The organism is Salipaludibacillus neizhouensis, from assembly GCF_002886185.1.
Lineage (GTDB): Bacteria > Bacillota > Bacilli > Bacillales > Salisediminibacteriaceae > Salipaludibacillus > Salipaludibacillus neizhouensis.
On sequence record NZ_KZ614146.1, the window covers coordinates 727590 to 785260 of the forward strand.

The following is a 57671-nucleotide window of genomic DNA, read 5'->3' on the forward strand; positions in this document are numbered from 1 at the left end:
GCAGAGCTTGTTCAGTTTGCTCATCAGGTAGCTAAAGATATGAATTTCAAAGTTCAAGAAGGCATTTATGTGGGTAATACGGGACCAACCTATGAAACCCCTGCCGAAATTCACATGCTTCGAACACTTGGAGGAGATGCAGTCGGCATGTCTACCGTTCCAGAGGTTATTGTTGCCAGACATAGTGACATGAAAGTTTTAGGAATTTCATGCATTTCTAATATGGCAGCTGGAATTTTGGATCAGCCATTAACGCATGACGAAGTGATGGAGACGACGGAACAAGTAAAAGCAGATTTTCTTTCTTATGTAAAACAAATTGTCCTAAATATGGCCGAAGGGAAGAATTAAGATGATAACTTCAGAGATGATTCATGAATCATCAGAATGGATAAAAAAGCAAATCGACGTTCAACCTAAAATTGGCATGATCTTAGGCTCTGGGCTTGGAGAATTGGCTGATGAAATTGAAGATGCTTTAATCATTCCTTTTGATAAAATTCCACATTTTCCTTCTTCGACAGTAGAAGGACATAAAGGGCAACTAGTTATTGGCAAGATGGAAGGAAAAGTAGTTGTTGCTATGCAAGGAAGGTTTCATTTTTATGAAGGATACTCGATGCAACAAGTAACCTTTCCAGTTCGTGTGATGAAAGAACTAGGGTGTCGTGGTTTGATTGTGACGAATGCTTGTGGAGGGATGAATGAAAACTTCCAACCAGGTGACTTAATGGTTATTAACGACCATATAAACTTTACAGGAGCAAACCCTCTCATTGGTCAAAATCTTGATGATTATGGACCTCGTTTTCCGGATATGAGTCAAGCGTATACTTCTACATTGAGAGAGTTTGCATTAGAGACAGGAAAGAAGCTTGGTCAAACCCTTCAAAAAGGAGTTTATGTGGCTGTAAGTGGTCCAACATACATGTCTGGAGCGGAATTAATCATGCTGCGGAAATTTGGTGCAGATGTCGTAGGAATGTCTACGGTACCTGAAGTGATGGTGGCAAGTCATATGTCCATGAATGTTCTCGGGATATCTTGTATTACTGATATGGCAATCGGAGAAACAATCGAAGGAATTACTCATGAGGAAGTTATGAAAGTTGCGGCGAAAGCAAAACCCCGCTTTAAAGAACTCGTTAAAGAGATATTAAAAAGTGGAAACGAGAGTCTTTGGGTAAAAAAATAAGGAGGAATGAATCATGAGAATGGTAGACTTAATCGAAAAGAAGCGGGACGGTCAAGCTCATACGAAGGAAGAAATCGATTTTATTATTCATGGTTATTCTACGGATGAAATTCCAGATTATCAAATTAGTGCATGGGCAATGGCAGTATTTTTCCAGGACATGACACAGGAGGAGCGTGCCTTCTTAACGGAAGCAATGGTCCACTCTGGGGATACGATAGATTTATCTGCAATTAAAGGTATAAAAGTCGACAAGCATTCCACTGGCGGGGTAGGAGATACAACGACGCTGGTATTAGCTCCTCTTGTAGCTAGCTTAGGTGTTCCTGTAGCTAAAATGAGTGGTCGTGGCCTTGGTCATACAGGTGGCACAATTGACAAATTAGAAGCCATTCCAGGTTTTAGTGTAGAAATCACAAATGATGAATTTATTGACCTAGTAAATACGAATAAAGCAGCGGTAATTGGTCAAACGCAAAACTTAACCCCAGCAGACAAAAAGCTTTATGGCCTGCGGGACGTAACAGCTACGGTTAATTCGATTCCGCTTATTGCGAGTTCAATCATGAGCAAGAAAATTGCATCAGGTGCTGATGGTATCGTCCTTGATGTAAAAACAGGTGCTGGTGCATTTATGAAAGAATTGTCTCAGTCAAAAGAGTTAGCGGAAGCGATGGTTCAAATTGGGAATAATCTTGGTCGTAAAACGTCAGCAATCATATCAGATATGAGCCAGCCGTTAGGTTTTATGATAGGAAATGCATTGGAAGTGAAAGAAGCAATTGATACGTTAAAAGGTGAGGGACCGGAAGATTTAACGGATTTATGTTTAACATTAGGCAGTCACATGGTCATGGTTGCCAATAAAGCAGATACGTTAGAGGAAGCGCGGGAGATGCTTGAAGAGTCTATCAATTCGGGTAAAGCTTTAGAGCAATTTAAGATTTTTATTGAATCGCAAAAAGGTGATCCTTCTGTGGTCGATAATCCAGAAAAACTTCCGCAAGCATCCTTTAAAGAATCTGTCCTTGCTGAGAAAGATGGATTTGTATCAGGTATAGAAGCTGATCATATAGGGACCGCTGCAATGGTATTAGGAGCTGGTCGCGCTACAAAGGACTCCGTGATTGACCTTGCTGTAGGAATCGAGTTACATAAAAAAATAGGAGATTTCGTTAAAAAGGGTGAATCTTTAGCTACTATTTATTCGAATCAAAAAGATGTCATTGATTCGAAGAGTAAAGTGTTAGCTTCTTATCACTTTTCGTCTGATCCAGTCTCTGCTCCTACATTAGTGTATGACATTATCACGTAAAGTTTTAAAGTTTAGCCGTCAAGGAAAGTTAACCAACTTTTTATGACGGCTTTTTTTTAATTCTGCCTCCTCGTGAAATGAACATGCCTCTTCCTCTGTTAACATAGCTCTGAAGCTATTGATATTTCTGCTAGAGTCGCCGCTTTTGATATCTTCGGTTTATTCTTCTACGAGCAATCCTTTTATTTGAATGAGGTACCATAAACAGGTGTATGAAAGTTTTTCATAAAGAAATAAATTCATTAAAGAATAAGACTAGACTTTTTGGAGAAAATAGAAGGGCATAGATTGATAATAATCGGAGGGATACGTGTGAAAAAGATACTTATTGGCTTGGTAACGACCCTTGTTTTTTTAACACCAATGAATCAAGCGAATGCGGAAGAAGATCAGTATGAGTTTGCGGAAGAAGCGACATCTGCTATTTTAATGGAGAGGGATACGGGGACAATTCTCTTTGAAAAAAATAGTCAAGAAAAGCTTCCACCGGCAAGTATGACCAAAATTATGACAATGTTGTTAATTATGGAAGCGTTGGATAACGAGGAAATTACTTGGGAAGACACAGTTCGCGTCAGTGAAAAAGCTGCTTCTATGGGTGGTTCACAAATTTTTCTGGAACCTGGGGAAGAAATGACAGTCAAGGAATTAATGAAAGGGATTGCTATTGCCTCTGGTAATGATGCGACTGTAGCAATGGCTGAGTTTTTGGCAGGGTCTGAAGAAGAATTTGTGAAAGAAATGAATCAAAAAGCAAAGGAACTGGAATTAGAAAATACTACTTTTCAGAATACGAACGGCCTTCCAGCTGCTAATCATGAGACATCGGCTTACGATATGGCAGTGATGGCAAAGGAATTATTAAAACACGAGGAAATTACGGAGTACACGAGCTTGTACGAAGATTATTTGAGAGAAAATACAGATAACCCTTTCTGGTTAGTAAATACGAATAAATTAGTTAAATTTTATCCTGGTGCAGATGGATTGAAGACTGGATTCACCAGAGAAGCAATGTATTGTTTGACTGCTAGTGCGAACAAAGATGGAATGAGGATGATTGCTGTCGTTATGGGTGCTCCATCTCCAAAAGAGAGAAATCGCCAAGTTACCGAAATGTTTGATTATGCATACAGTCAATTCGCCCTTCACACTCAGCATGAAGCAACAGATATTCTAGGTGAAGTAAAGGTTGATAAAGGTGCTGAATCTAGCGTAAGTGTTAGTGCAAAAGAACCTGTTTCGATTCTAATGAAAAAAGGAGAAAAAACAGATGGGTTATTAGAAAAGACAGTATGGAAAGAAGATGTACGAGCACCAATTCAAAAGGGCGATGAGTTAGGCACTATTTCGCTTGAAAGAGATGGCGAGACACTCCTATCTATGCCGCTTATTGCCACGGAAGATGTGGAAGAAGCTTCTTTTTGGAGACTGATGAAACGAACAAGTGAAGTTCTTTTTGGAAATGCCTCTTAGAGAAGAATGCTAAATTTGAATTGTTTTAGCGAAGTAGCACTAGTTTTGTTTTTGAGAAGGAAATAAAGAGAAATAGATGGAATTAGCTACGTAAACCATTTTAAATATGTGGTGAAGAAAATGGAGAAGGAGAGGTTGAAACATGAATTTATTGATTGACTTGGAAAAAAGAGAAGAAGTTTTATGCGTGCGTCTTGTTGGGGAACTTGATCATCACGCTGCAGTTAATCTGCGGGAAAGAGTGGACGCTGCTTTATCTGAAAATAATTTAACTCATGTACTATTAAATTTAGAAAAATTAACTTTTATGGATAGCTCTGGACTTGGCGTTGTTCTAGGTCGTTATAAGAGGGTGCAGGCAATGGGAGGAGAAATGGTCGTATGTTGCATTTCTCCTCAGGTTAAAAGGTTATTCGAACTTTCGGGGATATATAAAATTGTTTCAATTACATCCAACGAGCGAGAAGGATTAAGCAGTTTAGGAGTGGTGGCGTCATGAATAATCGCATGGAATTATCTTTTTCAGCAATTAGTGAAAATGAATCGTTTGCCAGAGTATCCGTAGGCGCATTTGTCACACAGTTGGATCCAACAATGGATGAGTTAACTGAAATCAAAACGGTTGTGAGTGAAGCTGTAACGAATGCGATTATTCATGGTTATGGAGAAGGCAATGAAGGTACAATTTATATTGAAGTAATGTTAGAAAGAGAAACGGTTCACTTGATTGTTCGGGACGAGGGACGAGGCATCAATGATCTTGAAGAAGCGAAGCAGCCTTTATTTACGTCATTACCTGAACTTGAAAGAAGTGGAATGGGATTCACTATTATGGAGAACTTTATGGACAATTTGCAAGTGGAATCAGAACCAATGAACGGGACAACGGTAACCTTGACGAAACGTCTCTCAAATTCTAAAGCACTAGCGAATTGAGAGGGATTTTATGATGAGTGCCAATGTGAAAAAAGAAAAACGGAAACACCTAGAAGATAAAGAGGTCAAAAAGTTAATTAAAGAAGCTCAAAGTGGTAATAAAGCTTCACGTGAAAAAATTGTTCACCATAATACGAGATTAGTATGGTCTGTGGTGCAGCGTTTTATGAACCGGGGATACGACCAGGATGATTTATATCAAATTGGGTGTATTGGATTAATAAAGTCTGTCGATAAATTTGACCTAAGCTTTAACGTAAAGTTTTCCACATATGCAGTTCCAATGATCATAGGAGAGATTCAGCGGTTTCTAAGAGATGATGGAACAGTGAAAGTAAGCCGGTCGATTAAAGAAACTGCTAATCATATTCGAAGAATGAGTGATGAATTATCCAAAAGTCTTGGTAGAGTTCCTACAGTGAAAGAGATTGCTAAACAGTTAGACATTTCACCTGAGGAGGTTGTTTTTGCCCAGGAAGCGAGCAGACAATTGGCTTCTATTCATGAGACAGTATATGAAAATGATGGGGAACCAATCACAATATTAGATCAAATCTCTGATGATAGCAATTCGGAGTGGTTTGAAAAAATAGCGCTTAAAGAAGAAGTGGAAAAATTGTCGGAACGCGAAAAACTAATTATTTTTTTACGTTATTATAAAGATCAGACGCAATCTCAAGTGGCTACTAGATTGGGAATTTCACAGGTTCAAGTATCACGGCTGGAGAAAAAAATATTACTACAATTAAAGGAACAACTCAACGAATAAAGTTGAGTTGTTTTTTTTGTATTGATTCTTCCTTATTCACTCATACTATGTGTGATCACAATAGAAAGGGGACTTTTAATATGGGTGAATCACAAAAAGAAACAGATAAAAAGCCCAAAATATCACCTAACATTCTTGTAAATGAAGCGGAAATTACAAGAAGAGTTGGAATCGGAAAAAGCTTTGATGTAGACGTTAGAAAGTTACATATATTAGATAAAGAAGTTCAGTTTTATATCACTAATGGATTATGTGACATTGATTACGTAATTGAAATACTTAAAGAATTAATGTTTCTTGATACCACTCATAGTAAAAAGCTGGATGTTCGTAAAGAAATAGAGAATCATCTGACACATGTTCAAGTTGAAACGACGGATTTGTTGGAATATGCGATAAAGCAGATGCTTTCAGGGCTCATGTTTATCTTAATTGAAGGTGAATCTGAAGCAATCATTGTCGATGTGAGGAGCTATCCTGGTCGAGGACCTGAGGAACCTGATTTAGAGAGAGTAATAAGAGGCAGTCGTGACGGATTCACAGAAAATATTATCGAGAACACAGCATTGACAAGAAGAAGGATTCGTGATGAAAGACTTAGAAATGAAATGACCCAGGTAGGTAAAAGGTCAAAAACAGATATTTGTATTACTTACATCGAGGGGATAGTGGATCCAGACTTGGTAGAAGTAATTAAAAAAGAATTAGACGGAATTGATATAGACGGCTTAACGATGGCAGATAAAATGGTAGAGGAATTTCTAGTCAAACAAGGCTGGAATCCCTTTCCGATGGTTAGATATACAGAGAGACCAGATGTAGCTGCCACCCATTTATTTGAAGGTCATGTCATTTTGTTTGTAGACACTTCTCCCAGTGTGATCATACTGCCAACAACATTTTTTCATCATGTACAGCATGCAGAAGAATATAGACAAGCGCCTTTGGTTGGCACCTTTATGAGGTGGATAAGGTTTGCAGGGATTTTGTTTTCCTTATTCATTTTGCCTTTTTGGTTATTAGTAGTGAAAGATCCCGGTCTATTACCTGCTAACCTTGAATTTATAGGACCAAATGAAGAGGCCGGAAATATACCTATATTTGGACAAATATTATTTGCAGAATTAGGGATTGAACTATTGAGAATGGCAGCGATTCACACCCCGGCCCCGATGGCTACTGCATTAGGTCTTGTCGCTGCCTTGTTAATTGGTGACATTGCCATTCAAGTAGGACTATTTGTCCCGGAAGTAATTCTGTATGCAGCCTTAGCTGCTATAGGCATCTTTGCCACACCTAGTCATGAGCTCGGCGTAGCAATAAAATTACTTCGATTAGTTATAATACTTGCAGTCGGTTTTTTCGGTGTCCCGGGATTTGTTATCACCTGTGTGATTTCGCTTGCATATTTAGCCGGAAGAAAAGCGTTAAATGCGCCATATTTATGGCCATTTTTACCGCTATATCCCCACGCTGCAATGGATATTTTTATACGTCAAGCAGTTCCGCTTAAACGGAAAAGACCTAGCGTTGTCCATCCAGTCGATTCAATTAAGCAGAGAAAAACGTAAAGTTGTTGCGTGAATAATTTAACTATGCTATTGTTTAACAAAATGAATAAAAACTTGTAATTAGGTAGAGGTGCAATCTCGAAAAAGTATACTGTTGGAGCTTCAGGGCAGCTATGAAAACAGAGGAAAGGTCGAATTGCCGAAGCAGCTGTGTTTCCTTGACTTAGCTTGCTGGGGTATAGTTGAATAAACTATGCACTGTCACTGCGTTTGTAGTGGAGCACTATCCTATTGGAAACCGATGGACTAATCGAAAACCAAGAGGAATGGATGTGTTTCGCATTCATTCTTTTTTTTATTCATATATAAAAGAACCGAGAGGGTTTGCTGATAAGGAGTGATATAGATGGGTTTTTATGGTACTAGTAGTGTCAACCAAGAAGGTCATTTGACAATTGGCGGGGTAGATGCCACTACCCTTGCGGAAACATATGGTACACCACTATTTGTATACGATGTGAAAGATATTCGAAATAGAGCACATGAGTTTCAGGAAGCATTTATAAATCAAGGTGTAAATTATCAAATAGCATATGCTAGTAAAGCGTTCAGCTGCATAGCGATGGTCGAATTGGCCGATGAATTGGGCTTAAGTTTGGATGTCTGTTCAAGTGGTGAGCTCTACACAGCATTGCAGGCAGGCTTCCCTGTAGAAAGAATCCATTTTCACGGAAATAACAAGACGCCGGATGAGCTGGAAATGGCAGTGAAGGAAAAAATTGGCTGTATTGTTGTGGATAATTTCACAGAATTGGCATGGTTAATGGCGATAACAGAAACAAACAAAACGAAGATGGATGTTTTGATCAGAATTACTCCAGGTGTCGAAGCCCATACACATGAATATATTTCAACCGGTCAAGAAGATTCTAAATTTGGCTTTGATTTAAACAGTGGGCAAGCGAAGAAAGCTATAAAAATGATATTATCTCATTCCTTTTTAACTTTACAGGGTGTACATTCCCATATAGGTTCACAAATTTTTAAAGCGGAAGGATTCCAGGAAGCTGTGAAAGAAATTTACCGTTCTTTAGCTGCTTGGAAAGAAACCTTAGATTATTATCCAAATGTACTTAATTTAGGTGGTGGTTTTGGGATTCGATACGGTGACCAGGATCACCCTCTTCCTCTCCATGTTTATATTGATTATATGGTTGACAAAACCAAAGAAGAAGCAGCGAAATTAGACATGCCAGTACCGGAAATTTGGATTGAGCCAGGTCGTGCTTTGGTTGGAGAAGCAGGTACAACGCTTTACAGTATAGGAAGTAGAAAAGACATCCCCGACATTCGCACCTATATTTCAGTTGATGGCGGGATGACTGATAATATTCGCCCGGCACTCTATCAGGCTGAATATGAAGCGGTTCTTGCAAATAAAGCTAACGAAGAAAATACAGAGGTTGTCAGTATTGCCGGTAAGTGCTGTGAAAGTGGAGACATGCTTATCTGGGATATTTCCTTGCCACAGACTACACAGGGGGATATTTTAGCGGTATTTTCAACAGGTGCATACGGTTATTCCATGGCAAATAATTATAATCGCATATTACGTCCAGCGGTAGTTTTTGTTGAAAACGGAGAGCATGAATGTGTTATAGAACGAGAATCATTTGAAGACCTTGTTCGGCATGAACGTCGTTATAGTGCTGTGAAGGGACAGAATCGGGTAGAAGGTACGGTATAAAAATAGTTTAATAACGTAGAGGAAACTAGATAAAATGCTATCTAGTTTCTTTCTGTATTTAACTAGTGTAAAATAAAGAATGTGTACATAATTAAAAATACTATGGAGGTTTTAGATATGAAAAAAGGTGAAATTACGTTTGAAAATGGAGAAAAAGTAGTGATTGAATTTTATCCCGACGAAGCACCAGGTACGGTTGCTAACTTTGAGAAACTTGCTAATGACGGTTTTTATAACGGATTAAATTTCCACCGTGTGATCCCAGGGTTTGTAGCACAAGGTGGTTGTCCAAATGGATCTGGTGCAGGCGGACCGGGTTATACAATTAAATGTGAAACAGAAGGAAATCCTCATAAACATCAAAAAGGAAGTCTTTCAATGGCTCACGCGGGTAAAGATACTGGTGGAAGTCAATTTTTCTTAGTGCTTGACCCACAGCCGCACTTAGACGGTGTTCATACTGTTTTTGGTCAGGTAATTGAAGGTCTTGATTCAGTAGATAGAATTAAACAAGGTGACGTTATGAAAGAAGTTACTGTTTACGAAGCATAATCAATTAACTTAACGACCGCATATTTTTGGCGGTCGTTTTTTGTTTTCTGAAAATAAGATTTTATCAGTGACTCGTTTGAATTTTCCATGAAGGCTTGGAGTATTGGTCATGGAAGTGTTCACTTTTTAGAGAATTTGAAGAACCTCCATGTTCTAATTTTAATAATATTCCGGAAAATTCTTTAATTAAAAGCATATTTTATTGTCGAATCTAAGACTTGTGATATAATAAACAAAATTGAATAAACCGATTCCTTCGGGGTAGGGTGAAATTCCCAACCGGCGGTGATGAGGCAATGCCTCTTAGTCCGTGACCCGGTACTATTTTTTTAGTAACGGTGGATTTGGTGAAACTCCAAAGCCGACAGTAAAGTCTGGATGGGAGAAGGATTATGACGGTTAAAAAAAGGATTTGTTCTAACGATTGGGAGAAATCTGTCTTAAAAAGGGAATTCCTTTTTTAAAATAGATATTCTGCCATTGTGTCTAAAAACAAAATAATCCTTTTCTTTACTTTTCATATTCTGTACTTATGTCCTGAAGGATCTTCATCTTTCGGGATTTTTTGTTGTCAAAATTATGAATAGGAAGGGGAGGCTTCACTTGGAAAATCAATATATGAAGCTTGCCATTGACTTAGCAAAGCAAACCGTAGGACAAACATCACCTAATCCAGTTGTAGGTGCTGTTATTGTAAAAAATCACGAAATAATAGGAATGGGTGCTCATTTGAAAGCAGGAGAACCCCACGCAGAGCGTCATGCGTTAGAAATGGCTAAAAGGAATGCAGTTGGTGCTACGATGTATGTAACGCTTGAACCTTGCTCACATCATGGTCGCACGCCACCTTGCGCTGATGCTGTTATAGCAAGTGGTATATCAAAAGTCGTCATAGCCTCAATGGACCCCAACCCTAAAGTTGCGGGAAATGGGATTGAAAAACTAAGACAGGCAAAAATAGAAGTAGAAGTTGGTGTTATGAAGGAAGAAGCAGATCAATTGAATCGAGTGTTCTTCCATTATATTCGCACAGGAACACCATACGTAACACTTAAAACTGCTTCAAGTATCGATGGTAAGATTGCGACAACTTCCGGTGAAAGCAAATGGATTACTGGAGAAGCCGCCAGGTTAGACGTTCATGAACTAAGATATGAACATGATGCAATTCTAGTTGGTGTAGAAACAGTATTAAAGGACGACCCTTTACTAACAACGAGGTTGAATGACGGTGGAAAAAGCCCCATTCGTATCGTATTGGATCGTCAGTTGCGTATTCCAGTTCAAGCAAAAATGTTGCATGACAATGAAGCAAAAACATGGATAATGACAACAAACCGAGCTTCTTTGGATAAAATAACACAGATAGAAAATAAAAATGTGAAAGTGTTTGTTCTAAAAAATGAGAGCCTTGCTATTAAAGAACTTTTGCAAGTGATTGGGAAAGAACAAGTGACTTCGCTACTAGTAGAAGGTGGCGGAACAGTAAACGATAGTTTTCTCAGAGCAGGTAAGTTTCAACGGTTAGTTAAGTATCTCGCTCCAGTTATTATAGGCGGAGCTTCAGCCGCCTCTTCTTTCTCCGGGGAAGGTATACAATTATTAAAGGACGCTCCCAGGTTAGCTTTACTGTCTATAGATAAACTTGGTCAAGATTTAAAGCTAATTTACGAAAAAAAGGAGGAATAACGATGTTTACGGGAATCATTGAAGAAAAAGGTCGAGTAGAAAGCATTCGTCAATCTGGAGAATCTATCGTGATGTCGATTGAGGCTTCTAAAATATTGGCTGATGTCAAATTAGGGGATAGTATTTCTGTTAATGGCGTATGTTTGACAGTTACCTCTTTTCAAGCGACGTCATTTACAGTTGACATCATGCCTGAAACAGTTCGAAGTACAAGTCTACAGAGTTTAACTTCTCGCTCGGAAGTTAACTTAGAACGTGCAATGCCAGCAAATGGACGTTTTGGAGGACATTTTGTATCCGGGCACGTTGATGGAATAGGTACGATTAGAGCAAAAAGACCAGAGCACAACGCTGTTTATTATGAGATAGAAATTTCAGCTGAACTTAGAAAATTTATGATGATGAAGGGCAGTGTCACGGTTGATGGCACTAGCTTAACTATTTTTGGCTTAAATGAGAATGTGTTTACGATCTCGATCATCCCACATACTATTCAAGAGACGATTCTAGGCCAAAAAGGGCCCGGAGATATTGTGAATATCGAATGCGATATGTTAGCTAAATATATAGAAGAACTTCTGTTTCAGAAAAAGTTACCGGAGAAAAAAACATCTGGGAATTTGACTGAAAGCTTTCTAGAAGAGAACGGGTATTTATAACGAGAGGAGGTACAATGATGAAGATATTTGATCCTATTGAAGAAGCAATTTATGCGTTAGCACAAGGTGAAGTAGTTATTGTATGTGATGATGAGGATAGAGAAAATGAAGGGGACTTCGTTGCTTTGGCAGAAAAGACAACACCTGAGGTAATTAATTTTATGATTACACACGGGAGAGGTCTTGTGTGTGCACCTATTACACCTGAGAGAGCCGAGAAACTTGGTTTATCATCTATGGTCGACAGAAATTCTGATCCACATGGTACAGCTTTTACAGTGAGTATTGATCATAAACATACAACAACAGGCATCTCTGCACCTGAAAGATCGATAACAGTAAAAAGTCTTATTGATAAGAATACAAAAGCTGCAGATTTTCAAAGACCTGGTCACATCTTTCCGTTAATCGCAAAAGAGGGAGGAGTTCTTCGCAGAGCCGGTCATACAGAAGCGACGGTTGATTTAGCGAGATTGTGCGGTTCAGAGCCTGCAGGTGTCATTTGTGAAATAATTAAAGAAGATGGTACAATGGCAAGGGTTCCTGACCTTCATAAAATTGCCTTGGAACATAATCTGAAAATGATTACAATTAAAGACTTGATTAAATATCGAAACAGGAAAGATAAATTAGTTCAGCAAGAAGTTGAAATTAACCTTCCTACCGATTTCGGTGATTTCAAAGCTTTTGGTTATTCTAATGTCGTGGATGGAAAAGAACATGTAGCGATTGTAAAAGGGGAGATTGGCGGCGAAAAACCAACACTTGTCCGTGTACATTCTGAATGTTTAACAGGGGATGTTTTTGGTTCTCAACGGTGTGATTGCAAACCTCAGCTACATGCAGCGCTTGCTCAAATTGAAGAAGCAGGTTCAGGAGTTGTCTTATATATGAGGCAAGAAGGCAGAGGAATAGGCCTCCTTAATAAAATGAGAGCTTATAAGCTTCAAGAAGAAGGTTATGACACAGTCCAAGCAAACGAAAAACTTGGATTCGCTCCGGATTTGCGCGATTATGGTATTGGTGCTCAAATCTTAAGAGATTTAGGCATTAGAAAAATGAAGTTGTTAACAAACAACCCGAGAAAGATTACTGGATTGAGCGGTTATGATCTTGAAATAGTAGATCGTATTGCATTGCAAATGCCGCAAACGAAAAACAATGAAAATTATTTAAAAACGAAAAAAGAAAAATTAGGTCATTATTTGCATTTATAAATAAATATTAGGAGGATGTATGATGGGAAATGTATATGAAGGAAATTTAATTGGAACAGATTTAAAGGTTGGAATCGTTGTTGGTCGATTCAATGAATTTATTACTGGTAAACTTCTTGGAGGTGCAGTAGACGCTTTTAAACGCCACGGAGTGAATGACGAAGATGTCGATATAGCTTGGGTCCCAGGCGCATTTGAAATTCCTCTTATTGCGAAAAAAATGGCTGACTCAGGGAAATATGATGCGATTGTTACACTAGGAACTGTTATTCGCGGCTCGACTCCACACTTTGATTATGTGTGTAGTGAAGTAGCTAAAGGAGTAGGTTCCTTGTCACTTTCATCGGGAATCCCTGTAATTTTCGGTGTACTTACAACGGATACGATTGAGCAAGCTATTGAAAGAGCAGGAACAAAAGCTGGTAATAAAGGATGGGAAGCTGCTGCTGGAGCCATTGAAATGGCAAATTTATCAAAAAACTTTACTAGATAACAAGGAATTAGTCGTCTAGGGAGGTTACGTTTTCTAATTGATGTTCATAATATAGAGAACAAAGCGAACGATGAGGGATGAATAAATGCTTGTATCATATAAAAAGGAACATGAAAAAATTGCCATGGGTTTACTCTCTTTTATGCCGGGAGAAAAAAGTATCAAAAAGATTCAAAAAGTGATTGATAAGTATACAAAATCAGAAACTTTGAAGCTTTATTTATGGCGGACGGAAGCGAATCAATTTGTCGGAGTTATTGGTGTAGAAGAAGATAACGAGGACGTCTATTTACGAGATTTAACGGTTGATCCCTCACACAGAAACGAAGGATTAGCATTAACGATGGTTCAGGCAATGGAAGACAAGTATTCTGTTTATTTAATAGGCTTAAAGCATACAGATCATTTTTTAAAACATTGTCGAAAAAAAGTGTAAATTTGATTGGCAAGGGCTCAGCTCTGAGCAACCTATTAGAACAAATATGTTCCTAATGGGTTTTTAAAAGATACGGAGGTTTCATTTTTTTCATTATTATAGGGAGGTCTCAAAAGGTCTTTATTACCTTTTGAGACCTCCTCTTTTCTGTTGTTTATATAAAAGAGACTGATGTCTTGCTTCAATAACTTCACTACGGTCACGACGTTTATGACGATAAGTTAGATCAGGATTACTGGCGTCATTTTTATATAACCATACCCAACCTTTTTCTTTTGACAGGATTTCACACTTTTTAATAAGCATGTCATCAGTTAATGGTAAATTAAAGGGTTCATACTCTCCCTCATTTAATATCGTTTTAATCCGAGATTTCACTTGTTGTTCCAGATCTCCACCGTGAATACTTAATTCATCTAATAGAGCTGGCTGGTTTCGCAAGTATAACAGTGTTTTTCGGTAAAGCCTTAAGCTACCTGTGAAATTTTTCTGTCTCTCATGATAAACAGCTACTGCAAGTTGAATTAATAATAACCATTTTAAATCACGATCATTTTCTAACCAAAATTCTTCCATGATTTCATGACATTCAAAATAATCTCTGGAACTTTGGAAATGCAGTAAGTATTCAATATATTCATTCGCATATTTTTTCATTGCTTCCTCCAAAAGGTATGTTTATATCTCTTATAATAAACGATTGTTTCGAGGAAAGAAAGAGCAGGCAATTTTAGCGGAAAATAGGTCCAGTTTTTCGGAATATGGTATAATTTAAGCAGATCTTACTAAGAACGGGGAAATAAACAAATGATTCAATACAGCGTAAAGCTACACGCCTTTGAGGGGCCTTTAGACTTACTTTTACACCTTATTCAAAAGAATGACCTAGACCTTTATGATATACCAGTAAAAGAAATTACTGAGCAATATATGACTTATATTCATGCTATGCAAACCCTTCACCTCGATGTAGCCAGTGAATACTTAGTAATGGCGTCCACGCTGTTGCATATGAAGAGCAAACTTCTTCTTCCTGTCGAAGAAGAGGTATGGGATGAAGATTTGGTGATGGAAGAGGAAGATACGCGAGATGACTTAATGCAGCGTCTTATAGAATATAAAAAATACAAAGAAGCAGCTGGTGAACTAAGAACGCGAGAGACAGAAAGAAGTGATTTATTCTCTAAACCAATGACAGACTTGACGCCTTTACTTGAGGATAAAGAAGAAGGTCAAAGCACTCCTGTTAATGCCTCTATTTATGATATGCTTCAAGCCTTTCAAAAAATGAAGAAAAGAAATAAAAAAATTAAACCTACCATTTCAACTATAAATCGACAAGAGGTTCCTATTGATGAACGTATGTCACAAATTGTGGAAGCTCTCTATTTGAAGAAAGGCAGAAGCCGTTTCTCAGATTTATTTAAAGAGGATGATCAACCTCACCTTGTGGTGACATTTTTAGCTTTACTGGAATTGATGAAGGCGAACGCTATTCGATGCGAACAAGAAAGAAATTTTGAAGATATTATGGTTTACGCACAAGGAGGTCCATCCATTGAAGAGTCATGAAATTAAAGCTGTGATAGAAGGACTTTTATTTGTATCCGGCGAAGAGGGTATAGATGAAAAGCAACTAATGGAGGTCCTTGAATTAGATAGAAAAACATTAAAATTTTATCTTGCTGAGATGAAAGAGATGTATCAATCAGAGCAAAGGGGAATACAATTAGTTGAATTGGCTGGGGGATACCAGCTAACGACGAAAAAAGAGCATGCAGAGTTTTTTAAGCGCCTCGTGCAATCTCCAACTTCAACGACGCTATCCCAAGCGGCACTTGAATCTCTGGCGATTATAGCCTATAAGCAGCCATTGTCGCGGATGGAAATTGAAGATATCCGTGGTGTGAAATCTGAACGCCCGATCCGCACATTAAGTGCCAAGGGTCTTATTAAAGAAGTGGGTAGAGTCGAGGGAACAGGTAGAGCAATTTTATATGGAACAACAAAACAGTTTTTAGAGCAATTTGGATTACGTACTATTGAAGAATTACCACCTTTAACAGATCAATCAGAAGAAGATGTAGAAGGTGAAGTTGACTTATTTTTCGAGAAGTTTCAGGAACAATTGGCCTCACAAGAGCTAAAATAGAAGTAACCAGATAGAGGGGAGTTCAGAAATGGGAAATGATCTAGTCAGGCAGCAGCTTCAGATTACCATGGGGAATATGAAAGATGTATCCGGGGAAATAAGATCTTTCTTAAATGAGATCCGACTAGAAGATTTAGTTAAATCAACTACCAATACTTCAACTGAGGATTTTGAATTAATTCTTGATCAATTTAGGCGTCTTCTTGTTTTTTTTGAAGAAGGCAGAGAATCGGGTAATATTATTTTGCGTAGCGAAAATTTCAGAAAAGCAGCAGCTGAAAAAACGTTGTACTGGATTTTTCATCAATGCATTGAAGAATTTTTTCAGCCGCATTATGATGTATGGTATGAGGATAGTCGAGCAGCCTACACAGGAAAAAATGCGATTCGTTTTCGTAACGAGGTCCCTAGGATGGTAAAAGAAGTTGTACAAACTATTGAAGGACCTATCCAGACAGTGAGAGAAGAATTAGAGTATTACGAAACAGACTACCGAACGAAAGTGAATCAAAGAGAGAATCAATAAAGTAAAGGTGTATCAATGGGTTTGCTAACCTATTAGATATACCTTTATTTTTTAAGAAATAAGAATCCATAAAATTGGCAGCTCCCTTCACACCGCACGTATAAAGGGAAATCCACCATCCTTTCGAGTATAGCACCTACACTTAGTATGTAGGTGCTACTCGGGGCGGTGGAAGCTGACGCTGTATTTAATAAAAGACGCTCAGCGTTTTTCTTATATTAAAGAACTAACATCTAAATATTTTATAAATGGCGCATGATCGAGGTGAACATAGAGAGGCTCTCCCTCTGACCACTCAGCAATTAATACATGATTGATCTCAATCCCTAGCTCACTGAAGAGATTTTGTAAAGACTCCTTTAGTAAAGGGGTTTGCTGAAGATTCTCATCAATCCATCCTCCATCGGAAACAATGGTTATAGGTAGCATCACATCAGTTGGAGCTATATTAATATCACTTTTGCTTACCGATTGATACGTACTCTTTTTTAAAACGTTAATTGTACCGTTAGCTTCGAGAATAGCATATTCGACTTCTTGGATGGAGAAAACGCTTTTGTCACGTAATAAATGCTGTAATTGATCCAAATCGAGTTTTGTTGTCTGAAGTTTGGCCCGATCAATGACACCGCGTCTAATCACAATCGTAGGTTTACCCTCCAGCAATCCTCTGGAATTTTTATATTTTTGAGTGATCGTTTCCACCAACATAATTAAAGCTCCCCAAACAAAAACCGCATATAGAACATAATGCAAACCAATATCCTTATCATAAATTGCATTACCAACTAATTCACCAAGTATTAATGCAGATATAAAATCAAAAGGTGTAAGCTGAGCAATTTGAGTTTTCCCTAACACTTTTGTCAAAACGAGTAGAGCTAGGAACCCTACCAGGAGCTCTATTGTTAATGCAAAAAAATTAGTATTCAATAGAAAACCCTCCTATGTAAATGAAATACATGAGTTAGGGTTCTCAATTTGTAAAATTATATTTTAGTTTTGGTGAAAGAGACGGAACCATTTATCCATTAGGTGGCATAGTTCATGTGACGAGCGCACTAATTGTCCTACTTCAGAGTGCGGGTCATTAGTTGATCCTGTAAAAACAGATTTTAAGTTTCCGTTCTTTGTATACCAAAAGCGAGTCAAATACTGTTGGTAGGTGTTTGTGAAAGAAAGAATAGCATCCATCTGTTGATCATTAAAAACAGTGGAGAGTGTCTCCTGACTGTAAAGAAACTGTTTTGGTGCAAGTTCCATCTCTTTTTTATGAATATCGTGAGATTGTTTTTGAACGGCGTTTCGAATTCTTAACCACTGAAGTTCCGTAGTTCTTCGTATTTCTTCCTCAAAATCCATTGTTAATGAAGACTTTGTTTTAACTTCAGGCACATAATCAAACTTGTTAAACAATTCCTTTACCTTTTTACTTTGTAAACGCAGCTGATAAAAAATGAATCCTTGCAGAAAAAAAACAACTACAAGTAAAACATAGATTCCAATCCAAACCATAAGAGGACTCTCCTTCGATTATAATTGTTTCCGTATAATTGTTAATTATTTCTTACATAAAAAAACTTCCCCACTATGATAATAATAATATGAAAAATAAAAGGAGTGCAAACAGAGTATGAGGATATGTATGATTCTTCTTTCGGTATTCTGTCTGATAGGTGTAGTGGGATGTCAGGCTGAAGATGATCCGGTAAAAGCACAGGGATATGGTGTGGCAGGTTCAGGAGTGGAAATTCCTCAGCACTTAGCCAAGGAAGCGGAAAGAACAGTATTAGACATGGAGGAAGTGGATGATGCAACTTCAGTCGCACTGGATAAAAGTGTATATGTTGCTTTAACAGTAAATGGATTCGATCGTTTCTTTTTAAAAGACATACGTAAAGAAGCAAAAGAAAAACTTGAAAAATCGATTCCAAATGGGGAATTTGAGGTATCAACAGATTCAAAAGTAGAGATGGAATTAACAGAGATTGAGCAGGCTTTGGAAAATAATAAATTAACTAAAAAAGAATTAGAGCAGAAAATTAAAAAAGTAAAAGAAGATTTGAAAGGCTAGGTGGTTTACAGTTATGGAAAAATCAAAGAAACCAACGCCCTCACAAAAAGCATATCAAAAAATAGCAAGTAAGCATGAAATAAAGCGTCCAGTGGGGATTAATTGTCTAAAAGCTTTTATCATAGGTGGATTAGTATGTACACTTGGCCAACTTATTTCAAACGGATATATTTATTTTTTCGATTTCACAGACAAAACTGCTGGTGATCCAACAGTGGCAACCCTGATCTTTCTAGCGTGCCTGTTTACTGGCTTAGGTATATATGATAAATTCGGACAGTTTGCCGGAGCTGGAACGGCCGTACCGGTAACAGGGTTTGCTAACGCGATGGCGTCTGCAGCTATAGAACACCGAACAGAAGGTTTTGTACTTGGAGTTGCGGCAAATATGTTTAAACTCGCTGGGTCAGTCATAGTATTTGGTGTCTTTTCTGCGTTTATCATAGCGATTATTAAAACCTTATTATTTTGAGAGGAGGGTTACAAATGCTTGAAGGAAAAAGAACGTGGACATTTGAGTCTAATCCAGTAATTATTGGTACTGGTGTTATCGGTGGTCCTTTCGAAAAGAAAGGAGAGTTAGTCAATCATTTTGACGCTTTCTATGATGATTTAATGTGTGGGGAAAACAGCTTTGAACAAGCACAAAAAGTATTACTTGAAGATGCATGTAAGGAAGCGATAAAAAAAGCAAATGTAACAAAGGAAGATATTCAGTTTATGTTCGCTGGAGATTTACTTAATCAAATTACTTCAACAAGTTTTGCAAGTCGATCCTTAGCTATTCCTTTCTTTGGTCTGTTCGGTGCATGTGCAACCTCAATGGAGGCATTAGCACTTTCTGCTTTCATTATAAATGCTAAAGGTGCGGATTATATTTTAGCTGCTTCGTCAAGCCATAATGCTGCAGTGGAAAAAACTTTTAGATATCCTACGGAGTATGGTGCGCAAAAACCACCAACATCGCAGTGGACCGCAACTGCAGCAGGTGCAGGTGTAGTTTGTTCTTCTGGGGTGGGTCCAATTATTACTTCAGCAACCATCGGTCATGTCGTTGATGAAGGTCTAAAAGACCCATTTAATATGGGCGGGGCAATGGCACCTGCTGCGGTGGATACGATTAAAGCTCATTTAGAGGATTTAAAATTAGAACCTGACTATTATGACCTAATATTAACGGGTGATTTAGGGAAAATTGGAAGAGCAATTTCACTCGAGTTATTTGAAAATGAAAATATTGCAATTAAAGAGGAACTGTTTCAAGATGCTGGATTAATGCTTTATAAAAAAGAGCAACCAGTTCAATCCGGAGCAAGTGGCGCTGGATGTTCGGCAGCGGTAACGTTCGGAAACATAGTGAACCGAATAAATAGTGGGGAATTAAATCGAGTTCTTGTAGTGGCTACTGGTGCGCTACTGTCACCAATAACATACCAGCAACATGAATCAATTCCTTGCATTGCCCATGCGGTATCATTAGAAAAACAGAAAGGAGGAAACTAAATGATTTTTCTAAATGCATTTATTGTAGGTGGATTAATTTGTGTCATCGGACAACTTCTCTTAGATGTTGGAAAACTTACCCCGGGTCACACATTAAGTGCACTGGTTGTTTCAGGAGCGATACTGGATGGATTAGGTTTATACGAGCCACTGATTGATTTTGCAGGTGCAGGTGCAACAGTCCCCATAACGAGTTTTGGGAATTCACTTGTACATGGTGCCTTGCAGGAAGCCGAAGCAAGTGGAATGATTGGTATTATAACTGGGATATTTCAAGTAACCAGTGCAGGTATATCATCCGCAATTATATTCAGCTTCCTAGCAGCATTAATTTTTAAACCTAAAGGATGACAAAATAACGAATGAAGGACCGATCATATTATTTATTTATTTATGAAGGTCCCTTCACCCTCGTCATTTCCTCTTATTTTATTTTCCTCATTAAAAATAGTCACCACTGACAAGAAACACAATTTTTTATTATCTTATTTTAAAGACATACTTCCGATCGTCATGCATAAAATTGGCTAATAGGACATGCAATAGAATTACCTGTTAGATCGGAGGAAAAATAATGAAAGTTACCCGAATGGTTATCGTATTGCTTACTCTTTTTTCAGTTCTATTTTTCGAGAGTCGCTCGATCAGTGCAGAATACAATCAGAATGTATCGGCAAAAGGAGCAATCTTAATAGAACAGGAGAGTGGTAGAATTTTATATGAGAAGGATGCTCGTTCTCCGATGAGAATTGCAAGTATTACGAAAATAATGACAGCAATTTTGGCAATTGAGTCTGGGAATCTAGATGAAAAAGTAACTGTGTCTTCGCGAGCGTTCAGTACAGAGGGTTCTTCGATATATCTAACAGAAGGTGAGGAAATTCCCCTCAGAGATCTCATTTATGGATTAATGCTTCGATCAGGAAATGATGCAGCAGTTGCTATAGCAGAACATGTTGGGGGAAGCTTAGAAGGATTCGTTTATATGATGAATGAAAAAGCAAGTGAGATCGGTATGGAACAAACGATATTCGCAAATCCCCATGGTCTAGATGACCACGAAGAACACTATTCTTCCGCATTAGACATGGCCTTATTAACTCAATATGCCATGGAAAATGAAACATACAAAGAAGTGACATCCACAAAAAGTTATCGCTCTGATTCAGATAAAGACCATATTCGCGTGTTTAACAACAAAAACCGTCTACTAACTCAGCTGTATCCCTATGCAATAGGAGGTAAAACGGGATATACAAAACGAGCCAACAGGACACTCGTTTCCTCGGCAGAAAAAGACGGATTGGAACTCATTGCAGTGACGATCGATGCCCCAAGTGATTGGCATGACCATATGAATTTATTTGATTGGGGGTTTGCAAACTTTCAAATAAAGACACTGGTTAAAAAAGGAATGGTAAAGGACATAGACGATCCGTACTTTAAAAATCATCTTGAAGCTGAATTTTCGTTTGAATTTCCTTTGGAAGAAGATGAACACAATCAAATAAAAACAAAGCTGATGCTATTATCCCCGTCAAATTCAGCTGAATGGGAAGAGAATGGACATCCATATCCAATAGGAACGGTTCAAATAGACTTGTCTGGAGAAACAATTGGAATTGTTCCATTAGCATATAAAAATGAAGAGAAGGTTTCTACATTTTATGAGAAATGGATACAGAGATGGATTCCGATGAATGGAGTTTTTACAGGTGGTTAACATTATTTGGGTGAGTCTATTCCTTATAGGATTTGTATTTGCTGCCATACAAGGAAATATGGACTTAGTTAATGAGGCAATATTTTCAGGAGCAAAAGAAGCCGTTGCCATTTGTATAGGCTTAATCAGTGTGTTAACTTTTTGGCTTGGAATGATGAGAATTGCGGAAAAGGCTGGCATCATCAATGGGGTAAGTAAAATAATGTCTCCTTTCGTTAAAATACTTTTTCCAGACATACCAAAGGGACACCCAGCATTGGGATATATTATATCAAACATGAGTGCAAATTTATTTGGTCTAGGTAACGCAGCGACTCCGATGGGCATTAAAGCGATGAAAGAACTGAAAGTGTTAAATGGAAATAAAGAGGAAGCAAGCAGATCTATGATTACATTACTTGCTATAAATACAGCTAGTATTACCCTGATACCTACGACTGTTATTGCATTAAGAATAGAATATAACTCCGTAGGACCAACCGAAATTGTGTTTACTACTATTTTGGCTACGACGTGCTCGACGATAGGAGCGATAATCATAGATCGCTATTTTCACTTTCGTCGATTGAAAAAGGGAGGTTAAATCGTTATGAACTGGATAACAAACTTCTCCATTTGGATTATCCCTTCGATAATTTTACTAATCCTTCTTACTGCAACTTGGAAAAAAGTAGCTACGTATGAAATGTTTGTGGAAGGAGCAAAAGAAGGCGTAGAAATGTCATTTGGAATTATACCTTACTTGGTTGGTATGCTTGTTTCTATTAAAGTATTTCGAGAATCAGGAGCTATGGATTTTATTATTGAAACGCTATCTCCGGTGTTATCCATGTTTTATATTCCTGCTGAGATCCTACCTTTAGCATTAATTCGTCCACTTTCCGGAAATGGAGCGCTCGGGATGACGAGTGACCTTATAGCTACTTATGGTCCTGATTCATTTATTGGCCGCTTAGCTTCAACAATGCAAGGAAGTACGGACACAACATTTTATGTACTCACTGTTTATTTTGGGGCGGTTGGAATTAAAAAAATGGGAGATGCATTAAAAGTAGGCTTAGCTGCCGATGTAATTGGCATTATTGCTTCTATAATTATTGTTCGACTTGTGTTTTTGTGAAGGAAGAACCTTTTTCAGAAAACCTACCTATAAAGATTGTCTAAATTTATTCTTAATAAGGTAAGAATTTATAACAAAAGACGCTACGCGTTTTTCTTAGAGGAAAATATACTTGTGTTCATCATAGTATGTGATATGATAATGATCAGTAATCAGTGCAGTAGCAGGACATAGTTTCTAATAAGTTGAAAAGAATTTAGAGATATATTACGATATTTTCCCTAAAGGGTTTGCCTTTAGGGGTTATTTATTGTATCGGCTTGTATCGGCACTAAAAAAAAGATAAAATTAACGTTTGAGACACAAACTAACTACTAGAATAAAAATATCGATTAGAAATATACGAGGTGAAAGTAATGGAGCGATTACAAAAAGTTATAGCACAAGCTGGTATTACATCAAGACGTAAGGCAGAACAATTAATTACTGAAGGAAAAGTATCGGTAAATGGAAAGAAGATTACAGAGCTTGGTACGAAAGTGGATGCACAACAAGATGAAGTAGTAGTGAATGGAGTTCCTATTAATAAAGAAGAGCCTGTCTATTTCTTGTTATATAAACCTTCTGGAGTTATTTCCAGTGTTACTGATGAATTTGACCGAAAAGTAGTTACTTCTTATATTCCAACGGAAAAAAGAATCTTTCCAATTGGGAGATTAGATTACGATACATCTGGACTGCTTCTATTAACAAATGATGGAGAGTTTGCAAACTTGCTCATGCACCCTAAGTACAAAATCAAAAAAACGTACATAGCTAAGGTAGAAGGTGCACCTTTAAGGGAAGATTTAAAAAAGCTTGAGCGTGGAATTAATCTAGAGGATGGCAAAACTTCACCAGCGCAAGTCAAGGTGAAAAAAACAGATAACAATAAAAATACATCGATTCTTGAAATAACAATTCACGAAGGTAAAAATAGACAAGTTAGACGCATGCTAGAAGCCATTGGTCACCAAGTTATTAAACTAAAGAGAGAGAATTACGGATTTCTTCATCTTCGTGGTTTAAACGCGGGAGAACACAGAGAATTAAAACCGCACGAAGTAAAACAACTTAGAGATTTAGCCGTCACATAAAGTTCACAACTAATGGATGCAACTGCTGTAAACACTAAACGACTAGTGTTAATATTAGAGTGAAGATTAATTGACGTAATGGGGGTTCATCATGAAAAAACGAAGACTGCTAATACGGTCAATCATTTTAGGTGTAATGATGGTGGCTATCGGATTTACCTTTTACAATCATTTCTCTGCGGATCGTGGTCTTGTAAGCGAAGGTGACATAGCTCCGAATTTCGTATTAGAAGATATGGACGGGAATCGGCTGGAGTTAGCTGAGCTTCAAGGAAAAGGTGTCTATGTTAATTTTTGGGCAACATACTGTGTTTACTGCCGGGAAAAAATGCAATATTTGGAAGAGTACCATGAAGACTACAATGAAAAAGGTGTAGAAATTGTTTCTATTAATGTCGATGAAACGACACTACAAGTAGATCGTCATAAACAAAGACAAGGTCTTTCTTATCCATTATATATTGATCGTAACATGCTTGTCAGTAATGCATATGGTGTTCACAGCCTACCTGCTACATTCCTTATTAACGAAGAAGGGCAAGTAATAGATGCTGAGGTTGGAGCCAAAACAGAAGAGCAAGTAATTGCATCATTGGATGAATTAATACCGAGCAATTAGTGGGGGTTCATTATGGAGAAGGTCAAATGTGAGTGTGGCCATGTTAATCCTTATGGGACGTATTTATGTGAGTCCTGTGGGAAGCCACTGAAAGAGGAAAAGGGAAAAATCGCTAACATGCGATACGAAGGTGTAGCGAGACGTTCTCAAACATATAAAAAATCAATGATAGATAGAGTATGGAATTTCTTTTCTTCCGTTAAGGTTGGAATATGGATAATTTTTGCTTTATTAATTACTTCTTCTTTAGGAACTGTTTTTCCTCAAGAGATGTATATTCCACCAGGCGAAAATCCAGCGATTTACTATGAACAAGCGTATGGTACTATAGGGTTGTTATATTACCAATTAGGTTTTCATAATCTATATAGTTCATGGTGGTATATGCTTCTAATTGCATCATTGGGTATTTCACTGGTCATCGCCAGTTTAGATAGGGTAGTCCCTTTATATCGTGCACTTAGTACTCAAAGAGTAACTCGTCATGAAGGGTTTCTCAAACGGCAACGAGTTTTTGGAGAAGCGGAAGGATTGGATGATCCAGAAGCTGAAATGAAGAAAGCAGAGAAAGTATTACGAGAGAAGAAATATAAGATTAGAAAAGAAAATGGAAACTTACTAGCTGAGAAAGGGAGATTTGCTAGATGGGGCCCATATGTCAATCATGTAGGCTTAATTATCTTTCTAATCGGTGGAATGCTTCGGTTTTTCCCTGAAATGTACACAGATGAGCATGTATGGGTTCGGGAAGGGGAACAAGAAGTAATAAGTGGAACTGGTGGAAATTACTTTGTGCGAAATAATGAATTTGCGATCGATTTATATGATGAAGAAAACGAAATGTTTGAGGCGGCTTTGGAAAGAGCAGGAGGATCAGTCGTTGAATCCTTTCGAACTTCTGCGACATTACTTAAAAGGTCATCTAATGGCACAGTGGGCAGTGAAACAGAATTAGAAGAGGTCAAAGACCACGAGATTATTGTTAATGATCCTTTAACTTTTGAAGGTTTTTCATTATATCAAGTTGATTATAAACTTAATGAACTTTCTACCTTCTCGTTTACATTGGAAAGCGAGACAGTAGACGAAGACTTTTCAGACTTTATTTTTGAAGTGGACCTTAATGATCCTCAAAAACTTTATGAATTTGAAAATGGTTATGAAATTGAAATTTTAGAGTATTTTCCTAATTTTCTTATTGATGACAATCGTGAGCCAACAACGATAAACCGAATTCCGGATAATCCTAGAATAATCTTTGAGGTATTTCCTCCTGATGTAGACCGAGAGGATGAAAATGCTGAGGGAGAAATCAGTCTTATTGGAATTCAGGTAAATGAATCCTTAAACGGTGACCATGACCACACAATTCGTTTGGCTGGGGTAGAAATGGTTGATGTTACTGGTCTGACAATTAGAAAGGATCGAACATTACCGGTTATTTCAGTTGGAGCGATCATATTTATGATTGGATTAATACAAGGATCTTATTGGCACCATCGTCGTATTTGGATTCAGAATCGTGAAGGAACACTTTTATTAGCTGGTCATGCTAATAAAAATTGGCATGCTCTGAAAAAAGACTTCAGTCTCATTTCAGCCAACACTCAAATCCCTTCACCAGTTGATCAATTAGACGAAGCAGCGAAAGAGAAGGAAAATGAAGGAGTGAATCAAAACAATGTTTGAAATGAGCAGTAATTTAATGTATGTTGCTTTTTTTCTCTTTTTAGCATCAACAGTTCTTTTCGCAGTTTCCATAACTGGAAAGAAATTTAAAACCCGTGAGGGAGAGGAAAAAAATAAAGCCGGTTTATGGGGATATATTAGTGCTGTTATTGCCTTAATAGCTGCAGTGAGTTATTTTATCGTCAGATGGATTGCAGTTGGACATGCCCCTGTAAGTAATATGTTTGAATATACAACTGCATTAGGCATAGCAATCTCGTTAGCATTTGTAATTATTTATCCGATGTATAAAAATAATTATCTGGGAATTTTTACGATGCCTATAGTGATGCTGATTATAGCGTATGCTTCCATGTTTCCGACGGAAGCACAGCCACTTATACCTGCACTTCAATCACATTGGTTAACGATTCATGTTATTACCACGGTTATTGGTCAAGGTATTTTAGCAATCGGATTTGTTGGTGGACTAATCTATTTAATTCGGGTTATTGATTTTACAAAAGCAACAAAGAAAGTTCTGGGCGTCGAGTTTATCCTTTTTTCAATCATTGCCGGGATTGCCTATATATTATTAAATGTTGGTTTTAACCTAGCAGATTATGAAGCCACGTTTGAATACACGAACGAACTTGGCGAAGAAGCACAGATAGATTATACGATGCCACCGTTAGTAGGACCAAACGAAGGAGAATTAATTTCCGGCGGGATGAATCCTTTATTTAATGCACCTGCAATTATAGCAAGCGGGGATTTAAATGTCGTTATTTGGTCATTTCTAGGAGGGCTTGTTTTTTATCTGATTTTGAGGCTTCTGTTCCGAAAGCCGATAGGTGGAATTATTCAACCACTGGTGAAACAAGTTAATCCTCAAGCAGTGGATGAAATTAGTTATCGTGCTATTGCCATTGGTTTCCCCGTATTTACTCTTGGAGGCCTGATTTTTGCGATGATTTGGGCTCAAATTGCTTGGACCCGTTTTTGGGGTTGGGATCCAAAAGAAGTTTGGGCACTTGTTACATTCTTATTTTATGCAGCATATCTTCATTTACGTCTATCGAGAGGTTGGCAAGGAGAGAAAAGTGCTTGGCTTTGCGTTTTGGGTTTTATAATTATTTTATTTAATCTGATTTTTGTTAACCTTGTTATCGCGGGGCTTCATTCTTATGCAATGTAGTATGCTGGCACACTTTTTTTTTCGAGAGTGTGCTTTTCTTCTGTGTTCTATTTCCGTGAATGTGCCTACATTCTTATAAAAGAGCGTGTTACAATAAATGTAATATTAGTGTGTTGAATAGTTTTTCAATTCTTTAATGAAAAACTTTATAATTAAACTGTAAAGAACGATGCTTTCCGATTTTTATATAATCGTTTTATATAGTCTTAGGAGGATTAGCTAATGGCTGAAGAAGCAAGAATATTAGTAGTGGATGATGAAGAGCGTATTCGAAGATTACTTAAAATGTATTTGGAAAGAGAAGAGTATTTGGTCGATGATGCTGAAAATGGAGAAAAGGCATTAGAGATGGCCTTAGCAGAAGAATATGATTTAATAATACTGGATCTCATGATGCCAGGTATGGATGGTATTGAGGTTTGCGAGGAAATAAGAAAGCACAAAGCTACTCCGATAATTATGCTCACTGCGAAAGGTGAGGAAGCCAATCGCGTCCAAGGTTTTGAAGCAGGCACAGATGATTATATAGTCAAACCATTCAGTCCGCGGGAAGTTGTCCTTCGGGTAAAAGCCTTACTTAGAAGAGCATCGTCTACAAAATTCTTACAAACGGAAACGACAACGAAAGATGTCCTAGTGTTTTCATACCTTACGATTGATAATGATGCACATAGAGTAACCGCTGCGGGAAACCATATAAATTTGACGCCGAAAGAATATGAATTATTGCTTTATTTAGCTCTGGCACCTGATAAAGTGTTCTCAAGAGAGCAATTGTTGAAGGATGTATGGAATTATGAGTTTTTCGGAGATTTGCGTACGGTTGATACCCATATAAAAAGATTACGCGAGAAATTAAGTAAGGTTTCCCCTGATGCTGCAAATATGATTTCTACTGTATGGGGAGTAGGGTATAAGTTTGAGGCAGTGAAGGAGTAATGATGTTTTGGCGAAGCGTAGTAGGCAAACTCTGGTTTACAATTTTACTTTTAGTCTCAGTAGTTTTAGTTATCTTAACGATTATGCTGTTACAGTTTTTTGAAGGTTTTCATACAGAACAAGCTGAAAATGAATTGAAGAATCATGCTACGCTAATCGTTAACGTTCTTGAGGAAGAAGGTGTAGATGAGACAGCTTTCTCGATGGGATCAATGATTTCACAAACATACGAAACCCAAGGCTTAATTATTCTTGATGAAGAAGAATATTGGTATACTTCCGGTGATAGTCAAGGTGAATTACCCATCTCGGTTTTCTATGAAGAAGAAGCTCTATCAGAGGTTTTAGAATTAGGGAACCCCGTCGTTACTCAAGGCAACTTTTCTTTAGTCAATACGGAGGATGCAGTTCAAGAAGAAATGATGATAGTGGGATTACCAGTCACTTTTGCAGATGAGAAAGAAGGAGCTGTGTTCCTATATCAGCCTTTGGATATAGTGAATGAAGCTTTGAATCAAACAAAGAATATTATTTTTCTGTCTGCTGGTGTTGCGATAGTTTTAACGACAGTATTTGCTTTCTTTTTAACGACACGGATAACTTCTCCTCTCAGAAAAATGAGAAATGCTTCACTGGAAGTAGCAAAGGGGAATTTTAATACAAAAGTACCTGTTTTAACTAATGATGAAATAGGACTTTTAGGAAATGCTTTTAATCGAATGGCACGAGGTTTAAATACAAATATACATGCTTTAAATCAGGAGAAAGAGCAGTTATCGAGAATTTTAAGCTCAATGGCAGATGGAGTTATTACCATAGATCGAGATGGGACAGTAATGATTACAAACCCACCTGCTGATGAATTTCTAAAAGCTTGGGTTTATGAGCAAGGAGACAAAAATGAGACAGCAAGTCAACTTCCTAAAAAACTCCAACGTCTGTTTGGACAGGTCGTTCAAGAAGAGTGCGAGCAGATGGGAGAAGTAGATGTCCAAGGTAGAAGCTGGGATATTATCATGACTCCATTATATGATCAAGAAAAAGTCCGCGGAGCCGTTGCCGTACTAAGAGATATGACGGAAGATAGACTACATGATAAATTACGCAAGGACTTCGTTGCAAATGTGTCTCATGAGCTCAGGACACCTATTGCTCTGTTGCAAGGCTATAGTGAAGCGATAATTGATGATATTGCAGGAAGTGAGGAAGAAAAGAAAGAACTTGCTCAGATTATATATGAAGAATCAGTACGGATGAAAAGATTAGTCAATGAATTATTAGATCTAGCAAGGATGGAAGCGGGTCATACTCAACTGAATATGGAATCTGTTAACATGGAGGAATTTACTTATCGTATACTTAGGAAATTCAAAGGATTAGCTAGAGAGAATAGTATTCACATGATTGGCGATATCGATAAGATTGATCGACTGCTAAAGGTTGATTCAGATCGTATTGAGCAAGTGTTTACAAATCTTATTGATAATGCTATCCGTCATACTCCGGAAGATGGTCAGGTTACACTGCGACTGGAACCAGTTAACAATGGGATCAGAGTAGATGTTGAGGATACTGGATCTGGAATACCGGAAGAGGACTTGCCATTTGTGTTTGAACGATTTTATAAAGCAGATAAAGCAAGGACAAGAGGAAGAGCAGGAACAGGCTTAGGTCTTGCTATTGTCAAGAATCTTGTAGATGCCCATCGAGGAAAAGTATCGGTTCATAGTAAATTAAATGAAGGAACGACATTTTCAGTGTTTTTACCTTATGATATGCAAGAATGAACAAGAAAAATCTTGTTCCACAAGTAACAGAAAAAGGTTAATTCATGATAGTATGAATTAACCTCTAATACAAAAATAGATGAATGAAATTATGATTACATATTTATTATCAAAAGACTTACGTGCCATTCTATTTATCCTTATTAATCTCCCGAATAACATGAGCTAGCTCCGGAATTATAAGTTCTTTCATTGCGAGCTTCACAGCCCCGGAAGAACCAGGAGTAGAGAAAACAGCTGTTTCTCCTCTTACACCCGCAATTGCTCTACTCAGCATAGCCGCAGAGCCAATGTCTTTTTCAAAACTTAGATATCGAAAAATCTCCCCAAAGCCAGGAAGGTCTTTATCAAGCATACTTGATACAGCTTCATACGTAGTATCACGAAACGTAATGCCTGTACCTCCATTAATTAATAGAGCTTCAATATTTTTATCAAGGTCAGCGTATCTTATTTGCTCCTGGATGCTAGTGTAATCATCTTTTACAATTCTATGAGCAGCTACTTTAAATCCAGCCTCTACCAGCATTTCCTTCATAATAGTGCCACTTTTATCTGTTACAAGAGTTCTAGTATCGGATACCGTTAATATCATACATGATACACTTTTGGGAGCTTCTTTCTTATGTTCTTCTACACTCATTTATATCCTCTCCTATCACTATTATCTTACCGTTGTTAATCGTGTAAGACAAATATAATTAATATTAATACAAGATGATTTGTGACTGTTATAATGTGGAGGAATCAGTTTACAAAACTAACATGATTGGATGATGCTAAGAAATGAAAATATACACGAAAAAAGGTGACAAGGGAGAAACGTCTCTTATTGGAAAGCGCGTAAAAAAGACAAATGACAGAGTAGAGGCTTATGGAACTGTGGATGAATTAAATAGTTTTATTGGTGTGGCTCTTGTATCATTAAAAGTTGATCATTGTCAGGACGTTAAAGATGACTTGTTAAAAATTCAACATGAGTTATTTGACCTTGGTGGTGACTTAGCTAATGTAACTGCTGAAAAAAAGTGGTCTTTGCAGGAAGATGCGGTAACATACTTAGAAGCTAAAATTGATGAATATTGGGGTGAAGCGCCTGCATTGAAGAAATTTATTCTTCCTGGAGGAGAGCCATCTGCTGCCCATTTACACGTATGTAGAACAGTGACTAGAAGAGCGGAAAGATTAACAGTCCGTATCAATGATGATAGTGAAGTTTCTTCCCTTGCTGTAGCTTACTTAAACAGGTTGTCTGATTACTTCTTTGCTGTTGCAAGAGTGGTTAATGCAAGAGCTAATAAGAGTGACATTTTGTATGAGCGTGGGGGAGACGTGTTTCATACTGAGTAAGGATGAGATATGGTTTTCACGAGGGTTGTGTTACCAGCGGAAAGCTTCCACCAGAAGCAGCATTTAGCACCTCTATTTGAAGCAAATCAATGATCATTAAGAAAAACAGTGATAATACATTAAAAAGGCACTGGAAGAGTTAAATCTCTTTTCAGTGCCTGGAAATAAAGATATTATAGGTTTATCGTGACGTCAGCTTCTTCACGAAGTCTTTCGATTAATGTTTGATACACTTCTGATTCTTTTTGGCTTTTCAGTTGTTTTTCAATTTCAGGTTTTACTTCATCAAAAGATGGTATTTCTACTTCTTCACTATTTTCGTCACTCATTTGCTCTTGCTGGGCAACGATTTGATCATAATACTCTTGTAGCTCTTCTTCTGTTGGCTCAATGTCACCAGCCTCGCTAGCAATAAGTTGATCAACTTTTACTTGCATTTCAAGTTGAGTCATTATTTCTTCTTCTTCCATGCCTTGTTCTTGCATAAGAGTCATGAATTCTTCTTTTGATTCTAATTGAAATTGAGTTGCTAACTCCTCAAGTGTTTCGTCAATTTCTTCTTGTGAAGCTTCAAAGCCAGCATTTTCAGCTTCCTGTATAAGTAGTTCTGTACCAATCATACTTTCTGCAACCTGAGTCTTTAGCTGATCCTGGTCAAGTTCTTGACCTGACATCTGTGACTGCATTGCAATTTGCTGGAACTGTCCTTCGTAAGTCGTTACGAATTCTTCTTTTGCTATCTCTTCACCATTGACTTCTGCAACTACATCAGGAATACCTTCTAAGTCAGGTTCAGGCATTGCAGCCTCTGTTTCTGGATCTACAGCGGCCTCATTATCTTCTGCAGGTACTTCTTCTGTGTTAGTTGCCTCATTTTCTTCTGTAGCGGTTTCATTGTTATTTGCCCCGTTATTTGTTGTATTATTTTCGGTTTCATTGCCACCACATGCTGCAAGGAGAAGTACCCCAGCTAAAGGAATAGCCAAAAAAGTTTTTCTAGTAAATCTTTTCATTGCTGTCATCAACCTTTCTAATTCTCAGTTCTATTATTTTATACTTTGACTACTGTACCACGAAAAGAGAGCTAATTCAATTTTTAAAATTTATAATTAGACATACTGTATTGAATTCTGTAGTCTTTACTGAAGTAATTTGAAAAGCTTGCATGTATCTTTGCGTCATCCAGTTATATCCATGATAATTAAATAAATAAGAGAAGTAACTCTTAAGGAGTTATAATATTGTCCTTCATTTTGGATTTCTATGAAAAAGTGAGATTGTATATTTGCTAAAAAAACGCTACAATTTAAGTAATTAATCGCTTTATCGACTATTCCTAAGAAACGTGAAATGAGGCGCTAAATTTGATAAAACAAGTGAAATCTAAAAAGATATATGAGCTGGTGGCGGAACAATTAACCGAGATGATAATAAGTGGTGAGTATGAACCGGGTCATCGGCTATCTTCTGTGGAAAAACTAGCGGCAGAGTTCGATGTTGGTAGATCAGCTATAAGAGAGGCTTTAAGTGCTTTAAATGCGATGGGATTAATTGAAATTCACCAAGGAGAAGGGACTTTTGTCAAAAAAAATAATTATGACATTTCAAAGAAACTAATACCAACGATTATGGTCAAAGAAGATCTTCGTCAACTATTTGAAGTGAGAAAACTAAATGAGACTGGTGCAGCATCTATCGCTGCTTTGAATCGGACAGATGAGGATCTCGGGAGAATGTCATCTATATTAAACAATATGGGTCTGTCCTACGGAAATGGGGAATTAGGTGAGAAAGGGGATATTGATTTTCATATGGCCATAGTGAGAGCGACGAATAATCCAATGCTAGAAAGGCTGATGGAGACGATATCAAGTACAGTACAAGAATCGATGAAGGAAGCCAGACAAGTATTTTTGTACTCTAATCGACAAAAAATGAAGCTACTCCACATAGAACATCAAGCGATTTATGAAGCAATTAAAAACAAAAATGCTGAGAAAGCTTTCAACCTAATGATGAGTCATATTACGGGTGTTGAAAAGGAACTCTTTATTAAATAGCGTTTTAAAATCATTTTGAAGAAAAATCTGTGAGTTTGTTGTGCAGGGACGCTCCAAGTAAGTATCAACAAATATTAGCTTGATGAGACCGAAGCGTGACCTTTGAAACAAAGACAAACAGAGGATCTCAGTAGTATAAATGTGGATTAAAAAACCACCGGAAATATAACGGTGGTTTTTAAAAACTTATTCAAACTTCAAAGCATCTCCATCAAATGATTCGTCAGCAATTTTAATGGAGTCTGTTGGACAGCCGTCAAGTGCGTCTTCCATATCTTCATGAAGTTCTTCTGGAACCTCTTTAGTTCCTTCATTATCATCTAGAATAACAAATGCAATTCCATCATCATCATAATCATAGATATCTGGAGCAGCCGCGCCACATGCACCACATGCTATGCAAGTGTCTTTGTCTACAATAGTAAACTTTGCCATAAGGAAATACCTCCCATAAATATATAATATCGAATCCCTATATAATGCTTGGATCATTTTATAAAGGGTTACATTTCAAGAACAACTCTCTAGGGTGAAAATTATTCTTATCTTTTCATTGTAAAGGTAATGACATGACATTTCAATAGTTAAAAATAAGCTCTAACACTTAAATGATAGGCTTTTTTTGGATCGGATGTGCAATAAAACTGAACTATCACTTCGTCTAAAAACAACATTTAATAAAAATTAGTACCGAAAGGAGGACATTAAAATAAATTTTCTACAGTATATTCTTTTATTAGCCGTGTATCGGATGCAAGGAGAAAAAACATTAAATGGTGTAATACATCTATTAAAGGGAAAGAGATCAGCACAGACTATTCAAGATATTTCCTTGTTTCAATGTGAAGATATTACAGCTTCCCTTAAAAGATATTCATTCCAAGAACTCAAAAACTTGAGCCACCAAATGAAAAATAAAAATATGCTTGAAGAGTGTTCTCTTAACACAGTTTCATTAACTGCTGAAGGATGCCTTAAATTAAAAGAGCTATCCGCGGTTTATCATTTCCCAACGGAATTTAACGGTTTGAAATACGAATGGAATCATGTGGCTGCTTCATTCTGGGAAGACTTATCTTTACTTGTTCAAACCGTATCTCATTTAAAGGATAATAATTATCGATTCCTTCCCGTGTCGGTAAAGAAGCAATCCCAGCAACAAGTAAAACAATTATTGAAAACCAATGGATCAATTGTTGATATAGGACAAGCTTTGGTAAAAGATTTAAAACAAATACTACATTTATCTTCAGATCAAAAAGCAAATTTATTTGTGAAAAAATTGACATCCAGCCAACGAACCGGTCGTACTTATTCCCAATTGTCGATGCCTTTTCAGCAGGATCCGCACTATACCGAAATTATATTTTGGGCTATTGTACATCAGATTATTACTAAGGTTAGTCAAACTCCAGAAGAATATTCTATCCTTCCCATATTGTTGCCGTTGGAGATGAAGGAACAGCTGGTTACAGATACTGCAAGAAAAACAAAAGAGCATTTAGATAAAGGGTTGGATCTGCAGAGGATTGCCAATGCTAGAGGATTAAAGATAAGTACGATAGAAGATCATATTGTTGAATTATCCATTCATGACCCTGGCTTTAACACAAACGTTTTTATAACGGAGGAAGCGAAACTGCTCATTCAACAAACGGCTGATTTGTTACAAACAACCAGACTGAAACCAATAAAAGACAATCTTGGGGATAGATTTTCCTACTTTCAGATTCGAGTAGCATTATCGCAAAAACTGAAAGGGGTTGTAAGAACTTGAGCAATTTAGATGCTACATTAAAAAATTTATTTGGTTTTGATACCTTCCGGGAAGGTCAACGAGAAATTATCGAAGCTGTAATGAATCAGCAGGATGTTTTAGCTATCCTTCCAACAGGAAGAGGAAAAACGCTGTGTTATCATTTACCGTCGTTAATTCTCGGAGGTTTGACGCTCGTTATTTCTCCCTTAGTTTCATTAATGGAGGATCAGGTCACCCAGATGAAGGCTAGTGGGAATAAAAGAGTAGCTCATTTGAGTAGTTTGCTTAATCAACAAGAAAAACAAGATCTTATGATGGGATTGGGCAACCTAGATTTATTATTCCTCTCCCCTGAAATGGCATCCCTTCCGTTTGTGAAACGAGCTCTCGTAAGACAAAAAATAACTTTATTTGTTATTGATGAAGCTCATTGTATCTCACACTGGGGACATGAATTCCGCACAGATTATTTACGCTTGAACAGCCTTCGAAGTTCACTAGGAAATCCATCTTGCCTGGCGTTGACTGCTACGGCAACACCACTCGTGGAAAAGGATATCCGGGGGCAACTCAAAATGGAAAACGAAGTAGTTATACGTTATCCAGTTAATCGAGAAAATATTTATATTGGAATCGAAGAAGTAGCAAGCGTTCAAGAAAAACACGCGCTGCTAATTGCTAGAATAAATCAAGTTGAAACACCGGCTATTATTTATACGGGTACAAGGCAGGAGACGGAAAGGATTGCTGGGCTTTTGAAAAGAGAAACAAATTTCGAAAGTTCCTTTTATCACGGAGGGCTGACAAAAGAAGATCGATTGCTTATTCAACATCAGTTTATTCATGATGAGCTAGATATTATCTGCTGTACGAATGCTTTTGGAATGGGGATTAATAAGTCTAATGTGAGAACGGTTATACACTTACACTTACCTTCATCTATAGAGCAATATGTGCAAGAGATAGGAAGAGCAGGTAGAGACCAATCACAAAGTACCGCTTTACTAATTTATCAGCCTGAAGATCATCTATTACCTCTTTCTTTTATTGAGAACGAATTTCCTGATGATGATTTACTCAATCACTTATCCGATGAAAGTGATTTTTCTCATTATTCTTTAGAGGAGTTACGCAACTTTTATCAATTAGACGATAACAGCTACAGAATGTTGCATTATTACCTCGATCAGGAAAATTTGATTGAGGAAGGAAACTTGCAACTAAATGAACAACAACAGCATGTTATTAAGAAATTACGTGTTAAGTTTCAAACAAGAAAAAAAGAGAAAATTCTACAATTAGAGAGAATAAAATCTTTTGTTTTATCTCGGACGTGCTTGCGTAGGTATGTGTCCCATTATTTTGAAGAAGAAATCTTGGTTTTACCAGAATTCTGCTGTTCTCAATGTCAACTGACAGAAACGTATTTAAAGGAAATAGATAGTATTAATTACAACGTGAGATCAGAAAGGTCGATTCACAAGGAAAGTGATTGGTCGAAAGAGTTAGAGAACATGTTGATCACAAACGCTGGAGGTCTTTATGGGAAATAAACAGAGTGAACTCATAAAGACACTCACAGATAAAGAGCTGTTACAAAATCTGTATTTAACTCAATTGACAATATTAGTGATTGGCATTGTCATTAGTAAATGGCTAACAGGGAGATGGTTTAGCCCTTTGGATAACATTCATTTCCAAATAGAACACATCTTAATGGGTTTTGTTATTGGTTTGTCAGTTGTTTTTTTAGAATTAATTTTATATAAAATTTTGCCTAGTTCTTGGTTTGATGATGGTGGAATTAATTCACGGATATTCTTAAAAAGGTCTCCCTTGCATATTTTAGTACTTACAGTTGTCATTGCTTTTAGCGAGGAATTTTTATTTCGCGGGGTTCTACAAACAAACTTTGGTTTATGGATTGCATCATTTTTATTTGCAATTATTCATATACGCTATTTGTCTAATCTATTTTTATTTTCTTTTACTGTATTACTAAGCATTTCACTGGGTTTTTTATATTATTTTACAGACAATCTATTAACAGTTATTGTTGCACATTTTACAATTGATTTTATACTTGGATTAATGATCAGATACTCGAAAATAAAATAGCACATAAATGAAAAATGCTTATTCCGGAATGAAGCGTATAATGATACTCTTATGATAGATGTAGAGGAATGGATTAAAGAGGTGATTTTAGTTGTGAAGAATCATACAAGTGAAAAAGAGTTGGAAAATCAATCGCATGAAGACGATACATCCGCAACTTTGGACGTTCAGGAATTTCCGCCAAGAAGTGAAGCACATCGTCGCAAAGATAAACGGAAATCACGCGTGCAAAAGAAAAAAAAGAAAAAAATGATAAGATTTCCTTTAGTTCGAATCTTGTTGATTTTATTTTTATTTTTAGTAGCTGCAATGGTTACATACCCTATATGGATTCAAAGGCTTTAATTTGATTCGTGATAATAGTTGAATCAATGATGCTATATTTCTCTCCTTCTTCATATGCTTAGATAGAAAGGAGAGAGTTTATGTTGGATTCATTAAATAAAAATCAATCAATGGAAGTATATCTTGTTAATGCGATAATAAAAGCTAAGGAAAAAGAAACGAAGGCACAAAAAAAACTTGTACGAGCCGGGGTCTATCTTCTTGGTATTTTAGGATTATCGGTAGTATATTTGTACGTTAGATGGATGGATACCTACTATGTTTCTCAATTAATTGCCGATCCTATTATATTAGTGTTCATCTTGGCTATTGGATTAATGTTTGTTAATCTAAACAATAAAAAATTTTCATTCGAAAAGGCAGAAAGTGATTTTGACCGATTGAAAGAAGATCTGATTGATCGTTCATATGATATTTGGAGCACTAAAGAAAAGCAAACAGAAGTATATAAAAGATTAAAAGAAGAACATGATATTAATCTTTTTCATAAATAATTTTGGGTTGTGTCAAAGGTCTGCAGACTTTTTGACACAATCTTTTTTGGTATTATTTTTTAGGCGGACAATGCTTCTGACTCTTCGGAGTAGTATTTAGCTTGTTTTAGAAACCAATTTCAAGTTTTTGATCAAGGATGAAATATCGGCGAACCATTTTCGTTACCTGTACAAACATTGTACGGGTTTTACACAATAATTAGAATAACGTATACTTGATATTATTATCTTTATACTTAGAACGAAGTAGGTGAACGGATTTGGAAGATCAGGCAGGTAAATACAACATAAAAGCTGTTTCTAAATTGCTTGGCATCCATCCTGGTACGTTGAGAGCCTGGGAAAGAAGATATCAACTTATTCAACCTGTCAGAAATGATGCCGGGCATCGTTTGTATACAGATGAACAATTAAAAGTACTAAAATGGATTATTAATAAAGTTGATAATGGATTTACGATCAGCCAAGCAGTCGAATTATTGGACAAGCATGACTATCAGGAAGTTATGGAGGAAGAGACAGCTAATTATAATCAAATCGGAAAATTAAAAAAAGATTTACTGTCATCATTACTTAAATTTAATGAAACAAAAAGTAATGAACTTCTAGATCAAGCTTTTGGTGTGTTTTCCACTGAAAAAGTTGTTATTAACATTCTTGGAGGGATCTTAGCAGACGTCGGTGACAAATGGGAAAAAAAAGAAATAACTACAGCGCATGAACATTTCGTGACTTCTTTTTTACGGACGAAAATTGGTATGGTTTTTCATAATTTACCTGTTAATGGTCTGTTACCTAAAGTTATCTGCGTTTGCGGACCAGAAGAACGACATGAAATAGGATTACTTATATTTACATTTTTCTTGAAGCGTAGAGGGTATGAGACCATTTATCTTGGTTCAGGAATTCCTGAAGATGATGTATTTCTGGTTGTTAATGAAGTCGAGCCGAAAATGATTATCATCTCTTGCACAATGAGTGAATATTTAAAAAATACGATGCAGCTTGCTGAAAACCTCCATAATGATTTTTCGTATCTTTCTGTAGGTGTTGGAGGACATGCAATAAAAGGTCTCTATAGCACAGATGATTTAAAATATAATTCATTTTTTGTTGGAGATTCTGAAGAGGAATGGACAAAGTGGTTAAAAGAAAAGCTATGAACTTGAAACTTTGTATAAACCCTATGGAACCCTTTCTTTATGAATAACATACTTTATCATAATCACGATAAGAGAGAGGACCTCTTTTCTGAAAAAGGAACAGAATGAGGGAGGGTGTTCTATGCGTCTTGAGAGATTAGCTTATGATAAAATGAAAATATTTCTAACGTATGATGATCTCGATCAACGTGGGATTTCAACAGAGAATACATGGTTTGATACCCCAGTTATTGATGAAGTTTTTCGGGATATGATTACAGAGGCAAGTGTAAAGCTCGATTTTGATCCAGATGGTCCTATTGTTGTGGAAGTATACTCTGTTCCTAGTCAGGGAATTGTTATTATTGTCACTAAAACAGAAGAATTAGTGGAAGATCATGATGAAATTAGTATGGATTGGGATATTTCAAGTGCTGTTTCTAGTACTGATCCATTTATTTATCGTTTTGAGAGCCTGGATGATGTCATTCATCTTGCAGTTGAACTAAGCAGAATCAATGTTCAGGAAGGCCAGTTATATAGCTATGAAAACAACTATTATTTATTATTTCCTACCGAGATTTATTCTACTGATGAGATGCTATATTACGAACCGTTGATTCAAGAATATGGGAACCGTACCACTCATACTAAAGCTCTTCTTGAGGCGTATGGAAATCCAATTATCGTTAAAAATGCTGTCAAAAATTTAATTAAATATTTTTGTTGAAACCCATTTTGAATGGGTTTTTTTCTAATTAGAACATAGACTATACATTCATTGGTTAAACGCGAGGGTGCTCTGAAATGTATCTGAGAAAATATAAAGTATATGGAAAGAAAAGTGGAATTATAGCCATAACTTCTTTATAGTTAGAGGTAGATAGAGTAACTGAAAAGTTCATAAACTATGGAGATCTGCAGAGGTGATATCAATGGAAGGAAGCGAAAAGGTGGAAAATACAGAGAAGAACGTAAAGGAAGCCAAAAAGTCCAGCCAAAATGTATTGCAATCAACTCAAATTGTTATTAAACAAGCCTTAGAAAAACTCGGTTATTCTGACGAGGTTTACGAGTTGATGAAAGAACCCCTTAGAATGATGACTGTAAGAATTCCAATTAGAATGGATGACGATTCAATTAAAATATTTACCGGGTATCGTGCCCAGCATAACGATGCTGTTGGACCAACTAAGGGAGGCGTAAGATTTCATCCGGATGTTTCAGAAACTGAAGTGAAAGCTTTATCGATATGGATGAGCTTGAAAGCCGGGATTATGGATTTACCTTACGGTGGTGGTAAGGGCGGGATCGTATGTGATCCAAGAGAAATGTCATTCCGTGAAATTGAACGTTTAAGTCGGGGATATGTTCGTGCAATTAGCCAAATCGTAGGCCCAACTAAAGATATCCCGGCACCAGATGTGTTTACAAATTCACAAATAATGGCTTGGATGATGGATGAATATAGTCGTATGAAGGAGTTTGATTCTCCTGGCTTTATCACCGGAAAACCTCTTGTTCTTGGAGGATCTCACGGTAGGGAGTCTGCCACAGCAAAAGGTGTTACGATATGCATTCGAGAAGCAGCCAAAAAAAAGGGCGTTAACTTAGAAGGGGCGAGAATTGTTATCCAAGGTTTCGGGAATGCGGGAAGTTTTTTAGCTAAATTCATGCATGATTCAGGAGCTAAAGTGGTAGGTATTTCCGATGTATATGGTGGTTTATACGATCCAGAAGGACTTGATATAGATTATTTATTAGATCGACGTGACAGCTTTGGTACGGTATCCAAACTGTTCAAAGATACGGTTACAAATAAAGAACTATTAGAATTAGATTGTGACATATTAGTTCCTGCTGCCATAGAAAATCAAATTACAGAAGAAAATGCGCATAAAATTAAAGCTAACATTGTTGTGGAAGCGGCCAATGGACCAACGACAATGGAAGCAACCAAGATACTAAATGATCGTGGAGTTTTACTAGTTCCTGATGTATTAGCCAGTGCAGGCGGAGTTACGGTGTCTTATTTTGAATGGGTGCAAAATAACCAAGGATTTTATTGGGAAGAAGAAGAAGTAGCGATTAAGTTGGAAAAAGTAATGGTAAGTTCTTTTGATAATGTTTACCGTGTCGCAACCACTCGAAATGTGGACATGCGATTAGCTTCATATATGGTAGGCGTGAGAAAAATGGCTGAAGCGAGCAGGTTTAGAGGCTGGATTTAATCTATTATCAATGATAGAAAAACGAGCGGTAGTTTTGTAAGGTTTTTTCAGTAGGTTATTGATTAATTAGAACAGGACGATACCATCTTTTTAAATAAATTCAGATGGAATCCCTTATGTTTGTGGGGATTCTTTTTGATTCGTGAAATGAGGTTGCTAACATGAGGAAGGAAGATATTATTATTGTAGGTGCGGGACCTTGTGGATTATCCGCGGCCATTGAATTGCAAAAAAAAGGTTTTAACCCTTTAGTCATTGAACGTGGCAATATTGTTCATTCATTATACAAATATCCGACCCATCAACAGTTTTTTAGTGCGAGTGAAAAATTGTCTATTGGTGGCATTCCTTTCTACAGTACTGAAAGAAAGCCAAAACGAAACGAGGCTCTCGTATATTACAGGCAGGTAGTTAAAGATAAAAAAGTTAGAATTAATGCGTATGAAGAAGTTATTTCTATAGATCCACAAGAAAACAACTCATTTATATTAGAGACAAAAGAAAGATCCGGTAAAACAAAAAAATACATATCCAAGTATATTGTTATTGCAACGGGCTACTATGACTCGCCGAATTTCATGGGTATACATGGCGAGGAAAAACCACACGTATATCATTATTTTCATGAAGCACATCCATTTTTCGATCAGGATGTGGCTGTTATAGGTGGGAAGAATTCGGCGATTGATGCTGCTCTGGAACTGGAAAAGGCAGGTGCCAGAGTACATGTTTATTATCGTGGGGAAGAGTATTCTAAAAGTATCAAGCCGTGGATTTTACCAGAATTTGCATCATTGGTGAAAAACAAATTGATTAGTATGCATTTTAATACAGAAATTATGGAGATAAAAGATGATACGATTGTTTCAAAAAGCGGGACATCAATCGAAACGCACAATGCTGATTTTGTTTTTGCAATGACAGGTTACCATCCTGACCATGCTTTTATCCGTGGAATAGGTGTTATGATTGATGAGGAAACAGGGCGTCCGGAGTTTGACGCTTCTTCGATGGAAACAAATGTAAATAATATTTTTATAGCCGGAGTTATTGCAGCTGGAAACAATGCCAATGAAATTTTTATAGAAAATGGCAGACATCACGGAGAAATCATCGCGGATTACCTAGTAGAGAAAAAAACATCAATATAGGTGGAAGAAGAGAGGTTTTATGCTACCGAACAGAGGGGCTCGAATCCGCTCTAGGCGGACGCTTTCCGCGGGCAGTGCTTCAGCCTCCTCGGGAAAGTTCGTCCTTGCGGAGTCGCCGCCTTTGCTACTTCGAGCTTTTTAAACCCTATGGTTAAGAAAGCAGTTCTTTTGCTTTAAATAAGACGCTACATGTTTTTCTTATTAAACTTCATCAAAACGCTAGTATTTTGATTATAGATCAAAGGAAGAATGGAGAGACTTTGTTTCTGATGAGCTTTCCAAGGCTACCATTAACTTTATTCGAGCTTTTTGTCCACTTAGTCCATTGGTGAAAATGACCCCAATATCTTTCAAGTGTTTTCCTCCCCCTTTATATCCGTAAACATCTTGAACGATTCCATTAAAACAGCGGGAAACTAAAACAACAGGAATATTATTTTGAACAAGTTTTTCAATTGCAGATACAAGCTCAGGTGGAACATTGCCTTGACCAAGTGCTTCAATGACAAGGCCGTCCATATGAATATTACATATTGCATCAAAGACTTCTTTTTCCATCCCTGCGACTGCTTTTACAAGTAAAACTTTTTTAGACATTTTTTCAACGGGAAAAGTCTCTTGTTTTGTTGGTGATTGGTGAAATTGTACGTGACGCTTCGTAACAATACCAATTGGTCCATACTGTGGACTTTGAAAGGTTGCAATATTACTTGTGTGAGTTTTAGTAACGTTTTTAGCTGTATGGATTTCATCATTAAGTACAACTAGAACCCCTTTATCGTGAGCTTGATCACTCATTGCAGTTCTAACGGATGACAAGAGGTTATAAGGGCCATCTGAGCCAAGCTCATTACTGGATCTCATTGCCCCAGTTACTACTACTGGAACCGAGGAGATCACCGTTAAATCTAAAAGATATGCTGTTTCTTCTAATGTATCGGTGCCGTGAGTTATAACAACTCCGTCAAATGCTTCATTTATCACTCTTTCATCAATTCTTTTGGCTAGCGAAAGCATATTCACGATCGTCATATGAGGAGAAGGAACATTTAAAAAGTCTTCAACAGAAATTGAAACGTTTTCCATTTTCATGATTGTGTCATGAAGGGGGTTATTAGAATTTGGTTTCACTTCTCCTGTTTGAACGTCTTCGCTCATAGCAATCGTACCACCTGTATGTAAAATAAGTATCTTTTTCATTTTAGGCCTCCTTTAAGTATGATTTGAATCACAAGGTTATTATTGCATTATGCGTAAACTTTTTCTACTATAGTAGTAGTTAATAAAAAATGTCCGTGGCAATATTTAATTTTACAGGGGAAGGAAATTTGCTATGCTTTCGATTATAACAGTGGCAATCACTCCTGCTATAGCACTTTTAATCTTTTTTTATTTAAAAGATGAATTTGAACAAGAACCTGTTTTGATGGTTATACGCTGTTTTATTTTTGGGGCACTTTTAGTGTTCCCTGTGATGTTCATTCAATTTGTCATTACGGAAGAAACTACTTTTAATTCTTCTCTTTTAATTACTTTTTTTCAAGTTGCTTTTGTAGAAGAATTCATTAAATGGTTTATTGTTCTTGTTGCAGTTTTTTACCATGTACATTTTAACCAACGGTATGATGGAATTGTTTATTCCACTGCTGTAGCGTTAGGATTTGCATCGATTGAGAATATTCTCTTTATATTAGCTAATGGGCTAGATACTGCATTTTACCGTGCAATTTTTCCGGTTACAAGTCACGCATTATTCGGAGTTGTAATGGGCTATTATTTTGGTAAAGCGAAGTTTCATATAAATAAACGAAACAGGTATTTATTTCTAGCTTTATTCATTCCTATTGTGTTACATGGGTTTTATAATTTGATTTTGGCCAGCCTTAATCACTGGATATATGCTTTGGCTCCGTTTATGGTTTGTTTATGGATTGTAGCTTTAAGGAATATTAAAAAAGCAAATCAGAATCAAGCTCTTCACATTATTAAAGATGTTACAGGCTAAAGGACTCGAATTCTTGAATCTACCCCCTCTTTCGTTGTATAGTGATATTTAATAACTTTTAAACACGTTATAATGCTTAAAACGAGAATGGATGTTGAAAAAGGAGTGATCTTTTTGCCTGAAACGAAACATAGGTATAAGGTAACAATTCGTTGTCAAGAATGCGGAGAGAAATATATCCTTCGCGGACGACCTAATGAATTAGGCGGTTTTGACACGGGATTTAAACGTTGTGTCTGCGGAAATGAAACTAAAATTGATTTAGATGTTACACCTGAATAAAGAAAAAATACAAGGCGATTGCGCCTTGTATTTTTTTTGTTTAACTATCTTTTAATAGTAGTATTCTCTACCAACAAATTAAGATCCAAGTGATATCCCATGGAGCAATTGCTCGAGGCGACTTATGGATCGACACGGAAGTAAGCAGTAATTCTTCAAACTTATGTGATAACTATTCAAATTTTTAGAAACAAGGATTTAGAATAAAATCGTAACTTTAGATAAAACTAGATGTATTCCAAATAATTGTGATATACGAGCATGATAGAAGGAGGATTTAGATGAAGTGGTATAAAGGTAAAACGATCCAACAACTCTTGTTTTATATTACTTTCGTATGTTTGTTTACTATGGCTCTGCCAGTTGACACAGATGCTTTTTCAGATCAAGTGGTTCAAAAAGGCGCTACAGGTGAAGATGTCGTTGAGCTTCAAGCCAGGCTTCAATACAACGGCTATTACGAGGGAGATATCGATGGTGTTTTTGGGTGGGGGACCTATTGGTCAGTACGTAACTTCCAAGAAAAATTTGAATTAGAGGTAGATGGTTTAGTAGGACAAAAAATGAAAGGTATGCTTGAAAAAGCTACAGAGTTTGATAAGGAATTTGTACATCGGATGTTAAGGGAAGGAAGGGAGTTTACTTACTATGGAGGCGTAGATAAGAATATACAGAAAGGACCTAAAGGCGGTAAAGATAAAGAGGACCCTAAACCAAAAAAAGATACACAGGAAACGAAGCAACCAGCTAAAGAAAAGGCACCTGATCAGGCAGCACCAGAACCTCCAGCAGAAGCGGAAACGCCTGAAGAAGGAACACCAAAGCGTTATCCAGGTGAAGATATTCCGGATGAAACACCGGCTCCTGAGGAAGCAGTCCCACAGGAAGATGATGGGGTTAGTATTCAAAAAGCAGTAAACGTTCCAGAGGGTTATTCGGATAATGACATCAACATCATGGCTCAGGCGGTACATGGTGAAGCTAGAGGAGAACCTCACGTCGGAAAAGTAGCTGTAGCGGCGGTTATTTTAAATCGTGTACAAAGCCCAACATTCCCAAATACTGTTACAGACGTCATTTTTGAACCAAGGGCATTTACAGCCGTTGCAGACGGTCAAATTTGGTTAACGCCTAATGAAGATGCTAAAAAAGCTGTCTTAGATGCTATTAATGGGCAAGACCCAACTGGAAACGCACTCTATTATTTTAACCCGGACACAGCTACTTCAGCATGGATATGGGGGAGACCACAAATAAAACAGATCGGCAAGCACGTATTTTGCGAATAATTAAAGTGAGGTGAGAATATGATACGCAATATTTTAATAGGCGTTTTAGCCGCCGGTGTTATTGGCACTGGAGTCTGGGGCTATAATGAACATCAAGAAAAAGAGGCCTTGGTAATACAAGGGGAAAACACGTACCAAAGAGCTTTTCATGACTTAACCTACCGTGTAGACTTAATAAATGACGAACTTGGTTCAACACTAGCAATGAATTCAAAGGAAAGATTATCTCCTTCTTTGTCAGAGGTGTGGAAGATTACTTCGGAAGCGCAAAATGATATTGGTCAATTTCCATTGGTTCTTTCGTCGTTCAGTAAAACCGAAGAATTTTTATATAAACTTGGAGAATTTTCTTACCGCCATGCGGTTAGAGACTTCGACGAAGAACCATTGACAGAAGATGAGTATGAGAATTTACAAACATTATATAGTCAATCAGAAGAGATACAAACTGAAATGAGAAATGTTCAATCAAAGGTTTTGAAAGATGATGTTCGTTGGATGGATATTAATGACCAATTGCAAGCTCAAGACGAGCCGTTAGATAACTCTATCATAGATGGATTTCACATCATTGATGAAAAAGTAGGGGCGTTCTCCGAAGTTGATTTTGGTGCAGGAGATAGTCACTTATCATCCAATGCAAAGGAAATTGCTGAGAATTTAAGTGGTGAAGAGATAAATGAAGAAGAAGCAAGAGATAAGGCTGCGAAGTTTCTTGACTCAGGGAATAAAGGTAACATAGATATTGAAATGGCTGGTGAAGGTTTGGAATATGAGGCCTATACCGTAACTGTTCCGGATGAAAAGCATGATACTACGACAACAATGGACATTACGAAAAAAGGTGGTCATGCAGTTTGGATGCTCAATGAAAGAGAAGTTGAAGAACAAAAAATTAGTTTAAGTGAGGCATCGGAAAAGGCAAAAGCCTTTTTAGAAAGAAATGAATATGACAGCATGCAATTGGTTGACAGTAAACAATATGACAATATTGGTGTCTTTGAGTTTGTTGTATTAAAAGACGATGTAAGAATTTATTCAGATGCGATTGTTTTAGAAGTTGCACTTGATCAAGGCGACGTAATTGGTTTTGAAGCTTTTCCATATTTGGCTAATCATAAAAAAGACCGAGACCTAGAAGTTTCCCTGACCCAGGAGGAGGCCGAGGAAAATCTAAATCCTCACTTGGATGTGAAAGAGCATCATCTAGGAGTGATTGAAAATCAATTAGAGGAAGAAGTTTTATGTCATGAGTTTTATGGCGTCATTGATAAAGATACGTTCCGCATTTTTATCAATGCAAAAAGTGGCCGCGAAGAGGTAGTCCAGAAAATGCAAAACCCTGAACGAATTTTCAAGGGCTGAACATCTTTAAAAAAGAAAACCATCAATATTATTAAAACTCAACCGTTAGGAGTAAAACTCTTAACGGTTTTTTCTTGCAAGGTATCTTTAAGCCACGTGCATCTAAAGAAATCAGCCCTCCTTTCTAGCAGCACCTAAACGAAATTACAGAGGTGCTACACGGGGTGACAAAAGCTCACGCTGTATATAATAAAAGACGGGGCGTGTTTTTTAAAACTAATGTTTCTAATCGGATCATTACACGATTGGTGTCTGAATTTGATATAATTAAGTAGTAATAGAGCAAGAGATGCAGGAGAATTATTTTTAGTATAGAATGTTACATATCGTGAAGTAAATTGAACAAGGGGAGGAAGGTTCATTTGATTAAAATAGGGAATACGATAAATCTTGAATTAAATGATCCAGAGAGTGGAAAAAAAGTTTTTAAAAGTAGAATTTTAGATGCTGAAACAGACAAAATTTATATAGACTTCCCTGTAGAGAAAAACTTTCACAAAGCAAGTTTCTTTTTTGAAGGTACACAATTTAGAGTTTGGATACAAGGTAATGATCAGGCTATTTACATGTTTGATACAGAAGTTCTCGGTAAATCTAATGGGAAGGTACCGATGCTGATGTTAAGCGATCCAGGGAAGGATTACTATATACGAATTCAACGTCGCCAACATTTCCGTGTAGACGCGTCTATAGATGTTGCCGTCCATTCTATGCGGGGGGAATTTCAAGCTTTTACTACCGTTAGTGTTGATTTGAGTGGTGGTGGAATGGCATTGATTCTTCCTAAAGAACCAACGTTACAGCCGGATCAAAAAATAAATACCTGGCTTTCCCTTCATCATCAGTCAGGAACCATTGAGTATGTTCCAGTGGTTGCTTCCTTTATACGTGCGATTGAATTTTCTGGACGTTTAAAAGGAATGTTTCAGTTTAGTGAAATAGAAGATACAGAAAGACAAAAAATTGTTCAATTTTGCTATGAAAAGCAGCTTGAAATGAAGAAAAAAGAAAAAATTTCTAATACGTAATCCAAGAAACTATTTTAAAGAAGGTTTTGGAATAAATAGACCGTTCCCATGTAAATGTGATAATATATGGGGTATATTAACAACATAATTTGTAGTAGTGCTAGAAAGGAAATACAGTATGAATAAAAGAATAAACATAGCTATTGATGGTCCAGCAGGAGCAGGGAAAAGTACCGTAGCTAAAATGGTTGCTGAAGAGATTTCCTTCATTTATGTTGACACAGGAGCAATGTACCGTGCACTTACTTGGTACGCTCTGCAAAATGATTGTAACGTAGATGATGAGCCGGGATTAGTGAATCTCCTTAAAAAAACGGACATTCAACTAATAAATCAAGGCGGCGTCCTGCATATATATTTAAATAAACAAGATGTCACCGAAGAAATTCGTTCTTCGGAAGTTACCGGTCAGGTTTCCTATGTAGCAAAGCATGGAGAAATTCGAAAAGAAATGGTAGCAAAACAGCAGCAACTTGCTTTGGCAGGAGGAACTGTTATGGATGGTCGTGATATAGGAACTGCTGTATTGCCTCACGCAGAACTGAAAATATTTTTAACGGCTACCGTAGAAGAGCGAGCTACACGAAGGCATGAGGAGCTGGTTTCTAAAGGAATTAAATCTGACTATTTATCTTTGAAAAAGCAAATAGCTCAAAGAGATAAATTAGATTCAGAAAGAGAAGTAGCCCCTTTGAAAAAAGCATCAGATGCAATAGAAATTGATTCGACATCGATGACCATAAATGAGGTTGTTGAAGCAATCAATGCCCTTATTGATAAGGGGGATTATAATGTGGAGTAGATTACACGATTTCGGTAAATTTATTTGCAGAGTCTATTTTCGTCTTTTTTACCGTGTACTCATTATAGATAAGGATAAGATTCCAGAAAATTCCGGAGTTTTATTGTGCAGTAATCATATTCATTATTTAGATCCACCACTAGTAGGTGCATTTATTAATAGACAGACGAGATTTATGGCGAAAGCAGAATTGTTTGATGCTCCAATTTTAAAGAGTTTATTACCAAAATTGGGAGCCTTTCCTATTCGCAGGGGTGGAAGCGACAGACAAGCATTAAGAACTGGCTTAAAGCTTTTAAAAGAAGAAGAACTAATCGGCGTATTTCCAGAAGGTACAAGAAGTAAAACAAGTGAACTAGGTGAAGGTTTGGCAGGAGTTGGATTTTTTGCACTTCGATCTCAAGCCTATGTTGTACCATGTGCGGTTATTGGTAGCTATAAGTTATTTTCTACTTTAAAGGTTGTATACGGTGATCCCATAAATATGAGTATACTTAGGGAACAAAAAGCATCTCCAGAAGAAGCAACAAAAGAAATTATGAATGGTATTCAATCATTACTAGACCAATCACGATAAACGTGTGGATAACGGAGAAGAGGTTTCAGCTAGAAGCCTGAACCTTTAGGTCTTTCTCTTATGACAAACAGGTAATTTCTTTCACTTATGTGAAAGATGATCATAAATAGCATTTATGGACCCGTATTGTTGATCGGGATTTAGGGAGGTTAATGTCAATGGTAGAAGAAATGAATAATGAGATGGTTGAGTTCAAAACTTTGTCAGTAGGTGATTTGACAAAGGGAACAGTCGCTAAAGTAGAGGAGAAACAAGCGTTTATTAATGTAGGGTATAAAATGGATGGCGTTTTGCCTATCAGTGAACTTTCCAGCCTGCATGTTGAAAAAGTGAGTGATGTTCTTAAGGAAGGCGAAGAGCATGATTTCAAAGTAATAAAGCTAACGGAAGATGAACTGCTTTTATCCAAACGAGCAGTTTTAGCTGAAAAAGCATGGGATGAAATGGCAGAACGCTTGGAATCAGGAGATATATTTGAAGCAGAAGTTGCTGATGTAGTAAAAGGCGGTTTAGTAGTTGATGTTGGGGTACGTGGTTTTATTCCGGCTTCTCTCGTCGAACGGCATTATGTGGAAGATTTTTCGGATTATCGCGGTAAATCTCTCCGATTAAAAGTTATTGAAATGGATCGCGAAAGAAATAAATTAATTTTATCTCAACGTGCTGTAATTGATGAAGAAGTAACCGAAAAGAAAAAGCAAACCCTTTCTTCTGTAAAAGAAGGAGAAGTAATTGAAGGAACCGTGCAAAGACTCACTGACTTTGGGGTGTTTGTTGATATCGGTGGTGTGGATGGATTAGTTCACATTTCTCAAATGGCACATCATCATGTAGAATCTCCATCTGAAATAGTGAGCGAGGGCGATACAGTAAAAGTGAAGGTGCTAGGTGTTGACCCAGATAACGAAAGAATATCTCTGTCCATCAAAGAAACACAACCTGGACCATGGGAGCTAGTTGCTAATGAAATTAAGCAAGGTGATATTGTGGAAGGAACGGTGAAACGCCTAGTAGCATTTGGTGCGTTTGTTGAAGTTTCTCCTGGAGTCGAAGGACTGGTACACATCTCACAAATAGCAAACCGCCATATTGGTACGCCTGGTGAAGTATTAAAAGAAGGAGAAAAGGTTTCAGCGAAGGTTCTTGATGTGAATACAGTCGAGAAACGGGTTTCATTAAGTATTCGGATACTTGAGGAAGAACAAGAAGAAAAAATGGAAGCTGAAGCTAAAAAAGAATATCAGAAGCATAATGACAATTCAGGCTTTTCCTTCGGAGATGTCATTGGTGACCAGTTAGATAAATATAAAAAATAATACTTAGCGATCAGAGCCAGGCTGCACCAAGGCTTTTTTTAGCCTTAACTTGAGATGAGTCGTGCAGGCATGAGCATTTTATTTGGAGCTAAGAAAGTCACTTAAATTCTAATTGTTTTTGAAGATTGAAGGTGGAAATATGAGTCGTTCCAAACGTAAGCTTGATCATATAGAACATGCTCTTAGTACTGGACAGAGCAGAGGCACAGGATTAGATGATATACGATTTATACATCAAAGTTTCCCAAATATTAGTGTTGATGAGGTATCACTGTCAACTGAAATCGGCGAGCTATCTACGAGTTCGCCGATTTTTATCAATGCTATGACCGGTGGCGGGGGATCAGCAACAGAGAAAATAAATCGAGAGTTAGCTCAATTAGCCAATATGTTTCATATACCAATGGCAGTTGGATCACAAATGGCTGCCATTAAAGATAAGACAGAACAGCAATCATACAAAGTCGTCAGGCAACAAAATCCCACCGGAATAATCTTTGCAAATCTTGGAAGTGAAGCAAGTGTTGATCAGGCGAAATTTTGTGTAGATTTGTTAGAAGCTGATGCTTTGCAAATTCATATGAATGTGATTCAAGAGTTGGTTATGCCTGAAGGGGATCGGAACTTTACAGGAGCTTTGAGAAGAATTGAGCAAATTTCTAATCAAATTGAAGTTCCGGTTATTGTAAAAGAGGTTGGTTTCGGGATGAGCCGAGAAACCGCTCAGCAATTGAAGGAAATTGGTGTATCGATAATTGATGTTGGTGGTTTAGGAGGTACAAACTTTTCTTTGATTGAGAATGCTAGAAGAGATGATCCTATGACTAGCTTTGATAATTGGGGAATACCCACCGCTGTATCGATTGCAGAGGTCAAGTCTATAGAAAAGCCTGGTGCCATTTTGGCATCAGGAGGCATTCAAAATGCACATGATATTGCAAAAGTAATTGCTCTTGGTGCCGAATCCGCTGGTATGGCGGGAAATGTTTTAAAATGGATAAGAGATGATGGTATTGATCGAACGATCGTTCATGTGGAATCAATGCTTAATGAGCTGCGTTTTATTATGACTGCTCTAGGTGTTCGTTCGATTCAGGAACTTCAGAAAAGCTCTATTCTTATTTCCGGCCGCACAAAAGAGTGGCTTGTTGAACGGAGAATTGATACAACTACATATGCAAATCGAAGGTAATGTCTGAGGGGTTGAAAAAGTCAATGTATACTTTTTTAGACCCTCAATATCATGCTGTTGTTGGATTGTCCCCCGATATTATGCGGTCAGCTTACGTGAACTAAATGCACGTTGACCATCTTCTTACGCTTTCCTGCTGGTTTTTCACTCTAAAGGATAAATGACCACCTAATAGGTTTAGATCTGTATTTTTTCGGTGAAACTGCTCTTAAAAGAAAGGAGCAGGGAAGACATGGATGGAATATTGTTTTATTGGGTCGGCTGGATGTATATTATTACTGTTTCATTTTTATTAGATGGCAAGTATCCTAGAATGTATTTGGTGACTATTGGATTTATTACGATTATTTTATCTACAATAACTTACGGTAATCATTTATTCGAATGGAATTTTGCGTATCTTCCGTTTTTGTTCATCTGTTTAGGCAGAATTAAATACTTAACTGCAGTCCAAATGATTTATGGATATGGCTTAAGTGCAATCATAACTATTTGGTTTTTAACGATTCACCGGCTAACTTTTCTTGAACCAGTATGGCTGTTCACTGAACCCGAATGGATTATCGCAGGAGTTTCCGTGATTCTTCTAGTTATATTTGCACGTGGGATTCAGCTCCGTCTTTTTATATTGTTGATTGGGGTTTTCCAAGGGTTAACCTTGTCCAAGATAGCTACCCATCTAAATAATGAAGCTGGGAACTGGCCTTTTTACGGATTTACTAGTATGACGGTGTTAGAGATTTTAGCAATGTCTTTGCTATGTATAACCGTTTGGAGTTGGTTAGAAAATATAGCGATTTCGCTTAAGGAAACGGTTGTTTTGTCTAAGCCGACAGTACAAGGTAGATAGATCGCTATAATAGAATAAATTGGTTGTCTAGAGCCGAGTTTTCCTTTATATGAAAAATACAAGCTTTTAAAAAGAGGTCTACCGATCTGAAATCAATAACAATTTTAAGTTACGAAAAATAAAAAATTTAAACTCTTTAATATATATTTATTGGCGTATGTCGAATGGAAGGTTTCTTTTCATGAAACTGCAACGTATAATAGATAAAGTATGTATTTAAAAGACGAAAGCGAGGAAAATACTGTGCCAAAACCAGTATTAGCCATTGTTGGAAGACCTAACGTTGGTAAGTCAACAATTTTTAACAGGATAGTAGGAGAACGAATAGCAATAGTTGAGGATAAGCCAGGTGTAACTAGAGACAGAATTTACAGCTCAGGTGAATGGCTTGAACATGAATTTTTTGTTATTGATACAGGTGGTATTGAAATAAGTGACGAGCCATTATTAGGGCAAATGAGAGCTCAGGCTGAACTTGCCATACAGGAAGCAGATGTAATTTGTTTTGTTGTAAACGGCAGAGAAGGGTTGACGGCAGCTGATGAAGAGGTATCACAAATACTTCAAAGGTCTAAAAAGCCAGTAGTAATTGGCGTAAATAAAATGGACGACCATTCGATGCATGAAAAGATTTATGAATTTTACAGTTTGGGAATAGGCGACCCACTTCCAATCTCCGGATCTCATGGTTTAGGAATAGGAGATTTGCTAGATCATTTGGCGACCCACTTTCCAAAAGACATAGAGGACAAATATGATGAGTCAACGATTCGTATGAGTCTAATTGGACGTCCTAATGTTGGGAAGTCTTCGCTAGTAAATGCTATTTTGGGGGAAGAAAGAGTTATTGTAAGCGACATTCCTGGAACGACAAGAGATGCGATTGATACTCCCTTCACTAAAGATGACCAAGAATACGTGGTCATCGATACAGCAGGTATGAGGAAGCGTGGTAAAGTATATGAGTCCACGGAGAAATATAGCGTCTTAAGAGCTTTGAAAGCAATAGAGAGATCGAATGTTGTTCTTTGTGTAATAAATGCAGAAGAAGGTATTATCGAGCAGGATAAGAAAATTGCAGGTTACGCTCATGAAGCTGGTAGAGCAGTTGTGATTGTTGTAAATAAATGGGACGCAGTTGAAAAAGACGATAAAACGATGAGAGAATTTGAGCAAAAAATAAGGGATCATTTCTTATACTTAAGTTACGCGCCAATCTTATTTTTATCTGCGAAAACAAAACGACGGGTCCAGCACTTGCTACCGGTTGTAAATGAAGTGATGGAGTCACATAATCTTCGAGTTCAAACGCATGTATTAAACGACGTAGTTGTTGATGCAGTGACGATGAATCCAACACCTACTGATCATGGTGGACGAAGACTTAGAATTAAATATACGACACAAGTTTCTGTTGCGCCACCTACATTTATTTTATTTGTTAATGATCCAGAACTTCTTCACTTTTCTTATCGTAGATATTTGGAAAATAAAATTCGAGAAGCGTTTGGATTTATCGGAACACCAATTCATATTATGGCAAGAAAGAAAAACGATTAACCGATAGGAATCTGACTTTCGAAATACTCTCTATTAATAAAGTGGGAGGAGGGATGTTATGCTGACAGCTCTTGCAATCATCTTATCGTATCTGGTAGGATCTATTAGTTTTAGTTATGAAATAGGAAAGCAACTGCGAAAGTTAGATATTAGGGAACATGGAAGTGGAAATGCAGGTGCAACAAATACATTAAGAGTAATGGGAATTGGGCCTGCTATTGTTGTTTTATTATTAGATGCCGGGAAAGGCATTGGGGCAGTCTTTCTAGGCTTTTATCTTTCAGGTGGTTCTCCAGTCATTGCGGCCACTAGCGGTTTAGCAGCGATACTAGGGCACAATTGGCCTGTTTATTATGGGTTTAGAGGCGGTAAAGGTGTTGCAACAACAATTGGTGTTTTAGCAACACTAGTTATTTTCCCTGCCCTAATAGCAGGTGCAGTAGCTATAGGCGCAATCATTTTCACGAGATATGTGTCTTTAGGCTCTTTAATTTTTATGATTGGTACGACGTTGATTACTGCTATTTTTTATAATTATTTTGAATACCCTTTTTATTATGTGTACTTTTTAATATTTATTACTTTGTTATCTATTTGGCGACATAGGCTGAACATTGAACGATTGCTCAGCAAAACTGAAAGTAAACTAGGAGAAAAAGCACAAGCAAAACAGGGGGAGGCGTAACAATGTCAAAAGTTGCTGTTTTAGGATCAGGTAGTTGGGGAACTGCTTTATCACTTGTATTAGGAGATAATAATCACGAAGTAAGACTATGGGGAAGATCACAGGAACAGGTAGATGAGATTAATGATAACCGGTGTAATGTAAGATATCTACCTGATGTAAAGCTCCCTGATAATATTCATGCATTCACGGATCTTTCGAATACTTTAGAAAATGTAGAAGTAGTCGTATTAGTGGTACCAACGAAGGCCATGAGAGAAGTGCTTAAAGAAGTAACCAAATACTTGAGTGTACCCGTTTTATTTGTTCACGCTAGTAAAGGTATTGAACCAGAGACACACTTACGTGTTTCAGAAATTATTGAAGAAGAAATTCCTCAGGAGCAAAGGACTTCTATTGCTGTATTATCTGGTCCAAGTCATGCTGAAGAAGTCTCAAGACGACAACCTACTACGGTTACTTGCTCCTCATTAGATATGAATAGCGCAGAAAGGGTTCAAGATTTATTTATGAACTCTGTTTTTCGTGTGTACACGAACCCGGACTTAATTGGCGTCGAGATAGGCGGCTCACTGAAGAATATTATTGCAATTGGTGCTGGAATGACGAATGGTTTAGGATTTGGAGACAATGCGAAAGCTGCGTTAATGACTCGAGGCTTAGCTGAAATTGCGCGTTTAGGCATGAAATTGGGAGCTAATCCATTAACGTTTGCAGGTTTAACAGGCTTGGGGGACTTAATTGTCACCTGTACGAGTGTACATAGTAGAAATTGGCGCGCTGGGAATATGCTCGGTAAAGGAAAAACATTAGAGGAAGTGTTAGATGAGATGGGTATGGTGGTCGAAGGAATTAGGACGACAAAAGCCACTTACCAACTTGCAGAACAAACAGGCGTGGACATGCCAATTACAAAAGAATTATATCAAGTATTATTTCATGATAAAACACCGGAAGATGCAGTAACTGAACTTATGGGCAGGGTGAAGAAACATGAAGTAGAAGATTTAAAGTTTGGTGACGGAGACCCACTTAATCATTTAGAACCCTGATTTTTGCTCTCACCTTTTTTCCTCCAATGCATAATTTAGCATTATAGGTTTGTAGGAGGAGGGATAAGAGTGGAAGAAGGAAAAAATCACTCGATTTTTGATCAGTTAGAAGGTAAAACAAATGTTAAGCAACAAGACTTATTTAACTTAGCACAATCCGTTAACCAAAAAGATTTATCTAAAGAGGAAAATGTGCGACAGCTCATCCATCAAGTTGCGACTGTAGCAAATGTACCAGTATCGAAAGAAAAAGAAGATGAGTTAGTTAGAGCAATAACTAATAATGAAGTACCTATGGATTTTGGTTCGTTAGCCAAAATGTTTCAAAAGACTAAATAAAGTTAGGCTTTCATATCAATCAAAATCGTGATAGCTAGCATATATTGAAATAGTAAGTGCATGGCTGTTAAATGATGAAGTCTAGGCAGTATTTAGTCATAGAAGACTGGAGAAAAGGCCCCTTTTCTTCAGTTTTTTGTTTAATTTATGAGCTGAGGGGGGCGAATCCGCTCTAGGTGGACGCAATGAAGTAACAAAATAGAAAAAAAGACATTAGGTTTAAGTCAGTAATAGAGTTTTAACAATTACAAATTGGGTTAAGTAAGACGAGCCCACATTACATAGGGTATTACCAGTTC

General features: G+C 37.2%; 63 protein-coding genes and 2 riboswitches (1 of these 65 only partly in view). Of the genes, 56 read left to right on the plus strand and 7 right to left on the minus strand.

All coding sequences use genetic code 11. The features are described 5' to 3' along the window. The 15 genes from CEF18_RS03325 to CEF18_RS03395 all read left to right on the plus strand — a co-directional run. Positions 1–351, plus strand: partial view of a purine-nucleoside phosphorylase gene (locus tag CEF18_RS03325; protein WP_110935176.1) — the end only. The gene continues 483 nt to the left of window position 1, outside the view; only the last 351 of its 834 coding nucleotides appear in the window; the start codon falls outside the window, past its left edge; the stop codon is at positions 349–351. A gap of 1 nt (position 352) precedes the next feature. Next, a complete protein-coding gene (locus tag CEF18_RS03330) occupies positions 353–1195 on the plus strand; it encodes a purine-nucleoside phosphorylase (protein WP_110935177.1) in 843 nt (280 codons plus the stop codon). A gap of 13 nt (positions 1196–1208) precedes the next feature. Next, positions 1209–2510, plus strand: a complete 1302-nt coding sequence (locus CEF18_RS03335) for a pyrimidine-nucleoside phosphorylase (protein ID WP_110935178.1) — start codon at positions 1209–1211, stop codon at positions 2508–2510. 312 nt (positions 2511–2822) lie between these two features. Beyond that, a complete protein-coding gene (locus CEF18_RS03340; protein WP_220693815.1) occupies positions 2823–3986 on the plus strand; it encodes a D-alanyl-D-alanine carboxypeptidase family protein in 1164 nt (387 codons plus the stop codon). A 142-nt stretch (positions 3987–4128) separates the two neighbouring features. Beyond that, positions 4129–4485, plus strand: coding sequence for an anti-sigma F factor antagonist (gene spoIIAA / locus CEF18_RS03345; protein ID WP_110935179.1), 357 nt, complete (start codon positions 4129–4131; stop codon positions 4483–4485). After that, the gene (gene spoIIAB / locus CEF18_RS03350; RefSeq protein WP_110935180.1) at positions 4482–4922 is read left to right on the plus strand and encodes an anti-sigma F factor; all 441 of its coding nucleotides are present in this window, start codon (positions 4482–4484) and stop codon (positions 4920–4922) included. Before spoIIAA ends, spoIIAB begins: the two co-directional genes overlap by 4 nt. Before the next feature lie 13 nt (positions 4923–4935). Further along, a complete protein-coding gene (sigF, locus tag CEF18_RS03355; protein WP_110937572.1) occupies positions 4936–5691 on the plus strand; it encodes an RNA polymerase sporulation sigma factor SigF in 756 nt (251 codons plus the stop codon). 80 nt (positions 5692–5771) lie between these two features. Further along, a complete protein-coding gene (locus CEF18_RS03360; protein ID WP_110935181.1) occupies positions 5772–7262 on the plus strand; it encodes a spore germination protein in 1491 nt (496 codons plus the stop codon). Positions 7263–7319: 57 nt separating this feature from the next. Next, a riboswitch (Lysine riboswitch) is annotated at positions 7320–7496 on the plus strand. Between the two features lie 112 nt (positions 7497–7608). Further along, positions 7609–8949: a diaminopimelate decarboxylase gene (gene lysA, locus CEF18_RS03365; protein WP_110935182.1), complete on the plus strand. Its 1341-nt coding sequence runs from the start codon at positions 7609–7611 to the stop codon at positions 8947–8949. Positions 8950–9066: 117 nt separating this feature from the next. Beyond that, positions 9067–9501 (plus strand): peptidylprolyl isomerase, encoded by a 435-nt coding sequence (locus tag CEF18_RS03370; protein ID WP_110935183.1) that lies wholly within the window; start codon positions 9067–9069, stop codon positions 9499–9501. A 248-nt stretch (positions 9502–9749) separates the two neighbouring features. Then, a riboswitch (FMN riboswitch) is annotated at positions 9750–9895 on the plus strand. A gap of 209 nt (positions 9896–10104) precedes the next feature. Beyond that, complete coding sequence (ribD, locus tag CEF18_RS03375) at positions 10105–11190, plus strand: bifunctional diaminohydroxyphosphoribosylaminopyrimidine deaminase/5-amino-6-(5-phosphoribosylamino)uracil reductase RibD (protein ID WP_407690381.1); 1086 nt, start codon at positions 10105–10107, stop codon at positions 11188–11190. 2 nt (positions 11191–11192) lie between these two features. After that, positions 11193–11849, plus strand: a complete 657-nt coding sequence (gene ribE / locus CEF18_RS03380; protein ID WP_110935185.1) for a riboflavin synthase — start codon at positions 11193–11195, stop codon at positions 11847–11849. 17 nt (positions 11850–11866) lie between these two features. Next, positions 11867–13066 (plus strand): bifunctional 3,4-dihydroxy-2-butanone-4-phosphate synthase/GTP cyclohydrolase II, encoded by a 1200-nt coding sequence (locus tag CEF18_RS03385; protein WP_310793573.1) that lies wholly within the window; start codon positions 11867–11869, stop codon positions 13064–13066. 22 nt (positions 13067–13088) lie between these two features. Next, entirely contained in the window at positions 13089–13559 is a 471-nt protein-coding gene (ribH, locus tag CEF18_RS03390) for a 6,7-dimethyl-8-ribityllumazine synthase (protein ID WP_110935186.1), read from the plus strand. 85 nt (positions 13560–13644) lie between these two features. Continuing rightward, positions 13645–13995, plus strand: coding sequence for a GNAT family N-acetyltransferase (locus tag CEF18_RS03395; protein ID WP_110935187.1), 351 nt, complete (start codon positions 13645–13647; stop codon positions 13993–13995). A 123-nt stretch (positions 13996–14118) separates the two neighbouring features. Here the strand turns inward: CEF18_RS03395 and CEF18_RS03400 are convergent, their stop codons facing one another. Continuing rightward, on the minus strand, positions 14119–14652 hold the full coding sequence (locus CEF18_RS03400; protein ID WP_110935188.1) for a DUF309 domain-containing protein: 534 nt from the start codon (positions 14650–14652) through the stop codon (positions 14119–14121). 150 nt (positions 14653–14802) lie between these two features. Between CEF18_RS03400 and CEF18_RS03405 the strand changes: the two genes are divergently transcribed. From CEF18_RS03405 to CEF18_RS03415, 3 genes are read left to right on the plus strand one after another with little or no spacing between them, the layout of a single operon-like run. Continuing rightward, positions 14803–15567 (plus strand): segregation/condensation protein A, encoded by a 765-nt coding sequence (locus tag CEF18_RS03405; RefSeq protein WP_110935189.1) that lies wholly within the window; start codon positions 14803–14805, stop codon positions 15565–15567. Next, a complete protein-coding gene (scpB, locus tag CEF18_RS03410; protein WP_110935190.1) occupies positions 15554–16147 on the plus strand; it encodes an SMC-Scp complex subunit ScpB in 594 nt (197 codons plus the stop codon). The genes CEF18_RS03405 and scpB overlap by 14 nt, the downstream gene beginning before the upstream one ends. A 28-nt stretch (positions 16148–16175) precedes the next feature. Further along, positions 16176–16673 (plus strand): DUF3907 family protein, encoded by a 498-nt coding sequence (locus CEF18_RS03415; protein WP_110935191.1) that lies wholly within the window; start codon positions 16176–16178, stop codon positions 16671–16673. A 213-nt stretch (positions 16674–16886) separates the two neighbouring features. Here the strand turns inward: CEF18_RS03415 and CEF18_RS03420 are convergent, their stop codons facing one another. Both CEF18_RS03420 and CEF18_RS03425 read right to left on the minus strand, forming a co-directional pair. Then, the gene (locus tag CEF18_RS03420) at positions 16887–17606 is read right to left on the minus strand and encodes a DUF421 domain-containing protein (RefSeq protein WP_110935192.1); all 720 of its coding nucleotides are present in this window, start codon (positions 17604–17606) and stop codon (positions 16887–16889) included. 63 nt (positions 17607–17669) lie between these two features. Beyond that, complete coding sequence (locus CEF18_RS03425; protein ID WP_110935193.1) at positions 17670–18188, minus strand: hypothetical protein; 519 nt, start codon at positions 18186–18188, stop codon at positions 17670–17672. A gap of 118 nt (positions 18189–18306) precedes the next feature. On the opposite strand from CEF18_RS03425, the gene CEF18_RS03430 reads away from it, so the two are divergent. From CEF18_RS03430 to CEF18_RS03490, 13 genes are all read left to right on the plus strand, one after another. Continuing rightward, complete coding sequence (locus CEF18_RS03430) at positions 18307–18747, plus strand: YhcN/YlaJ family sporulation lipoprotein (protein WP_110935194.1); 441 nt, start codon at positions 18307–18309, stop codon at positions 18745–18747. A gap of 13 nt (positions 18748–18760) precedes the next feature. Then, positions 18761–19219, plus strand: coding sequence for a stage V sporulation protein AC (spoVAC, locus tag CEF18_RS03435; protein ID WP_110935195.1), 459 nt, complete (start codon positions 18761–18763; stop codon positions 19217–19219). Positions 19220–19233: 14 nt separating this feature from the next. After that, positions 19234–20250, plus strand: a complete 1017-nt coding sequence (gene spoVAD, locus CEF18_RS03440; RefSeq protein ID WP_110935196.1) for a stage V sporulation protein AD — start codon at positions 19234–19236, stop codon at positions 20248–20250. After that, positions 20251–20601, plus strand: coding sequence for a stage V sporulation protein AE (gene spoVAE / locus CEF18_RS03445; protein ID WP_110935197.1), 351 nt, complete (start codon positions 20251–20253; stop codon positions 20599–20601). Between the two features lie 223 nt (positions 20602–20824). After that, positions 20825–21973, plus strand: a complete 1149-nt coding sequence (locus tag CEF18_RS03450; RefSeq protein ID WP_110935198.1) for a D-alanyl-D-alanine carboxypeptidase family protein — start codon at positions 20825–20827, stop codon at positions 21971–21973. Further along, positions 21966–22556, plus strand: a complete 591-nt coding sequence (locus tag CEF18_RS03455) for a nucleoside recognition domain-containing protein (RefSeq protein ID WP_110935199.1) — start codon at positions 21966–21968, stop codon at positions 22554–22556. The genes CEF18_RS03450 and CEF18_RS03455 overlap by 8 nt, the downstream gene beginning before the upstream one ends. A gap of 6 nt (positions 22557–22562) precedes the next feature. After that, positions 22563–23093, plus strand: a complete 531-nt coding sequence (locus CEF18_RS03460) for a spore maturation protein (RefSeq protein ID WP_110935200.1) — start codon at positions 22563–22565, stop codon at positions 23091–23093. Between the two features lie 356 nt (positions 23094–23449). Next, positions 23450–24169 (plus strand): pseudouridine synthase, encoded by a 720-nt coding sequence (locus CEF18_RS03465; protein ID WP_110935201.1) that lies wholly within the window; start codon positions 23450–23452, stop codon positions 24167–24169. A 91-nt stretch (positions 24170–24260) separates the two neighbouring features. Continuing rightward, positions 24261–24788: a thiol-disulfide oxidoreductase ResA gene (gene resA, locus CEF18_RS03470; RefSeq protein WP_110935202.1), complete on the plus strand. Its 528-nt coding sequence runs from the start codon at positions 24261–24263 to the stop codon at positions 24786–24788. Between the two features lie 12 nt (positions 24789–24800). Continuing rightward, on the plus strand, positions 24801–26477 hold the full coding sequence (gene resB, locus CEF18_RS03475) for a cytochrome c biogenesis protein ResB (protein ID WP_110935203.1): 1677 nt from the start codon (positions 24801–24803) through the stop codon (positions 26475–26477). Then, positions 26470–27654, plus strand: a complete 1185-nt coding sequence (gene ccsB, locus CEF18_RS03480; RefSeq protein ID WP_110935204.1) for a c-type cytochrome biogenesis protein CcsB — start codon at positions 26470–26472, stop codon at positions 27652–27654. The genes resB and ccsB overlap by 8 nt, the downstream gene beginning before the upstream one ends. A gap of 222 nt (positions 27655–27876) precedes the next feature. After that, a complete protein-coding gene (locus CEF18_RS03485) occupies positions 27877–28593 on the plus strand; it encodes a response regulator transcription factor (protein WP_110935205.1) in 717 nt (238 codons plus the stop codon). Further along, positions 28593–30380 carry an ATP-binding protein gene (locus tag CEF18_RS03490; protein ID WP_110935206.1) on the plus strand — a complete coding sequence of 596 codons (1788 nt, stop codon included), beginning with the start codon at positions 28593–28595 and terminating at the stop codon, positions 30378–30380. Before CEF18_RS03485 ends, CEF18_RS03490 begins: the two co-directional genes overlap by 1 nt. 130 nt (positions 30381–30510) lie before the next feature. Here CEF18_RS03490 and CEF18_RS03495 read toward each other — a convergent pair whose 3' ends face one another. Beyond that, on the minus strand, positions 30511–31023 hold the full coding sequence (locus CEF18_RS03495; RefSeq protein ID WP_110935207.1) for a MogA/MoaB family molybdenum cofactor biosynthesis protein: 513 nt from the start codon (positions 31021–31023) through the stop codon (positions 30511–30513). Between the two features lie 143 nt (positions 31024–31166). On the opposite strand from CEF18_RS03495, the gene CEF18_RS03500 reads away from it, so the two are divergent. Further along, positions 31167–31730 carry a cob(I)yrinic acid a,c-diamide adenosyltransferase gene (locus CEF18_RS03500; RefSeq protein WP_110935208.1) on the plus strand — a complete coding sequence of 188 codons (564 nt, stop codon included), beginning with the start codon at positions 31167–31169 and terminating at the stop codon, positions 31728–31730. 173 nt (positions 31731–31903) lie between these two features. On the opposite strand, the gene CEF18_RS03505 is transcribed toward CEF18_RS03500, so the two are convergent. Further along, the gene (locus CEF18_RS03505) at positions 31904–32743 is read right to left on the minus strand and encodes a SurA N-terminal domain-containing protein (protein WP_110935209.1); all 840 of its coding nucleotides are present in this window, start codon (positions 32741–32743) and stop codon (positions 31904–31906) included. 351 nt (positions 32744–33094) lie between these two features. On the opposite strand from CEF18_RS03505, the gene CEF18_RS03510 reads away from it, so the two are divergent. Further along, positions 33095–33790: a FadR/GntR family transcriptional regulator gene (locus CEF18_RS03510; RefSeq protein WP_110935210.1), complete on the plus strand. Its 696-nt coding sequence runs from the start codon at positions 33095–33097 to the stop codon at positions 33788–33790. 186 nt (positions 33791–33976) lie between these two features. Here CEF18_RS03510 and CEF18_RS03515 read toward each other — a convergent pair whose 3' ends face one another. Beyond that, a complete protein-coding gene (locus CEF18_RS03515; RefSeq protein WP_110935211.1) occupies positions 33977–34225 on the minus strand; it encodes a ferredoxin in 249 nt (82 codons plus the stop codon). 472 nt (positions 34226–34697) lie between these two features. On the opposite strand from CEF18_RS03515, the gene CEF18_RS03520 reads away from it, so the two are divergent. The 9 genes from CEF18_RS03520 (at position 34698) to CEF18_RS03560 (ending at position 43030) form a co-directional block, all read left to right on the plus strand. Next, positions 34698–35567: a helix-turn-helix domain-containing protein gene (locus CEF18_RS03520; RefSeq protein ID WP_183041040.1), complete on the plus strand. Its 870-nt coding sequence runs from the start codon at positions 34698–34700 to the stop codon at positions 35565–35567. Further along, positions 35564–37102, plus strand: coding sequence for a RecQ family ATP-dependent DNA helicase (locus CEF18_RS03525; RefSeq protein ID WP_183041039.1), 1539 nt, complete (start codon positions 35564–35566; stop codon positions 37100–37102). The genes CEF18_RS03520 and CEF18_RS03525 overlap by 4 nt, the downstream gene beginning before the upstream one ends. Beyond that, positions 37092–37667, plus strand: a complete 576-nt coding sequence (locus tag CEF18_RS03530) for a CPBP family intramembrane glutamic endopeptidase (RefSeq protein WP_110935214.1) — start codon at positions 37092–37094, stop codon at positions 37665–37667. The genes CEF18_RS03525 and CEF18_RS03530 overlap by 11 nt, the downstream gene beginning before the upstream one ends. A gap of 93 nt (positions 37668–37760) precedes the next feature. Further along, positions 37761–38012, plus strand: a complete 252-nt coding sequence (locus CEF18_RS03535) for a hypothetical protein (RefSeq protein WP_190238674.1) — start codon at positions 37761–37763, stop codon at positions 38010–38012. Positions 38013–38092: 80 nt separating this feature from the next. Further along, positions 38093–38506, plus strand: a complete 414-nt coding sequence (locus CEF18_RS03540; RefSeq protein WP_110935216.1) for a DUF2663 family protein — start codon at positions 38093–38095, stop codon at positions 38504–38506. 260 nt (positions 38507–38766) lie between these two features. Continuing rightward, on the plus strand, positions 38767–39669 hold the full coding sequence (locus CEF18_RS03545) for a MerR family transcriptional regulator (RefSeq protein WP_110935217.1): 903 nt from the start codon (positions 38767–38769) through the stop codon (positions 39667–39669). 121 nt (positions 39670–39790) lie between these two features. Beyond that, complete coding sequence (locus CEF18_RS03550; RefSeq protein WP_110935218.1) at positions 39791–40378, plus strand: adaptor protein MecA; 588 nt, start codon at positions 39791–39793, stop codon at positions 40376–40378. A 205-nt stretch (positions 40379–40583) separates the two neighbouring features. Next, positions 40584–41879, plus strand: coding sequence for a Glu/Leu/Phe/Val family dehydrogenase (locus tag CEF18_RS03555; protein WP_110935219.1), 1296 nt, complete (start codon positions 40584–40586; stop codon positions 41877–41879). 161 nt (positions 41880–42040) lie between these two features. Further along, positions 42041–43030, plus strand: coding sequence for a YpdA family putative bacillithiol disulfide reductase (locus CEF18_RS03560; RefSeq protein WP_110935220.1), 990 nt, complete (start codon positions 42041–42043; stop codon positions 43028–43030). A gap of 231 nt (positions 43031–43261) precedes the next feature. Here CEF18_RS03560 and CEF18_RS03565 read toward each other — a convergent pair whose 3' ends face one another. Next, a complete protein-coding gene (locus CEF18_RS03565) occupies positions 43262–44230 on the minus strand; it encodes an asparaginase (RefSeq protein ID WP_110935221.1) in 969 nt (322 codons plus the stop codon). A 133-nt stretch (positions 44231–44363) separates the two neighbouring features. Here CEF18_RS03565 and prsW point away from each other — a divergent pair, with 133 nt between their 5' ends. From prsW to CEF18_RS03630, 14 genes are all read left to right on the plus strand, one after another. Further along, the gene (gene prsW, locus CEF18_RS03570; RefSeq protein ID WP_110935222.1) at positions 44364–45035 is read left to right on the plus strand and encodes a glutamic-type intramembrane protease PrsW; all 672 of its coding nucleotides are present in this window, start codon (positions 44364–44366) and stop codon (positions 45033–45035) included. Positions 45036–45149: 114 nt separating this feature from the next. After that, the gene (locus tag CEF18_RS25695; RefSeq protein ID WP_223292219.1) at positions 45150–45317 is read left to right on the plus strand and encodes a hypothetical protein; all 168 of its coding nucleotides are present in this window, start codon (positions 45150–45152) and stop codon (positions 45315–45317) included. A gap of 281 nt (positions 45318–45598) precedes the next feature. Then, positions 45599–46606, plus strand: a complete 1008-nt coding sequence (gene sleB, locus CEF18_RS03575) for a spore cortex-lytic enzyme (RefSeq protein ID WP_110935223.1) — start codon at positions 45599–45601, stop codon at positions 46604–46606. Between the two features lie 18 nt (positions 46607–46624). After that, positions 46625–47971, plus strand: coding sequence for a germination protein YpeB (gene ypeB / locus CEF18_RS03580; protein WP_110935224.1), 1347 nt, complete (start codon positions 46625–46627; stop codon positions 47969–47971). 362 nt (positions 47972–48333) lie between these two features. Beyond that, positions 48334–48999 (plus strand): flagellar brake protein, encoded by a 666-nt coding sequence (locus CEF18_RS03585; RefSeq protein WP_110935225.1) that lies wholly within the window; start codon positions 48334–48336, stop codon positions 48997–48999. 118 nt (positions 49000–49117) lie between these two features. Further along, positions 49118–49801, plus strand: a complete 684-nt coding sequence (gene cmk / locus CEF18_RS03590) for a (d)CMP kinase (protein WP_110935226.1) — start codon at positions 49118–49120, stop codon at positions 49799–49801. Then, complete coding sequence (locus CEF18_RS03595; protein ID WP_110935227.1) at positions 49791–50378, plus strand: lysophospholipid acyltransferase family protein; 588 nt, start codon at positions 49791–49793, stop codon at positions 50376–50378. The genes cmk and CEF18_RS03595 overlap by 11 nt, the downstream gene beginning before the upstream one ends. 158 nt (positions 50379–50536) lie before the next feature. Continuing rightward, positions 50537–51694, plus strand: coding sequence for a 30S ribosomal protein S1 (gene rpsA / locus CEF18_RS03600; RefSeq protein ID WP_110935228.1), 1158 nt, complete (start codon positions 50537–50539; stop codon positions 51692–51694). Positions 51695–51833: 139 nt separating this feature from the next. Continuing rightward, on the plus strand, positions 51834–52886 hold the full coding sequence (gene fni / locus CEF18_RS03605) for a type 2 isopentenyl-diphosphate Delta-isomerase (RefSeq protein WP_110935229.1): 1053 nt from the start codon (positions 51834–51836) through the stop codon (positions 52884–52886). Positions 52887–53118: 232 nt separating this feature from the next. Further along, positions 53119–53736 (plus strand): YphA family membrane protein, encoded by a 618-nt coding sequence (locus CEF18_RS03610; RefSeq protein WP_110935230.1) that lies wholly within the window; start codon positions 53119–53121, stop codon positions 53734–53736. A 243-nt stretch (positions 53737–53979) separates the two neighbouring features. Further along, positions 53980–55296, plus strand: a complete 1317-nt coding sequence (der, locus tag CEF18_RS03615) for a ribosome biogenesis GTPase Der (RefSeq protein WP_110937574.1) — start codon at positions 53980–53982, stop codon at positions 55294–55296. Positions 55297–55354: 58 nt separating this feature from the next. Continuing rightward, positions 55355–55981, plus strand: coding sequence for a glycerol-3-phosphate 1-O-acyltransferase PlsY (gene plsY, locus CEF18_RS03620; RefSeq protein ID WP_110935231.1), 627 nt, complete (start codon positions 55355–55357; stop codon positions 55979–55981). A 2-nt stretch (positions 55982–55983) separates the two neighbouring features. Continuing rightward, positions 55984–57033, plus strand: a complete 1050-nt coding sequence (locus tag CEF18_RS03625; protein WP_110935232.1) for an NAD(P)H-dependent glycerol-3-phosphate dehydrogenase — start codon at positions 55984–55986, stop codon at positions 57031–57033. A gap of 69 nt (positions 57034–57102) precedes the next feature. Continuing rightward, on the plus strand, positions 57103–57372 hold the full coding sequence (locus CEF18_RS03630) for a stage VI sporulation protein F (RefSeq protein WP_110935233.1): 270 nt from the start codon (positions 57103–57105) through the stop codon (positions 57370–57372). Positions 57373–57671: the final 299 nt, after the last annotated feature.

Bases quoted from the DNA above. Each gene is read 5' to 3' on its own strand.
- CEF18_RS03360 (WP_110935181.1), top strand. From the start codon at position 5,772: ATGGGTGAATCACAAAAAGAAACAGATAAAAAGCCCAAAATATCACCT.
- spoVAC (WP_110935195.1), top strand. From the start codon at position 18,761: ATGGAAAAATCAAAGAAACCAACGCCCTCACAAAAAGCATATCAAAAA.
- CEF18_RS03370 (WP_110935183.1), top strand. From the start codon at position 9,067: ATGAAAAAAGGTGAAATTACGTTTGAAAATGGAGAAAAAGTAGTGATT.
- CEF18_RS03515 (WP_110935211.1), bottom strand. From the start codon at position 34,225: ATGGCAAAGTTTACTATTGTAGACAAAGACACTTGCATAGCATGTGGT.
- CEF18_RS03495 (WP_110935207.1), bottom strand. From the start codon at position 31,023: ATGAGTGTAGAAGAACATAAGAAAGAAGCTCCCAAAAGTGTATCATGT.
- CEF18_RS03450 (WP_110935198.1), top strand. From the start codon at position 20,825: ATGAAAGTTACCCGAATGGTTATCGTATTGCTTACTCTTTTTTCAGTT.
- resA (WP_110935202.1), top strand. From the start codon at position 24,261: ATGAAAAAACGAAGACTGCTAATACGGTCAATCATTTTAGGTGTAATG.
- ypeB (WP_110935224.1), top strand. From the start codon at position 46,625: ATGATACGCAATATTTTAATAGGCGTTTTAGCCGCCGGTGTTATTGGC.
- CEF18_RS03405 (WP_110935189.1), top strand. From the start codon at position 14,803: ATGATTCAATACAGCGTAAAGCTACACGCCTTTGAGGGGCCTTTAGAC.
- CEF18_RS03415 (WP_110935191.1), top strand. From the start codon at position 16,176: ATGGGAAATGATCTAGTCAGGCAGCAGCTTCAGATTACCATGGGGAAT.
- ribE (WP_110935185.1), top strand. From the start codon at position 11,193: ATGTTTACGGGAATCATTGAAGAAAAAGGTCGAGTAGAAAGCATTCGT.
- fni (WP_110935229.1), top strand. From the start codon at position 51,834: ATGAGTCGTTCCAAACGTAAGCTTGATCATATAGAACATGCTCTTAGT.
- CEF18_RS03335 (WP_110935178.1), top strand. From the start codon at position 1,209: ATGAGAATGGTAGACTTAATCGAAAAGAAGCGGGACGGTCAAGCTCAT.
- sleB (WP_110935223.1), top strand. From the start codon at position 45,599: ATGAAGTGGTATAAAGGTAAAACGATCCAACAACTCTTGTTTTATATT.
- ccsB (WP_110935204.1), top strand. From the start codon at position 26,470: ATGTTTGAAATGAGCAGTAATTTAATGTATGTTGCTTTTTTTCTCTTT.
- CEF18_RS03550 (WP_110935218.1), top strand. From the start codon at position 39,791: ATGCGTCTTGAGAGATTAGCTTATGATAAAATGAAAATATTTCTAACG.
- CEF18_RS03555 (WP_110935219.1), top strand. From the start codon at position 40,584: ATGGAAGGAAGCGAAAAGGTGGAAAATACAGAGAAGAACGTAAAGGAA.
- rpsA (WP_110935228.1), top strand. From the start codon at position 50,537: ATGGTAGAAGAAATGAATAATGAGATGGTTGAGTTCAAAACTTTGTCA.
- spoVAD (WP_110935196.1), top strand. From the start codon at position 19,234: ATGCTTGAAGGAAAAAGAACGTGGACATTTGAGTCTAATCCAGTAATT.
- resB (WP_110935203.1), top strand. From the start codon at position 24,801: ATGGAGAAGGTCAAATGTGAGTGTGGCCATGTTAATCCTTATGGGACG.
- CEF18_RS03610 (WP_110935230.1), top strand. From the start codon at position 53,119: ATGGATGGAATATTGTTTTATTGGGTCGGCTGGATGTATATTATTACT.
- CEF18_RS03500 (WP_110935208.1), top strand. From the start codon at position 31,167: ATGAAAATATACACGAAAAAAGGTGACAAGGGAGAAACGTCTCTTATT.
- sigF (WP_110937572.1), top strand. From the start codon at position 4,936: ATGAGTGCCAATGTGAAAAAAGAAAAACGGAAACACCTAGAAGATAAA.
- lysA (WP_110935182.1), top strand. From the start codon at position 7,609: ATGGGTTTTTATGGTACTAGTAGTGTCAACCAAGAAGGTCATTTGACA.
- CEF18_RS03505 (WP_110935209.1), bottom strand. From the start codon at position 32,743: ATGAAAAGATTTACTAGAAAAACTTTTTTGGCTATTCCTTTAGCTGGG.
- CEF18_RS03625 (WP_110935232.1), top strand. From the start codon at position 55,984: ATGTCAAAAGTTGCTGTTTTAGGATCAGGTAGTTGGGGAACTGCTTTA.
- CEF18_RS03460 (WP_110935200.1), top strand. From the start codon at position 22,563: ATGAACTGGATAACAAACTTCTCCATTTGGATTATCCCTTCGATAATT.
- CEF18_RS03595 (WP_110935227.1), top strand. From the start codon at position 49,791: ATGTGGAGTAGATTACACGATTTCGGTAAATTTATTTGCAGAGTCTAT.
- CEF18_RS03430 (WP_110935194.1), top strand. From the start codon at position 18,307: ATGAGGATATGTATGATTCTTCTTTCGGTATTCTGTCTGATAGGTGTA.
- CEF18_RS03530 (WP_110935214.1), top strand. From the start codon at position 37,092: ATGGGAAATAAACAGAGTGAACTCATAAAGACACTCACAGATAAAGAG.
- CEF18_RS03465 (WP_110935201.1), top strand. From the start codon at position 23,450: ATGGAGCGATTACAAAAAGTTATAGCACAAGCTGGTATTACATCAAGA.
- spoIIAB (WP_110935180.1), top strand. From the start codon at position 4,482: ATGAATAATCGCATGGAATTATCTTTTTCAGCAATTAGTGAAAATGAA.
- prsW (WP_110935222.1), top strand. From the start codon at position 44,364: ATGCTTTCGATTATAACAGTGGCAATCACTCCTGCTATAGCACTTTTA.
- plsY (WP_110935231.1), top strand. From the start codon at position 55,355: ATGCTGACAGCTCTTGCAATCATCTTATCGTATCTGGTAGGATCTATT.
- CEF18_RS03385 (WP_310793573.1), top strand. From the start codon at position 11,867: ATGAAGATATTTGATCCTATTGAAGAAGCAATTTATGCGTTAGCACAA.
- CEF18_RS03485 (WP_110935205.1), top strand. From the start codon at position 27,877: ATGGCTGAAGAAGCAAGAATATTAGTAGTGGATGATGAAGAGCGTATT.
- CEF18_RS03330 (WP_110935177.1), top strand. From the start codon at position 353: ATGATAACTTCAGAGATGATTCATGAATCATCAGAATGGATAAAAAAG.
- CEF18_RS03560 (WP_110935220.1), top strand. From the start codon at position 42,041: ATGAGGAAGGAAGATATTATTATTGTAGGTGCGGGACCTTGTGGATTA.
- CEF18_RS03395 (WP_110935187.1), top strand. From the start codon at position 13,645: ATGCTTGTATCATATAAAAAGGAACATGAAAAAATTGCCATGGGTTTA.
- spoVAE (WP_110935197.1), top strand. From the start codon at position 20,251: ATGATTTTTCTAAATGCATTTATTGTAGGTGGATTAATTTGTGTCATC.
- CEF18_RS03425 (WP_110935193.1), bottom strand. From the start codon at position 18,188: ATGGTTTGGATTGGAATCTATGTTTTACTTGTAGTTGTTTTTTTTCTG.
- CEF18_RS03540 (WP_110935216.1), top strand. From the start codon at position 38,093: ATGTTGGATTCATTAAATAAAAATCAATCAATGGAAGTATATCTTGTT.
- CEF18_RS03400 (WP_110935188.1), bottom strand. From the start codon at position 14,652: ATGAAAAAATATGCGAATGAATATATTGAATACTTACTGCATTTCCAA.
- CEF18_RS03520 (WP_183041040.1), top strand. From the start codon at position 34,698: ATGAAAAATAAAAATATGCTTGAAGAGTGTTCTCTTAACACAGTTTCA.
- cmk (WP_110935226.1), top strand. From the start codon at position 49,118: ATGAATAAAAGAATAAACATAGCTATTGATGGTCCAGCAGGAGCAGGG.
- CEF18_RS03565 (WP_110935221.1), bottom strand. From the start codon at position 44,230: ATGAAAAAGATACTTATTTTACATACAGGTGGTACGATTGCTATGAGC.
- ribH (WP_110935186.1), top strand. From the start codon at position 13,089: ATGGGAAATGTATATGAAGGAAATTTAATTGGAACAGATTTAAAGGTT.
- CEF18_RS03490 (WP_110935206.1), top strand. From the start codon at position 28,593: ATGATGTTTTGGCGAAGCGTAGTAGGCAAACTCTGGTTTACAATTTTA.
- spoIIAA (WP_110935179.1), top strand. From the start codon at position 4,129: ATGAATTTATTGATTGACTTGGAAAAAAGAGAAGAAGTTTTATGCGTG.